At 57.7% G+C, this 43,376-nt stretch carries 30 protein-coding genes and 1 CRISPR repeat array (1 of these 31 only partly in view); of the genes, 17 read left to right on the forward strand and 13 right to left on the reverse strand.

Features of this window, described 5'->3' with window-relative positions:
• Positions 1–860 carry the 5' portion of a tRNA-dihydrouridine synthase gene (locus LIO64_RS10415; protein ID WP_290549380.1) on the reverse strand. Its footprint begins 199 nt before the window's first position, so only the first 860 of its 1,059 coding nucleotides appear in the window; the start codon lies at positions 858–860; the stop codon falls past the left edge of the window.
• A 70-nt stretch (positions 861–930) separates the two neighbouring features.
• Between LIO64_RS10415 and LIO64_RS10420 the strand changes: the two genes are divergently transcribed.
• A complete protein-coding gene (locus LIO64_RS10420) occupies positions 931–2,130 on the forward strand; it encodes a 4-hydroxy-3-methylbut-2-enyl diphosphate reductase (protein WP_290549381.1) in 1,200 nt (399 codons plus the stop codon).
• Positions 2,131–2,282: 152 nt separating this feature from the next.
• Here LIO64_RS10420 and LIO64_RS10425 read toward each other — a convergent pair whose 3' ends face one another.
• Positions 2,283–2,504, reverse strand: coding sequence for a hypothetical protein (locus tag LIO64_RS10425; RefSeq protein WP_290549382.1), 222 nt, complete (start codon positions 2,502–2,504; stop codon positions 2,283–2,285).
• An 80-nt stretch (positions 2,505–2,584) separates the two neighbouring features.
• Positions 2,585–2,848 carry a 30S ribosomal protein S20 gene (gene rpsT / locus LIO64_RS10430; protein ID WP_290549383.1) on the reverse strand — a complete coding sequence of 88 codons (264 nt, stop codon included), beginning with the start codon at positions 2,846–2,848 and terminating at the stop codon, positions 2,585–2,587.
• Positions 2,849–2,993: 145 nt separating this feature from the next.
• Between rpsT and LIO64_RS10435 the strand changes: the two genes are divergently transcribed.
• From LIO64_RS10435 to LIO64_RS10450, 4 genes are all read left to right on the forward strand, one after another.
• Positions 2,994–3,617, forward strand: a complete 624-nt coding sequence (locus LIO64_RS10435; RefSeq protein ID WP_290549384.1) for an HAD family phosphatase — start codon at positions 2,994–2,996, stop codon at positions 3,615–3,617.
• A gap of 192 nt (positions 3,618–3,809) precedes the next feature.
• Positions 3,810–5,618 (forward strand): biosynthetic-type acetolactate synthase large subunit, encoded by a 1,809-nt coding sequence (gene ilvB, locus LIO64_RS10440; protein ID WP_290549385.1) that lies wholly within the window; start codon positions 3,810–3,812, stop codon positions 5,616–5,618.
• A gap of 493 nt (positions 5,619–6,111) precedes the next feature.
• A CRISPR array of direct repeats spans positions 6,112–7,313; the repeat unit is 31 nt; unit sequence GTCGCATCCTCACGGATGCGTGGATTGAAAC.
• Between the two features lie 213 nt (positions 7,314–7,526).
• Positions 7,527–8,189 carry a tetratricopeptide repeat protein gene (locus tag LIO64_RS10445; RefSeq protein ID WP_290549386.1) on the forward strand — a complete coding sequence of 221 codons (663 nt, stop codon included), beginning with the start codon at positions 7,527–7,529 and terminating at the stop codon, positions 8,187–8,189.
• A 61-nt stretch (positions 8,190–8,250) separates the two neighbouring features.
• Positions 8,251–9,144, forward strand: coding sequence for a phosphatidylserine decarboxylase (locus tag LIO64_RS10450; protein ID WP_290549387.1), 894 nt, complete (start codon positions 8,251–8,253; stop codon positions 9,142–9,144).
• Positions 9,145–9,388: 244 nt separating this feature from the next.
• Here LIO64_RS10450 and rpe read toward each other — a convergent pair whose 3' ends face one another.
• Both rpe and leuS read right to left on the reverse strand, forming a co-directional pair.
• The gene (rpe, locus tag LIO64_RS10455; protein ID WP_290549388.1) at positions 9,389–10,042 is read right to left on the reverse strand and encodes a ribulose-phosphate 3-epimerase; all 654 of its coding nucleotides are present in this window, start codon (positions 10,040–10,042) and stop codon (positions 9,389–9,391) included.
• A 25-nt stretch (positions 10,043–10,067) separates the two neighbouring features.
• Complete coding sequence (leuS, locus tag LIO64_RS10460) at positions 10,068–12,641, reverse strand: leucine--tRNA ligase (protein ID WP_290549389.1); 2,574 nt, start codon at positions 12,639–12,641, stop codon at positions 10,068–10,070.
• A 182-nt stretch (positions 12,642–12,823) separates the two neighbouring features.
• Here leuS and LIO64_RS10465 point away from each other — a divergent pair, with 182 nt between their 5' ends.
• On the forward strand, positions 12,824–14,506 hold the full coding sequence (locus LIO64_RS10465; protein WP_290549390.1) for a sulfatase: 1,683 nt from the start codon (positions 12,824–12,826) through the stop codon (positions 14,504–14,506).
• 442 nt (positions 14,507–14,948) lie between these two features.
• On the opposite strand, the gene LIO64_RS10470 is transcribed toward LIO64_RS10465, so the two are convergent.
• The gene (locus LIO64_RS10470; protein WP_290549391.1) at positions 14,949–15,698 is read right to left on the reverse strand and encodes a hypothetical protein; all 750 of its coding nucleotides are present in this window, start codon (positions 15,696–15,698) and stop codon (positions 14,949–14,951) included.
• Between the two features lie 223 nt (positions 15,699–15,921).
• Between LIO64_RS10470 and nspC the strand changes: the two genes are divergently transcribed.
• Both nspC and speA read left to right on the forward strand, forming a co-directional pair.
• Positions 15,922–17,124: a carboxynorspermidine decarboxylase gene (gene nspC / locus LIO64_RS10475; RefSeq protein ID WP_290549392.1), complete on the forward strand. Its 1,203-nt coding sequence runs from the start codon at positions 15,922–15,924 to the stop codon at positions 17,122–17,124.
• Positions 17,125–17,147: 23 nt separating this feature from the next.
• Entirely contained in the window at positions 17,148–19,085 is a 1,938-nt protein-coding gene (gene speA, locus LIO64_RS10480) for a biosynthetic arginine decarboxylase (RefSeq protein WP_290549393.1), read from the forward strand.
• Between the two features lie 69 nt (positions 19,086–19,154).
• Here speA and LIO64_RS10485 read toward each other — a convergent pair whose 3' ends face one another.
• Positions 19,155–20,249, reverse strand: coding sequence for a site-specific integrase (locus tag LIO64_RS10485; RefSeq protein ID WP_290549394.1), 1,095 nt, complete (start codon positions 20,247–20,249; stop codon positions 19,155–19,157).
• A gap of 34 nt (positions 20,250–20,283) precedes the next feature.
• Between LIO64_RS10485 and LIO64_RS10490 the strand changes: the two genes are divergently transcribed.
• The 4 genes from LIO64_RS10490 to LIO64_RS10505 all read left to right on the forward strand — a co-directional run bounded on the left by LIO64_RS10490 (position 20,284) and on the right by LIO64_RS10505 (position 29,496).
• Complete coding sequence (locus LIO64_RS10490; protein WP_290549395.1) at positions 20,284–20,526, forward strand: hypothetical protein; 243 nt, start codon at positions 20,284–20,286, stop codon at positions 20,524–20,526.
• A gap of 48 nt (positions 20,527–20,574) precedes the next feature.
• Positions 20,575–22,713, forward strand: a complete 2,139-nt coding sequence (locus LIO64_RS10495; RefSeq protein ID WP_290549396.1) for a glycoside hydrolase family 2 TIM barrel-domain containing protein — start codon at positions 20,575–20,577, stop codon at positions 22,711–22,713.
• A gap of 23 nt (positions 22,714–22,736) precedes the next feature.
• Positions 22,737–26,606: a glycoside hydrolase family 2 TIM barrel-domain containing protein gene (locus LIO64_RS10500; RefSeq protein WP_290549397.1), complete on the forward strand. Its 3,870-nt coding sequence runs from the start codon at positions 22,737–22,739 to the stop codon at positions 26,604–26,606.
• A 313-nt stretch (positions 26,607–26,919) separates the two neighbouring features.
• On the forward strand, positions 26,920–29,496 hold the full coding sequence (locus LIO64_RS10505) for a glycoside hydrolase family 2 TIM barrel-domain containing protein (RefSeq protein ID WP_290549398.1): 2,577 nt from the start codon (positions 26,920–26,922) through the stop codon (positions 29,494–29,496).
• 36 nt (positions 29,497–29,532) lie between these two features.
• On the opposite strand, the gene LIO64_RS10510 is transcribed toward LIO64_RS10505, so the two are convergent.
• Positions 29,533–30,873, reverse strand: a complete 1,341-nt coding sequence (locus LIO64_RS10510) for a replication-associated recombination protein A (RefSeq protein ID WP_290549399.1) — start codon at positions 30,871–30,873, stop codon at positions 29,533–29,535.
• 177 nt (positions 30,874–31,050) lie between these two features.
• On the opposite strand from LIO64_RS10510, the gene LIO64_RS10515 reads away from it, so the two are divergent.
• From LIO64_RS10515 to LIO64_RS10530, 4 genes are all read left to right on the forward strand, one after another.
• Positions 31,051–32,691: a beta-N-acetylhexosaminidase gene (locus tag LIO64_RS10515; RefSeq protein ID WP_290549400.1), complete on the forward strand. Its 1,641-nt coding sequence runs from the start codon at positions 31,051–31,053 to the stop codon at positions 32,689–32,691.
• Between the two features lie 391 nt (positions 32,692–33,082).
• Complete coding sequence (locus tag LIO64_RS10520; RefSeq protein ID WP_290549401.1) at positions 33,083–33,766, forward strand: hydrolase; 684 nt, start codon at positions 33,083–33,085, stop codon at positions 33,764–33,766.
• Between the two features lie 91 nt (positions 33,767–33,857).
• The gene (locus tag LIO64_RS10525; RefSeq protein WP_290549402.1) at positions 33,858–34,457 is read left to right on the forward strand and encodes an antibiotic biosynthesis monooxygenase; all 600 of its coding nucleotides are present in this window, start codon (positions 33,858–33,860) and stop codon (positions 34,455–34,457) included.
• Positions 34,438–36,342, forward strand: a complete 1,905-nt coding sequence (locus LIO64_RS10530) for an amidohydrolase (protein WP_345779588.1) — start codon at positions 34,438–34,440, stop codon at positions 36,340–36,342. The genes LIO64_RS10525 and LIO64_RS10530 overlap by 20 nt, the downstream gene beginning before the upstream one ends.
• Before the next feature lie 101 nt (positions 36,343–36,443).
• Here LIO64_RS10530 and LIO64_RS10535 read toward each other — a convergent pair whose 3' ends face one another.
• From LIO64_RS10535 to LIO64_RS10555, 5 genes are all read right to left on the reverse strand, one after another.
• Positions 36,444–36,731 carry a putative quinol monooxygenase gene (locus LIO64_RS10535; RefSeq protein WP_290549404.1) on the reverse strand — a complete coding sequence of 96 codons (288 nt, stop codon included), beginning with the start codon at positions 36,729–36,731 and terminating at the stop codon, positions 36,444–36,446.
• A gap of 76 nt (positions 36,732–36,807) precedes the next feature.
• On the reverse strand, positions 36,808–37,746 hold the full coding sequence (locus LIO64_RS10540; protein WP_290549405.1) for a hypothetical protein: 939 nt from the start codon (positions 37,744–37,746) through the stop codon (positions 36,808–36,810).
• 324 nt (positions 37,747–38,070) lie between these two features.
• The gene (locus LIO64_RS10545; protein ID WP_290549406.1) at positions 38,071–39,315 is read right to left on the reverse strand and encodes a 6-phosphofructokinase; all 1,245 of its coding nucleotides are present in this window, start codon (positions 39,313–39,315) and stop codon (positions 38,071–38,073) included.
• 169 nt (positions 39,316–39,484) lie between these two features.
• The gene (locus LIO64_RS10550; RefSeq protein WP_290549407.1) at positions 39,485–40,369 is read right to left on the reverse strand and encodes a sialate O-acetylesterase; all 885 of its coding nucleotides are present in this window, start codon (positions 40,367–40,369) and stop codon (positions 39,485–39,487) included.
• A gap of 153 nt (positions 40,370–40,522) precedes the next feature.
• Entirely contained in the window at positions 40,523–41,629 is a 1,107-nt protein-coding gene (locus tag LIO64_RS10555) for a GntR family transcriptional regulator (RefSeq protein ID WP_290549408.1), read from the reverse strand.
• Between the two features lie 417 nt (positions 41,630–42,046).
• On the opposite strand from LIO64_RS10555, the gene LIO64_RS10560 reads away from it, so the two are divergent.
• Positions 42,047–42,778 carry a hypothetical protein gene (locus LIO64_RS10560; RefSeq protein ID WP_290549409.1) on the forward strand — a complete coding sequence of 244 codons (732 nt, stop codon included), beginning with the start codon at positions 42,047–42,049 and terminating at the stop codon, positions 42,776–42,778.
• Positions 42,779–43,376: the final 598 nt, after the last annotated feature.

A 43,376-nucleotide genomic window follows, 5' to 3' on the forward strand; every position in this document is an offset into this window, starting at 1 on the left:
GCGGTATAAACCAGGTATTTTTTCATGTGGTGGATGTGTTTCTCCTCCTCGTAATGTTCCTGCATTTCCAGCGTGCGTTCATGAAGGCGGCGGATGTAGTGCAGCACGTCCCGGAAGGTGGGCGCAGCAGTAGGGAGGCCCTGGAAACGCGCGTGAAGCTGGGAAAATATCCATGGATTGCGCAGGGCCGCGCGCCCGATCATCAAGCCCGCTGGCCGGGACAGCCGCACCCAGGCGTCCGCCGTGGCCGCATCCACGATATTGCCGTTGGCGACTACGGGGCAGTCCAGGACTTCCGCGGCCCATTTTACCCACTCCGGGTGGACTGGGGATCGGTAGCCTTCCCGGACGGTGCGGGCGTGGATGCACACCCTGTCCGGAGAATGGGCGGCGATCACGGGAAGAATGCGTTCAAACTCATCCGGAATCTCGTACCCCAGGCGGCACTTGACCGTGAAAGCTCCGGCGGGAAGTGCGTCACGGAGCGCCCCCAGGGCTGCGTCCATGGCTTTCAGGGAGCGCAGCATGCCTCCGCCGGCATTCCTCCTGCACACCATGGGGGCGGGACAGCCCATGTTCAGGTTCACCCCTGCGCAGGCGTGCTTCATCAGATTCAGCGCGTCCCTCACCAGGTATTCCGGCTCATGCCCCACCAGCTGGCCGTAAATGGGGCGCTCCGTGGGATTCTCATCAATGGAACGCATGATATGGGGCGACATCTTTTTATGATGGGCCACCGTCCTGAAATACTCCGTGATGAAATAATCCGGCAGGGAATTCAAGTCCTTCAACGTCTTGAGAAAGGCCAGATCCGTCACATCTTTCATGGGGGCCAGCGCCAGCAGCATGGGCCTGTGCATACCGTGAAAAGCCGCGGAAGGCAAGCTGTGATTGTCTTGACGAAAGAAGGAAAGTGTGGAAGCTGGGAGCATGAATCAGGACTCAACCCGCAAAGCCAGAGTGAATGTGAGACGAGCCGAGGTAATGGAGCAGGTGGAAAAGGAAATCCAGCAGCATTACCAGAGTGAATTGATTTCCCATATACGGTCTGCAGGCAATGTGTACAACCTGGGCCATACGGAATTTTTCCTGGCCCGGGAGTTTGGATTCTGCAACGGCGTGCGGCGTGCCATTGACATAGCATATGCAGCCCGCAGGGTATTCCCTGACCGGAGGATTTACCTGATCGGGGACATCATTCACAATCCGGAAGTGAACCGGCAGCTGGAGGAGATGGGCATTCAAAAGCTCCCCTGGAAGCAGCTGGATTCCTCCTATGACCGGATTGCCGCGGACGACGTGGTGATCATCCCCGCCTTTGGCGTTCCCACCCCCTTCATGGATGCGCTGGAAGAAAAGGGGGTGCAAATTGTGGATACTACCTGCGGGGACGTGATGAAGGTCTGGAAAAGGGTGAAAAACTACGCCGCCATGGGGATTACCTCCATCATTCACGGCAAGGCCACCCATGAGGAAACCAGCGCGACGGCTTCCCGGGCCCTGGGGGAACGCGGGAAGGGAAAATACCTGGTGGTTTATGACCTGGAGGATGTCCGCATCCTGTGTGACTATATTCTGGGCTGCGGAGACCGGGAGGCGTTCCTGAAACGGTTTGAAGGCTCCCATTCCCCCGGCTTTGACCCGGACCGGGACCTGGAGGAAGTAGGCATCGCCAACCAGACCACCATGCTGAAGACGGAGACGCAGACGCTCCAGAAAATGGTGAAGGATGCCATTGTCCAGAGGGATGGGGACGATGATAATTTCTATGTATTCGATACCATTTGCGGCGCCACCCAGGACCGTCAGGACGCTCTGTACGAGCTGTTGAAAAACCCCCTGGACGTCATGTTCGTGGTGGGCGGCTACAACAGTTCCAACACCACGCACCTAGTGGACATTGCCAAGGAGCATGTACCCACGTATTTCATTGAATCCGCGGAATGCATCCAATCCATCCAGTATGTGGACGCGTTTGACACGAAGACGCGGGAAGTCCGCCGAATGACCACGGAACCCGTGGTTCAGAATCTGGGCAAATCCCTGAAAGTGGGGATAACAGCGGGTGCTTCATGCCCGGCCAACCTGATTGAGGCGACCATCCTGCGGATTGCGGATCTGCGCAAGTAGCAGTGTGCCTGCTGTCCAGCCAGTGCGGGAAAAGGGGTTGCTCCTTCCAGACCTTCCAGATCGGAAAGCGTCCGCCGCTTTTTGTGGGAACGGAGTGGAGGATAAGACCGTGGAAAGAGGGAGGCAGCGCGGGGCCGCCCGGCCGGGGTTCCCTAACTTTCCAGATCTTCCGGAGTAACGGAACGCTGTTCCCGGGAGGCGAGCAACACGGCTTGTTCCACCACGTACTCCGTATTGGAATCAAAACGGTAGGCGTTGCAGTTGGGGCATACCGCGGTAGTCAGGGATACGATGGAGCCGCAGGCTTCGCAAACCTTGAAGTCGCCGGGGCGGTCAATGATCAGTTTGGCTTTATCCAGGCGGGATTGCTGCATGGGAGGGGGAAAATAAAACAAGCCGCTCAGCAGAACAGAGCGGCTTGCCATAAAGATCGTCAGAAAACCGAAGTTAAAACTTAGGCGATTTTTGCGATGGCCTTGGCGGCCTTGCTCTTGTAGTTGGCAGCGCGGTTGGCGGGAATGGTGCCCACCTTGGCGGCCTTGTCAACGGCGGAGGAGAAAGTGTTGTAGGCAGCGGTAGCGGCTTCCTTGTCAGACGTTTCCACCGCAGTGGCAATCTTCTTGCGGAGGGTTTTCAGCTTGGAGGACACCGCGCGGTTGCGGGCGGTGCGGGTTGCGGTCTGGCGGATGCGCTTGAGTGCGGATTTGGTATTGGCCATGTTCTAAAAAAGGTTCGGTTTCCGTTTCGAGGTGGCAAAAACATTAGAATAACAGGACAAAATGTCAAGCTCTGGATATATTTTTTAAGGCATTCCTCCTAAGTGCGGGCAGACTGCGGGCTTTACCGGAAAAAAGGTTTGTGGCATGAATGCCGCCGTTATGAAGAAACGCGTGGATTTGCCTGAAAAAAAATATGAAGGATATATTTTTGATCTGGACGGGACCCTGGTGGACAGCATGCCTCTCCATTACAGGGCATGGCGGAAAGCCCTGAGCCGCGCAGGCGCTCCGGAATCCGTATTTGGTGAAGAGGAATTCTATTCCTGCGGCGGCAAATCCGCCAACGACGTAGTGCACTTTTTGAACGGCCGCTATGGTCTGGTGATGGATGCTGCGGCGACGGCCGCGGACAAGCGCCGCATTTATCTGGAAATGCTGGAGGAGGAAGGCATGCAGCCCATCCGGGAAGTAGTGGAATTCGTCCATTCCCTGGGAGACGCCCCCAAGGCCATCGCCACGGGAAGCGCTATTCCCGGAGCCTCCCGGACGCTGTCCGCCGCCGGCCTTTCGGACCTTTTTGACGTGATTCTGACGCCGGAAGACGTGGAGCATGGAAAGCCCGCGCCGGACATGTTCCTGAAAGCGGCGGAACTGCTGGGGGCGGCTCCCGGCCGCTGCGTGGTTTTTGAAGATGCTGTGCCCGGCATCAAGGCCGCCGCCGCCGCCGGAATGGACTGCGTGCAGGTCCGCCGGGCGTCTTTGGAATGATTCCCTGCCGGGGTTTTTGCACGGGGCCCGCTTTCCGGGCCTTCCTCCTGCCAGGATACGCCCTGTATTCGATGAAAAGGCTTCACATTGCGCGCGGAATGCGCTAGAACCTTTTCTCCTATTGAACAAATAAAATATTATTTGCACATGAGCACAAACGACAAAACATCATCCGCCCCGACGAAAACCCGCATGACAGGAGCCGAAGTGCTCGTGGAATGCCTCGTGCGTGAAGGTGTAGACGTCGTCTTTGCCTATCCCGGCGGCGCCAGTATGCCGATTCACCAGGCCCTGAGCCATCAGCCCAAAATCCGGACCATCCTGCCCCGCCATGAACAGGGCGGCGCGTTCGGCGCGGAAGGCTACGGCCGTGTCACGGGCAAGGTGGGCGTCTGTATCTCCACTTCCGGCCCCGGCGCCACCAACATGATCACCTCCATTGCGGACGCCTATCTGGACTCCACCCCGCTGGTGGCGATTACGGCGCAGGTCATGCGTTCCCTGATCGGCCGCGGCGCATTCCAGGAAACGGACGTGTTCGGCATGACCGCCCCCATCGTGAAGCACAGCTATCTGGTGACGGAACCGGAAGAACTGCCCCGCATCATCAAGGAAGCCTTTTACATCGCCTCCACCGGCCGTCCCGGTCCGGTGGTGATTGACATGCCCAAGGACGTGCAGGAAGCCGTGTTCACCCCGGACTTCGAGATGGAAATGGATCTCCCCGGCTACAATCCGGTGCTGCCCGTTCCCACGGAAAAGCTGGAAGAACTTATTCCGCTGATTGAAAACGCCAGCCGTCCCGTCATTTACGCAGGTGGCGGCATCATCTCTGCGGAAGCCTCCGCGGACCTGCTGGAATTTGCGGAACGCTCCCAGATTCCCGTGGCGACCACCCTGATGGGCATTGGCGCCATGCCGGAAACCCACCCCCTCTCCCTGCGCTGGCTGGGCATGCACGGAGCCGTGTTTGCCAACAACGCCGTGAATGAGGCTGATCTGGTGATCGCCCTGGGCGCCCGGTTTGACGACCGCGTGACTGGAGCCGTCAACATGTTCTGCCCGGACGCCACCATCGTCCACATTGACATTGACGCCAGTGAAATCAACAAAAATAAAAAGGTGGCGCATCCCATCCGCGCGAACGTGAAAGACGCTCTGAAGGTTCTTAACGCCGCCCTGGCCGCGAAAGGCTGGGACCGCAAATCCTCCGGCTTCACCCGCACTCCGGAATGGTTTGGCGTGATTGAAGGCTGGAAGGCGCAGTATCCCTTCTCCTATGAAGACCGCAAGGGGTACATCTCCCCGCAGGCCGTCATTGAGGAACTCTACCGCCAGACGGCGGACAAGGACCCCATCATTTGCACGGGCGTGGGCCAGCACCAGATGTTCGCCGCCCAATTCTTCAAATTTGACAAGCCCAGGCGTTTGGCTACCTCCGGTGGGCTGGGAACCATGGGCTACGGCCTTCCCGCCGCCATGGGCGTATGCCTGGCCTGTCCGGACAAGCTGGTGGTGAACATTGACGGGGACGGCTCCATGCTCATGAACATTCAGGAGCTGGCTACCATTCACGTGGAGCGCCTGCCCGTCAAATGCATTATTCTGAACAACCAGCACCTGGGCATGGTGGTGCAGTGGGAAGACCTGAAATATGACTCCAACCGGGCCCAGACCTTCCTGGCGGACCCGCACGACCACTATGATCCAACCCATAAGACGGAAGACGTTATTTACCCGAACTACCCGCTCATCTGCGCCGGATTCGGCGTCAAATGTGAGCGTGTGCTCCGCATAGAAGAACTCCCGGAGGCGATCACCCGCATGATTGAATCCCCGGAAGCGTACGTGCTGGACGTGATGGTTCCCCATGACGTGCACGTGCTGCCGATCATTCTGGGCGGCATGAGCTACAAGGACGTGATTCTGGAACGTATTGCCGGGGACGGCTCCGCCAAAAAGGCGTCCGAACTGGGCAAGGAAATCCCGACGGCCCTGTAAGGGAGACAGGATTTCGGTTATTCACCTATTGATTGGAGCCGTCCGTAAGGGCGGCTCCTTTTGCATGGGAGAGGGAGAACGGGCCCGGGACGGTTTGCATCAATAAGGGAATGTCTATCCTCCCGAAAGGGCGTCTTTTCACAGGCCCCGGTTTTACCGGAGTCATATGGGGCGGCATCATTTGGGGAACGGTGAAGATGTTGCTGGACGCAACGGGGAGGAACGGCTAGCATCAATGAATAAGTTGGGTGCAAGCCGGACGGAACACGGGAAAGAGGAGGATGCCCTGGAAAGTTGCTGTGTCTGATGCCGCCTTGCGCCAACCCCAGGCTCACAGGAAATTCCCGGGAGATCGGCGCTTCTTGTAAGCTATTGGGAAACGCATATTGACAAAAAATTACCCATGATTGGGCCTGACAGTATCCGGCTTTTGAAACAGGTTGGCGCAAAACCCTTGTTACACGCTTGATACTCAATCCGTATGCTTCAGGCCGTCGCATCCTCACGGATGCGTGGATTGAAACAATCCTTTTGCCAGGTTTTCCAAGTCAGGATAGAGTCGCATCCTCACGGATGCGTGGATTGAAACGCCTCAATCTTCAGGGTGGCTTTAGGCTTAATTTGTCGCATCCTCACGGATGCGTGGATTGAAACCACAGTCATCAAACGGAAGCGCGTTGGCTGTGAGGTCGCATCCTCACGGATGCGTGGATTGAAACCAGCGCAGGCTCAAGGTAGGTCGTGGCAAATGCTGTCGCATCCTCACGGATGCGTGGATTGAAACCTTAAAGAAAAGGTGGGCGCCCGTGAAGAGATTGGTCGCATCCTCACGGATGCGTGGATTGAAACATCTAAAAAAACAGTTGATGGATGGCTGTCTGCTGTCGCATCCTCACGGATGCGTGGATTGAAACAATCATATCCAGTCCTGCGCGGTTTTCCGGCGCGGTCGCATCCTCACGGATGCGTGGATTGAAACAACGGCCTTTAATACGGCTTGGGAGTGTTTAATTGTCGCATCCTCACGGATGCGTGGATTGAAACGACGATGAAGTTATAGGTGAATTTGTAGTGCGCTGTCGCATCCTCACGGATGCGTGGATTGAAACCGGGAAAACCCGAACGCACTGCCCGGCACCACGGGTCGCATCCTCACGGATGCGTGGATTGAAACGCAAACTGGCTCGTGGAAGTCCCCAGCATGCTCTGTCGCATCCTCACGGATGCGTGGATTGAAACCCATAATCAAAAGCGTGTAATGGTATGGTCAAACCGTCGCATCCTCACGGATGCGTGGATTGAAACAAGGCATCCATCACCAGCACGGCCAGGGCGCTCAGTCGCATCCTCACGGATGCGTGGATTGAAACTGTACCACGACATGCGCGCCTACATGGATGCACAGTCGCATCCTCACGGATGCGTGGATTGAAACAACCTTGATGCCGACCCGGAGCCAGACCCTCAGGTCGCATCCTCACGGATGCGTGGATTGAAACGCTCCAACACAAGATGGACCAATGTATTATTGCAAGTCGCATCCTCACGGATGCGTGGATTGAAACGGCGAAATTGTACTGGGCGCTGTCCACTCCATCCGTCGCATCCTCACGGATGCGTGGATTGAAACCAACGGGGTTGCAACGGGGGTTCCCAGCTCTTGCGTCGCATCCTCACGGATGCGTAGGATGGATGATTCAGTTGTCTTTTCTGGTTTGGGGATGGTGAGGGTTTTTCTGTTGATGAATCATGGTGTTAAATGTTTTTTAAGATGAGAGTTGAGTTGTTTACCGGGTAGTGTAGTCAAGAAAGGGAAGCTGTATACGGATGTTTCCTGTGGCATGGTGCATTTTTCCGTGTTCACAGTTGGTGTTGGAGGAGGTTGAGGTGATCCAATATAAAGATAACATGCACATAGACTGGTTGAATGATTTTTTGGAGTGGGCTCCTATTTTGCTGATGGTGCTGGTGGCGGTTATTTTTCTGGTGGCGTTGAAGTGGAAAAGCGAGAGGTTGAAAAAGTCTCTGGAGAAATGGAAGCGGCGAATAGCCCGGGAGGCGAAAGCCGGCCATCCCGAAGCCCAGTTCCGCCTGGGACGCATTTACCAGGAGGGGAACGACGTGAAGAAGGATCCTGACCGGGCGAAGGAGTGGTTCCATAAGGCACTACCCGGCTTGAAGCAGGAGGCGGAGGAAGGGAGCAGTGTTGCCGCCTTTTATCTGTACCAGTGTTTTCATGAAGGCCTGGGCGTGGAGAGGGAGGACACTCAAGCTCTGCATTGGCTGCAGTGTGCGGCGGAACTGGGCAGTCCTGAGGCCATGTTTGACCTGGCGCTGGAGTACCGGGAGGGAGGACTGGTGGAGAAGAACGGGGATTTGTTCATGCATTGGCTGCGGAAGGCGGCGGAAGAGGATGAAAAGGATGCCCAGTATCTGCTGGCCGCCTCCTATGAACACGGCAACGGAGTTCCCCAGGATGCCAATCTGGCACGGGTATGGTATGACCGTGCAGCGGCAGGAGCACCTCCCTCCGTGGATGATGATGCACGGGGGCGCAGGAAAGGGAGATAGGATAGCAGAGAGCGTCTTTCGGCTGGACAAAATGGGAAGCGGACGACACTCTAGGCGCTTCATGGAGGGTATACGCTATTACAACCGCTACACGGGCAGGGAAGAACGGGAGCAGGTGCTGGGAGAAAAGTACCTGCAATGGATTTACGGCACTTCCACGGGAAGGGCTGCTCTGCATGTCCTGATCAAGCGCGGCGTGTTTTCCTCCCTGCTGGGGTGGCTGAAGAACCGGCCTTCCAGTGCGCGGTCCATTCCCGCCTTTGTGGAAGAGTACGGGATCAATATGGAGGAGTCCCTCAAGGGGATGGGTGAATTCAAGCATTTCAACGATTTTTTCTACCGACGCCTGAAGCCGGGCGCACGCCCCCTCGCCGGAGGGGAGGAAACGGCTGTTTTCCCGGCGGATGCCCGGCACATGGGCTGGGAGCGCGCCGACCGCATCAGCGGCGTTTTTGTGAAAGGGCAGAGCTTTGACCTGCCGACTCTTCTGGGCAGCGTGGAGTTGGCTGAACGGTATGCGGAAGGGGCGGTGGTCTTGTCGCGCCTGTGCCCTACGGATTACCACCGTTTTCATTTTCCCGTTTCCGGTATTCCCGGCAGGTGGAGGAGAATGGGAGGTCCTTTGGCCAGCGTATCCCCTTATTGTTTGAGCAGGACACTTTCATGGCTTTGGACAAACAAGCGGAATCTGACGCTTATCCAGTCGGATTCCTGGGGACAGGTCGCCATGCTGGAGGTGGGCGCCACCGGCGTGGGTTTTATTGAAGAGACGTATGTTCCGGGAGAATTTGCCCCAAGAGGGGCGGAGAAGGGATATTTTGCGTTCGGCGGTTCCACCGTGATGTGCTTCTTTGAACCGGGCAGAATCAAGCTCGCTTCCGATCTGTTGGAAAAAACGGAAGAAGGTATGGAAATGTTTGCCCGTCAGGGAGATATGATGGGTAAAGTTGTTTAGTGCAGATATCCCGGGAGTGTAAATGGCATGGTCGCCAGATTATAAATCCGTTGACAGGTTGATATTCAGCTAGGCAACTGATGGCGTAGATATGGGGGATGTGTATAAAAATGCAGGCTTCACCGCCGCCGCAGAGCCTGAGCACGGTTTGACGAGTGAAAAAATCCGGCACTCCTTCGGGAATGCCGGATTTTTTAATGTTTCGGGATAACTAACCGGGCAGACGTTGGCGCTGCCGGCAAGGTTATTTCATTTCCGCAATGGCGCGGGCCATATCCGGCGCCTTGAAGGTGGAGGAGCCTGCCACCAGCACGTCCGCCCCGGCCAGGGCGCATTGGGCGGCATTGTCCCTGCCTATTCCCCCGTCCATCTGGATCAGGAAAGGGGCCTGGTATTCCGCACGCCATTCCGCCGCTTTTTCTACCTTCTCCAGCACGGAGGGCATGAAAGATTGCCCTCCAAAGCCCGGCACCACGGACATGACCAGCAGCAGATCTATGTTTCTCAGGAAGGGAACGACCGCCTCAAAAGGGGTGGCCGGATTGAGGGCCAGGCCGTTTTTCACCCCGGCTTTCCGGATGCGCCTGAGGGTCTCGGTTATGTAGTAGGGGTCTCCCAGTTCCACATGAAAGCAGATGAGGTCCACTCCGGCTTTTACGAAGCGATCAAAGTAGTGGTCCGGCCGCTCGATCATCAGGTGAGCATCCAGAAAGCGGTCCGGTCCCACCGCTTTTCTGACGGCGGCGCAGATTTCCGGACCAAAGGAGATGTTGTCCACAAAATGGCCGTCCATGATGTCCAGGTGCAGCCAGTCGGCACCGGAGTCAAAAGCGCGGCGCGCTTCCTCCCCAATGCGGGTGAAATCTGCTGCCAGCAGGGACGGGGCAATCATGGTCATGGGCTTGTGTTCCTTTCCGGGGATTTTAGTTGGCGACGATGTTGACCAGGCGGCCGGGCACGACGATGACCTTCCGCACGGTAACGCCGTCCAGGAAGACTTTCACCTTTGCAGAGGCCAGGGCCAGTTTTTCCAGTTCTTCACGGGAGATGTCCTTGGGCACTTCCAGTTTGTCCCTCAGTTTGCCGTTTACCTGGATGACGATGGGAACCGTGTTTTCCACCAGCAGGGCTTCATCACAGACAGGCCAGTTTTTCTGGCAGAGCTGCGTTTCCGCCAGGGAGGGGAAGCGTTCCTGCAGGCGGCTGTGGATTTCTTCCGTGATGTGCGGGGCAAAGGGATTCAACAGCGTCAGGAAGGTGTCGTAATCCTGCACGTCCACTACGTCTGCAGAGGTCATGGCGTTGGTGCATTCCATCATTTTGGCGATGGCGGTATTGAAGGACATGTCGTTGATGTCGTCCGTCACCTTCCTGATGGTCTTGTGCAGTTCCTTGCGCACGGGCAGCACGACGGCTTCCGGTACGTCCGCCGCAAGCTTGGGATTGATTTCCCATTCGCCTTCCTGGTTTTCCCGGAAGGCCACGCGCCAGACGCGGGCCAGGAAGCGGGAGATGCCTTCCACCCCCTTGGTGGCCCAGGGTTTTACGTCCTTGAGGGGGCCCATGAACATTTCATACATGCGCAGGGCGTCCGCGCCGTATTCGCGGACGATGTCGTCCGGGTTGACGACGTTGCCGCGGGATTTGGACATTTTCTGCCCGTCTTCTCCCAGGATCAGCCCTTGGTTGATGAGCTTCTGGAACGGCTCGTTCGTGGTGAGGAGGCCCAGGTCAAAGAGGACCTTGTGCCAGAAACGGGCATAAAGCAGGTGGAGCACAGCGTGTTCCGTGCCGCCCACGTATAGGTCCACGCCGCCGGGGTTGCCGGTGGAGCCCATCCAGTATTGTTCCGCGTCACGGCTGACGAAGCGCTGGGTGTTTTTCGGGTCCAGGTAGCGCAGGTAGTACCAGCAGGAGCCGGCCCACTGGGGCATTGTGTTCGTTTCACGGTGGGCCGTGGGCGTATAGGCAATCCATTCCGTGGCCTTGACCAGTGGGCCGCGGGGGTCCCCGGTGGGGGCAAAGTCGTCCAGGTCCGGCTGGAGCAGGGGGAGTTCTTCTTCCGGCAGGGCGCGGTGGCGGCCGTCTTCCCAGACGATGGGGAAGGGTTCCCCCCAGTAACGCTGGCGGGAGAAGAGCCAGTCGCGCAGCTTGTAGTTGACCTTGCGGCGGCCTTTGCCGTTTTCTTCCAGCCAGAGGATCATTTTTTCCTTGGCTTCCGGGGTAGGCAGGCCGGTCAGGAAGCCGGAGTTCACGCTGGTTCCCTCATAGCCGCAGAATCCGCGCCAGTCCATGTCTTCACTGGGAGGCTGAACCACCTGCAGGACAGGGAGTTTAAAGACCTGGGCAAAGGCGAAGTCGCGTTCGTCGTGGGCAGGAACGGCCATGATGGCTCCGGTTCCGTAGCCCATCAGCACGTAATCTGCAATCCAGACGGGTACCTGTTCTCCGTTGACGGGATTGACGGCATGGGCGCCGGTGAAAACGCCCGTTTTTTCCTTGGACAGGTCCGTGCGTTCCAGGTCGCTCTTGGTGGCGCACTGGCTGCGGTATTGTTCCACGGCTTCCTTCTGTTCCGGCGTGGTGATGGAGTCCACCAGCGGGTGTTCCGGGGAGAGAACCATGTACGTGGCTCCAAAGAGGGTGTCCGGGCGCGTGGTGTAAACGGTGATGGTTTCACCGCCCAGGGTGAAGTCCACCTCGGCCCCTTCCGATTTGCCTATCCAGTTGCGTTGAAGCAGCTTGATGGATTCCGGCCAGTCCAGGGGCTCCAGTTCGTCAATCAGGCGTTCCGCGTAATCCGTGATGCGCAGCATCCACTGGCGCAGGGGGCGGCGTTCCACATGGTGCCCCTTGGATTTCCATTCCTCCACTTCCTCATTGGCAAGCACGGTGCCCAGGTCCGGGGACCAGTTGACGGCCGCCTCCGCCACGTAGGCCAGGCGGCGCTGGTCGATTTCCTCCCGGCTCATTCCCTGGGCTTCCAGTTCGGAGACGGGGCGCGCCTTTTTCAGTTCCTTGTTATAATAGGAGTTGTAAAGCCGCAGAAAGATCCATTGAGTCCAGCGCACGTATTCGTGGTCCGTCGTGGCGATTTCACGGTCCCAGTCATAGGAAAAGCCCAGCATCTTGAGCTGGCGGCGGAAGTTGTCAATGTTCCTGAACGTGGTCACGGACGGATGCTGCCCGGTCTTAATGGCGTATTGCTCCGCCGGGAGGCCGAAGGAGTCCCAGCCCATGGGGTGAAGCACGTTGAAGCCGTTCATACGCTTGAAACGCGCTACGATGTCCGTGGCGGTGTACCCTTCCGGATGGCCCACGTGCAGCCCTGCGCCGCTGGGGTAGGGGAACATGTCCAGCACATAGTACTTGGGTTTGGACGCGTCAAAGCCCTCATCCCCGGGGTTGTTTACTTTAAAGGTCTTCCTTTCGTCCCAGATCTGCTGCCACTTGGGTTCAAAAACGTCAAAGGGATATGGTTTCTTGCGCTCGGACATGATGGGGAGGAATGTATACTCCACCCGCAGGCCAATCAAGCCTAAACCCGGCGGCGGACAGGTGCTTTCAGCGCTTCCCGGGGCAGGAAGTCATTTTATGGAAAAAAGGGGAAAGACCAGAGATTGTCTGGGCGTATTTTTAGGTTGAAAGGATTTTACTGACCATATAAATAATGATGACCATGAAGTTCACTGCCTGCCTTTTGGCCGCCGCGTGCGGCTTCCTCTCCCTGCCGGGCGTTTCTCATGCCCGGCCTGACGCCCAGCCCTCTTCCGGCGCAAAACCCAATATCATTGTGTTCCTGGTGGATGACATGGGCTGGCAGGATACGTCCCTGCCGTTCTGGACGGATGAACAGGGCAAGCCCATAAAGACTTTCCTGAACAAGCGTTACCGTACGCCGAACATGGAGAAGCTGGCCTCCCAGGGCATGATGTTTACGGATGCCTATGCACACCCCCTCTGCACGCCGTCGCGCGTGAGCCTGATGTCCGGCATGAATCCGGCACGGCATCGCGTGACCAACTGGGTCAGGCTGCAAAACCAGACGACAGACCAGAATAACAAGAATCTCCAGCCGCCTGACTGGGCCCTCAACGGCCTTCAACCGCTCGGAACGCCCGCCAAGGGAGTGACGAAGCGCCCCATTTCCGGGGAGGACATGCACTACAACATGACCCGTCCCTTTGCCACGGCGGCCACGCTGCCCCAGCTGCTGAAAAAGTGCGGCTACGTGACGGTTCACTGCGGAAAGGCCCATTTCGGCACGCAGGGAACGCCGGGCTCCAACCCGCTGAACATGGGGTTTGACTACAATATTGCCGGTACGGAAATCGGGCATCCGGCGGATTACCGCGGAGCCAAGCATTATGGAACCGGATTCAACCATGTGCGCGGACTGGATGAAAACAACTATTACCAGGATGATGTGTTCCTGACGGAAGCACTGACCCAGGAGGCCATCAAGAGGCTGGACGCCATCAGAAACAATCCCAAGGAAGCGGGCAAGCCCTTCTACCTCTACCTGGCCCAGTATGCCCTTCATTCCCCGCTGGATGAACGTGCCTATGACAAGAGGTTTGCGGATGCCTACAAGGACCCGCAGGACGGCCACCCGTGGTCCCAGAAGGAAAAACATTACTCCGGTCTGATCGAAGGAATGGACAAGAGTCTGGGAGACGTTCTGAAGTACCTGAAGGACAACAATCTGGATAAAAATACGGTGTTGGTGTTCATGTCTGACAACGGGGGACTGGCCCTCTCCGGAAGGCTTGGCAACGTGGATTCCAATTACCCGCTTGCCTTTGGCAAGGGAGGCTGCATGGAGGGCGGCATCCGCGAGCCGATGATCGTTTCCTGGCCGGGCGTCACCAAGGGAGGTTCCCGGTGCTCCGTGCCGGTCATCATTGATGATTTTCTGCCCACGCTGCTGGATATGGCGGGATGCAGGAATTTGAAAACGCCGCAGAAGCTGGACGGCCTCAGCCTGGTACCCCTGCTGAAAGGGGCGCACTTCCCCGCCGACCGCCCTCTTCTGTTCCACCAGCCCAACAACTGGGGGGAAGGCAGTCGTGAGGCGCGGCAGTACGGCTCTTCCACCGCACTGCGCCGGGGAGACTGGAAGTTGATTTACCGCCACGGGGACCAGAGTTTTGAATTGTACAATCTGCGGAAGGATATCAGCGAAAAGAAGAATCTGGCTTCCGCGGAACCGAAGAAAGTGAAGGAAATGGCTTCCATGATGGGCAAGCTGCTCCGGGAGAGGAAGGCCCTGATGCCTACTTATAAGAAGGATAATGAGCTGGGCGCCCCTGCGGGCAGTATGGTCCCCTGGCCTGATGAGGTAAAAGGCGCCAAAAAGTAATTTCCCTCAGCGGCGTTTTTTCATTTGGCTGTGGGCATGCCTCCCGGTTCCCGGATATGGGGAGGGAGGCATGCCTTTTTCCTGCAGGCGCGGCGTGTATTTTAGCCCGTGTTCCGGAAGTTCCGTTTCTGCCGGGAAGGGAAGCGTGCCCGGCTGGATGGGGCCGCTGTCGTTTGTTTGAAGAGAGAGGTGTGACGAGGGGGTATTCCCGCCTGTCCGGGGCATGAGGACGTTTTTTCAAGGGAAGCCGTTTTCCTACCCCCCTCCTCCGTGAAAGGAACGCGGGGTAAATGACTTTTCCCCTCCCTCCTTTGAGGTCCGGGGTATTCCCTGAAACGGGGCGCCCGGGAAGCATGAAAAAAACCGTCCCGCAGGATTTTTCCTGCGGGACGGTCCTGGTTTGACGTGTTGTCAGATCCTATCCCCGGAAGGGGAGGGTATTTTAAAAGTCGTCGGAAGCGGCGCTGTCCGTTGCCGTGGCGTCTTCCCCGCCTTCCGTGGTGGTGTCCGCGGCGGGCGTTTCATCCGTACCGGTGGCGTCTGCGTCGTCAGCAGGCGTTTCATCGGTAGCCTCAGGTTTCGGTGAAGGAGCGGCTGCGGGCTTGGCGGCGCCGGCTGCCGGGGCGGCTTCCTTGGGAGGAACGACCACCTTCACCGCCGGAGGTACCGGAACGGGCGTGCTCAGGCCGTCAGCCTTGCGGGTGCTGACGCGGAGGCCGTCCGCATAAGCCAGATTTTTCAGGATGGCATAGCCCAGGGCGGGAGCCCGGTCCGTCGTGTTGACCAGCATCTTGAAGTGGTTGTTGACGGACATCTTGCGTGCGTCTCTGCCGTTGCGGAAGGGAATAATGCCCACCAGGTTGCCGTCATTGTCAATGCAGAGCGCCCAGAAGGAGCGGTCCACCTGGATGAAGTATTGCGGACGGATGTAGTCCATGGTTTTCCATTCTGCCCCCTTGATGTATTCCTCCATGGCGCGGCGCGCATTGGCCGGCATGACGCCCCAGTCGGCGTAAACCCTGCTGGTCAGCGTTTCACGGCCGTTGTACCCGTGTACGGAAACGTTCTGGGCGGTAGCGAATTGACGGGCGTAGCTCTCGGGAGAGGTAGGTTGGCAAGAGCTGGTGAAGAGCGCTGCCCCGGCGGTCAGGATGCAGGCTGCTGTGGTTGTGAAGGGATGAATGTTAGTCATGGCAATCGCAATGGTTATGTTATAAAAGAGGAAAACACATCCCATTTCAAGGAAAAGAATGCAGGAAGTGTCGATTTGTGGCGTTTTTTGACGTTTCCGTTTCATCAGGCAACCGTGCGCCCGTGGCGGAATCCTTTTGTGTGTCTTGCCTTGAGGGTATGATGGGGAATTACTGAAATTTGTCTCGCAAATCGTTCTGAATCGCTTAGGTTGTGGTTGCTTCATGTCCGCCTTCGTCATCAGCCAGTCTGCCTTGGAACGCAACGCCCTTATCCTGAGGGACGTGGCGGATGCCGCCGGGTGCCGTGTGGTACTGGCCCTGAAAGGTTTTTCCTGCTGGCCCTGTTTTGACGTTCTGCGTCCCTGGCTGGACGGCTGCTGTGCGTCCGGCCTGTGGGAGGCACGGCTGGCCCGGCGCAGGTTTGGAAAGCACGTGCTGACGTATTCTCCGGCGTACGCTCCGGAGGAAGTGGCGGAGCTGGCGGAGATTTCCGACCACCTTGATTTTAACAGCCTGACACAGTGGGACCGCTTCCGCGGGGAGGTGATGCGGCATCCCCGCTTTCTTTCCGGAGAATTGAAGTGCGGCCTGCGCGTCAATCCCCGGCTTTCCACCGGCCATACGCCCCTGTATGACCCCTGTGCTCCCGGCTCCCGGCTGGGCGTTACGCCGGACATGATGCAGGGTGCGGATTTGTCCGGTATTTCCGGCCTTCATTTCCATACCCTGTGCGAGCAGGGCGCGGAGGACCTGGCGGCTACGCTTGGGGCGGTGGAACGGCTCTTCGGCCATATCCTATCCCGTCCGGAGATTACGTGGCTGAACATGGGGGGGGGCCACTGGATTACCCAGCCAGGCTATGACAGGAATCTGCTGGTGGAGCTCGTCCGCGCCATTCGTGAACGCTACGGCGTGGACGTATGGCTGGAACCGGGGGAAGCGGCCGCCATTCATACGGGGGTGCTCCGGTGCAGGGTGCTGGACATTTTTTCTTCGGAAGGGGTGGAGCATGCCATTCTGGATGTTTCCGCTTCCGCCCACATGCCGGATACGCTGGAAATGCCCTACCGCCCGGACGTGTTCCAGATCGTCAGGGACGCCTCCCTCCGTTCCGGGCAGCAGCCCGCCGTCCGGATGGAGGGGGAAAGCTATGCTCTGGCGGGGAATGCCGGGGAAAACGCCCATACGTACCGCCTGGGCGCGCCCACCTGCCTGGCGGGAGACCGGCTGGGGGATTATTCCTTCCCGGAACCCCTTGCCGCGGGCGACGAACTTGTTTTTGACGACATGGCGCATTATACCATGGTAAAGACTACATTTTTCAACGGCGTGCGCCATCCGGACATCGCCGTTCAGAAGAAGGACGGCTCCGTGGAGACGGTGCGCCGTTTTTCCTATGAAGATTTTGAAGCCCGCCTGGGCTAGAACATTTGACCAGACAGATTGACATGGCAGCAGCTAAAGAAGGCATCAAGCAGAAAGTCCGCGGGTGGAGTCATCATGATTCCGCTGATTTATACGGTATTGACGACTGGGGCAACGGTTACTTCCGGATCAACAAGAAAGGGGAGGTTACCGTGCGCCTGAACGACGAGGACGGCGGCAAGAAAGACATCAGCCTGTGCGACCTGCTGGAAGGATTGAAGGAGCGGGGCACCACCGTTCCCGTTTTGTTCCGGTTCCGCGACCTGCTGCGCAGCCGCATTGCGGAGCTGAACGAGAGCTTCCGCAAGGCGATCAAGGAGGCGGATTACCAGGGCAAGTACCAGGGCGTGTATCCCATCAAGGTGAACCAGCAGCGCCAGGTGGTGGAAGAGATTGCGGAGTTCGGCACCAAGTACGACTACGGCCTGGAAGCCGGTTCCAAGCCGGAGCTGATTGCGGCCATGGCGCACATGCACAACCCGAACGCGTACCTGATCTGCAACGGATACAAGGATGACGAGTTTATTGACCTGGCGCTGACGGCCCAGAAGATGGGGCTGAATATTTTCATTGTCCTGGAAATGCCGTCAGAACTGGACGCCATCCTGGACCGCGCCAGGAAGATGGACATCCGCCCCAACCTGGGCGTGCGCATCAAGCTGGCGGCCAAGGGGTCCGGCCTGTGGCAGGAATCCGCTGGGGACAAGTCCGTCTTTGGCCTGAACGCCGCCCAGGTGGTGGAGGTGGTGGACAAGCTCAAGCAGGTGGAAGCCCTGGACTGCCTGAAACTGCTTCATTACCATCAGGGTTCCCAGATTCCTAACATTTCCGTGGTGCGTGAAGGGCTGACGGAAGCCGCTCGCATTTATGTGGACCTGGTGAAGGAAGGCGCGCCGCTGGGCACGCTGGACATGGGCGGGGGGCTGGCCGTGGATTATGACGGCTCCAAGACGAATTTCCATTCTTCCTGCAATTATTCCATTGCGGAGTTCGCCCGTGACGTGGTGGAAGTGGTGGGGGACATGTGCACCAAGTATGAAGTACCGCATCCCACGCTGGTGACGGAATCCGGCCGGGCCGTGGTGGCCTATTATTCCGTGCTGGTATTCAACGTGCTGGATGTGACCAGCGCTCCGGGGGAGGAACCTCCGCCCGAATTGCCGGAGGATGCCCCGGAGCTGCTGAAGGCCTTTGCGGATACGGACCGGACCTTGGCCAGGAAGAATATGCAGGAGTGCTACAATGACGCCTGCTATTACCGGGACCAGCTGCGCGCCCAGTTCTTTTACGGGAACGCTACCCTGCGGCAGCGCGGGCTGGGAGAGGCCTATTACTGGCACATCCTCAGCCGCATTTCCCGCATGCTGGCGGAGATGGAAACCATTCCGGAAGACCTTCGGGAGCTTTCCTGCTCCATGGTGGACTTCTATTACGGCAATTTTTCCCTGTTCCAGTCCCTGCCGGATTCCTGGGCGATCCGCCAGCTTTTCCCCGTGATGCCTCTGCACCGCCTGAATGAACGGCCCACGAACAAGGCCGTGCTGGCGGACATCACCTGCGACTGTGACGGAAAGATAGACCATTTCATTGACCGTGAGGATGTGGCTACCGCCCTCCCCCTGCATGCCATCAAGCCCGGTGAGGAAGATTATTACATCGGCGTGTTTCTGGTAGGGGCCTATCAGGAAACCCTGGGGGACCTGCACAACCTGCTGGGGGATACGAACGTGGTGGGCGTGCACCTGGAAGGCGGCCGCCCCGTATATACGCATGAAGTGGAAGGAGATACGGTGGCAGACGTCCTTTCCTACGTGGAATATGATCCCAAGGAGCTGATCAACAAGTTCCGCACGTTTGCGGAACAGGCGGTGGCCAATGGGAAAATATCTCCGTCCCAGCGCCGGAGGGCCCTGGAAGTATTCCGTTCCGGCTTGAATGGATACACTTACTACGAGTTGTAAAAACTGCCCTTTTTCTGCGCCCGGGAATGGAAGACGCCTCCGGTTTTCCGGATGTTTCTTTCTTGCGGATTACGGCATCGGCGGTTCTTCCGGCGGGGTCGTTTCCGCAATGACCTTGGCCGGCGTCAGGTTCCAGAAGCGGTTGGCCGTCTGCGGGGAGATTCCCTTCATGTTCAGGTAGCGCGTGCGGAGCAGGGAAGAGGAGCGGTGCCCCATTTCCATTTGCAGCAGGTTGTAATCCTTGAAATGCTTGGCGTGATAGCTGGCGTAGGTATGCCGCAGGCAGTCCGGAACCCATGATTTTTTTCTGCCGCCCCAGCCTGCTTTTTTGCGGATTTTGCGCCATTTGATCGTCCAGCCCTTGGGGCATATGGGCGTGGTGGGGGTAGGCTTGGTCTTGTCCCGGCAGAATTTGAGCCATTTGGCAAGCACGGGCAGGATGGTGACGTGCCTGGCTCCTCCGGTCTTGGTGTGCTTGGAGTTCAGGATGACGCAGCCGTCCCGGATGGCGATGTTCTCCCAGAGCAGGCGTTCCACTTCCTGCGGGCGGATGCCCGCAAAAATCATCAGGGCCGCTCCCGCTACGCAGCCTCCGTCGAACTCATCCATGCATGTTTTGAGCAGCAGCGTTATCTCCTTCAGCGCGAGCGCTGGAATTTCCTGTTCTTTCAGGAAGGGGGTGTCTACGCGGAGGATGGGGTTTTCATCGCACCAGCCGCGCTTGACGGAGAAGGAGAAGATGCCGCTCAGGATCAGCCGCGCCTTGTGCCGCTGCCGGGACGTGGTGAAGGTAGTCATCAGGATGTTCTGGCACTCCTCCACGCTGAGGTTTCTGAGGGATGTCTTCTCCAGTTCCGGGTTGCTCTTCTTGAGCTTGTGGATGATGCTCCTGATGTCCGTCAGCGTTCGGGGACGGCGGTGGCTCTTGGAACGCAGGCATTCCACGGCCGCCGTGCCGAAGCTGACGGTATGGTGTTTGTTTTTGATGGCGTTCAGTCCCAGGGAAACGACTTCTCTGCACCGGGTAATGGTGCAGATTTCATCTCCCAGGGCTTCCTTGATTTCCAGTACCAGCCTTGCAGCCTGGATCAGGGTTACTGATTCCCCTTCCAGGAGTGCGGCTCCTACGTATTTCAACTTATTTGTGTTCGGTGCTTTTCTCATACTCATTCATCGTGTTTGTCTAAACACGGTTTTAATGAAAAAGGCCATCCTTATAGTAAAGAAAACTTATGCTTTCCATCGGAAAACGCGTAACCGTCAAGGATATGTTGTTACTTACGTTTTCTTTGATCCGATCGGAAATTTAAAGTTTCTGGTGGTTCATGAACCGAAAATGTTAGAAAGAAGGTTTATAATCTTTGAATATCAATGTGAAGAATATCCTGTTTTTAGCAATAAATATGAAATCGGGCGAGGAAAAAAAGATTCCGCAGGATGAAAGTAATTTACATGCCTGAACGTATGAGATAGACTGTACTGCTATACCGTGAACATCAGAATCCACTCATTCAATGTATCGTGCATCGGCTTGTGCTGTGCGCTGGGTTCCATCCTGGCGGCTGATGCCCGTGAGGTCTATCCCCTGACCGGCTCCTGGAATTACAGCTTTAATGGGAGTCCCGCCGAGAAAGTGACGGTCCCCCACACCTGGAACGCGTCTGATGCCGCTGACGGTGTGAACGGGAAGAAGGGGGATGCCAAATCCGTCAACAGCGATGTTTACCAACGTGGTCCCGCCGTTTATTCCCGCACTCTTCCGGTGACTCCAAAACCGGGCAAGAGGTATTTCATCCGCGGGGAGGGAGCCAGCATCGTTTCCGAGGTTTCCGTGAACGGAAAGCCTGCGGGCAAACATGAAGGGGCGTTCACGGCATTCTGTTATGAAATCACTCCTCTCCTGAACAATGGAGCCAATACGGTCTCCATTCTGGTGGATAATACGCAACGGGAGCATATCGCTCCCCAGCGCGGAGATTTTTCCATGTTCGGCGGCCTGTACCGGCCCATAGAGCTGATTGAGACGGACGGCGTCTGCATTGATCCCCTCTTTTACGCTTCCCCCGGCGTCTTCATCACCACGAAGTCCCTGGACAAGTCCCGCGCGGAAGTGGAGGTAAAGACCCTTCTGAATTCGGCCGGGAAGGCGGGAGAGGTGAGCGTGGCCGTGGAAATTCTGGACATGAAGGGCAGGAAGGTGGCCGGAAAGACGGTCAAGGCTTCTCCCGGAGAAAAGAAAAACATGGAAGTTCCCGTGACGCTGGCGATCGCCAATCCCGTGCTTTGGAATGCCACCAGGAATCCCTACCTCTACCAGGTGAAGACTTCCATCAGAACGGCGGACGGCCAGACGGATGAAATGGTGCAGCCTCTGGGGCTCAGGACCGTTTCCATCAATCCCAAGGAGGGCTTTGTCCTGAATGGCAGGACCATGCAGGTCAAGGGTGTCAGCCGCCACCAGGACGTGAAGGGCAAGGGCTGGGCGCTTTCCCCGGAAGATGAAATGCGGGATATCAAGATGATTGCGGACATGGGGGCGGATGGGCTGAGAACGGCCCACTATCCCGCCTCTGCCAACATTTACGACCTGTGCGACAGGGCGGGGCTGATCGTCTGGTCAGAAGTGCCCAACGTCAACCTGGTGAGGAACACCCCCGAATTCCGCGAAAACAACCGTCTCCAGGCCAGGGAAATGATTTACCAGCACTGGAATCATCCCTCCATCTGCATGTGGGGCATTTTCAATGAAATCGGCCATCAGGCGGAGGCTTCCACCAAGGGGGTGGACATGGAGGCGGAGCTGGTGGAATTGAACAAGTTTGTGAAGGAGACGGATCCCACCCGCATGACGGTGGGGGCCAGCAACCAGCCCGGCCGCAGGAAGCTGAACAATATTCCCGACCACATCGCGTTCAACAGTTATCCCGGCTGGTACGGCGGCGGCCCTGAAACGATGAAGGGCAACCTGAACGGTTTCATCAGGGATTACGGCGGCAAAATGGGCATCGCCATCAGCGAATACGGCCATGGCGCCAGCGTGGGCATGCATGAAAATCCGGCCGGACGTCCGTCGCCCACCGGGTTCTGGCATCCGGAGGAATGGCAGTCTCATGCCCATGAAATCAATTACAGGTGCATCAAGGAGCGCCCTGAAGTATGGGGTTCCTTCGTCTGGAACATGTTTGACTTCGGTTCCGCAGGCCGTTTTGAAGGGGAAAACCCCGGCATCAATGACAAGGGGCTGGTGACCTATGACCGCAAGACGCCCAAGGACGCCTATTTCTTCTACAAGGCCAACTGGAGCCCCCAGCCGACCGTTTACATCACGTCCCGCAGGTTTGCGGAACGCACGGAAAAGACGGTGCCCGTGAAGGTATACAGCAACGCTCCTTCCGTGAAGCTGACTGTCAACGGAAAGGCCGTGGGCAGCGTCAAGCCGGATGAATTCAAGCGCGCGGTCTGGCCCGAAGTGACCCTCAAGCCCGGCGTCAATACCATTATGGCCACGGCTGCGATGGGCGGAAAGACGTATTCGGACTCCTGCAGATGGACCTTGAAACCTTCCGGCGACGACGGGAAGAAGGGAGCTGAACGCTATCAGGACCCGGCCATCAAAAAATATAAATAACCATCTTCAACACCCTTGCCCAGATGAAAGCGGTACGAGCGTTTGTATGTTCCATGATGTGCCTGGTTACGGCCCTTCCCCTGCTGGGGGAGGCTCCGGACTGGGAAAATGAAGAAGTAACGGGGATCAACAAGGAAGCTCCCCGCGCCTCCATCCTTCCGGCTGCGGACAAGACGCTCAGCCTGAACGGTGACTGGAAATTCAAATTTTCCATGAAGCCGGGCGAGCGTCCCGTTGATTTCTTCAAGCCTTCCTATTCCGTGTCCGGATGGGATACGATCAAGGTGCCCTCCAACTGGCAGCTTTACGGCTACGGGACGGCCATTTACACGAACGTTCCGTATCCTTTCAAGCCGAATCCTCCCAAGGTGACGGAGGAGCCGCCCAAGAACTGGCCGGCGTACAAGGAGCGCAATTCCGTGGGTTCCTACCGCCGGGATTTCAACCTCCCCTCCTCCTGGAAGGGGGAACAGGTGATGATCCGGTTTGACGGGGTGGAATCCGCCTTCTACGTCTGGGTGAATGGCCGGAAGGTGGGTTATTCCCAGGATTCCTACACGGGCGGCGAATTTGACCTTACCCCTTATGTGAAGCCGGGCAGGAACACGATTGCCGTGGAAGTGTACCGCTGGAGCGACGGCTCCTATCTGGAAGACCAGGACTTCCTGCGCCTTTCCGGCATTTTCCGTGACGTGACCCTCTTCGCCCAGCCCCAGGTGCATGTGCGGGACTTGTTCCTGAAAGCGGGACTGGACGGGAAAAATTACACAACCGGAACTTTGAACGGAACCTTTACCATCCGCAATTCCGGTAAAAAAGACATTCCCGCCGGGATGAAGCTGGAATATTCCGTGGAAGGAATTTCCACCAACCTGAATTGGGAGGGCAAGAGCGGTTCCGGCCGTGTGCAGACAGACAACAAAGGCAAACTGGATTCCGGCACGCTGACGGTGCCGGCCATTCCCGCCGGAGGGGAAGTGCAGGTTTCCCTGAAAAAGGAATATCCCGGCGTGAAGCCGTGGACGGCGGAAACGCCCAACCTGTACAAGGTGACCTATTCCCTGAACGGGAAGGATCCCCGTTCCGTCAACATCGGGTTCCGTTCCGTGGAAATTGCTGAAAACGGTGCTGTGCTGGTGAACGGGAAAGCCGTCAAATTCAAGGGCGTCAACCGCCATGAAACGCATCCGGATTACGGGCGCGCCATTCCCCGGGAGGTGATAGAAAAGGACGTGCAGATCATCAAGGCGCACAACATCAACACCATCCGCTGTTCCCACTATCCCAACCACCCTTATTTCTACGACCTGTGCGACCGCTACGGCCTGTACGTGATGGATGAAGCCAACTGCGAAGCCCACGGCATCCGCAACAGCGGCATGGACGTCTCCAGAAAACCTTCCTGGAAGAAGGCGCATGTGGAGCGCAGCATGAACATGGTGCACCGTTCCAAGAACCATCCCTCCATCGTCTTCTGGTCCCTGGGCAATGAATCCGGCAACGGTCCCAACTTTGTGGCGGCCTCGGAAGCCATCAGGGCTTATGACGACACGCGTCCCCTCCATTACTGCGAATTCCCGCACGGGCACAAGGCCGTGGACATGGATTCCGCCATGTACCCGCCCGTGGACCGGGTGGAAAACTGGGGGAAGCAGAAAACTTCCCGTCCCTTCTTCGTCTGCGAATACGCCCATTCCATGGGGAATGCCCTGGGCAATTTCAAGGAGTACATGGAAGCCTTTGAATCCTCCCCGCGCATGGTGGGGGGGGCCATCTGGGACTTTGTGGACCAGTCCCTCCGCGCCAACCCGGCCGGCAACGGCATTTACAAGCCCGCACCCTTCAAGGGCGTGACGCAGGCGTACGGCGGCATGTTCGGGGACAGGCCCAACCAGGGCAACTTCTGCGACAACGGCATTATTCTGGGCAACCGGAACACCACGGCCAAAACGAAGGAAGTGAAGAAGGTGTACCAGTACATGGCCTTTGACCGCAAGGACGGCTCTCTGACCGTGCGCAACAAGTACTTCCACAAGCCTCTGAAGGGGTATACGCTTTACCTCGTCTCCCTCAAGCCGGGAAGCGGCCATGCCGTGGAGCGCATGGCGCTTCCGGAAGTGGCTCCCGGCAAGTCTGCGACGGTCAGGCTGCCTTCCGCCGCCATGCAGTCCGGCTCCCTGATGGTTCTGGCGGATGCCCGGTTCAAATTGCCGGAAGATGTGAAGGAGCTTTCAGCCAGGCAGCTGGAACATGTGGTGGATGAATGCGAGGCTTATGAGTGGTTCCCGGCATCCGTGGAGAAGAAAGCCTCCGTGAAAGCTCCGGCGGCGCTGCCCGCCGTCTCCGTGCGCCAGGGGAACCCCGTGGTGGTGCAGGGCAAGGGCTTTTCCGCCTCCTTTAAGGACGGGATGCTTTCCGCCCTCCGGTACGGCAGCCAGGACCTGATTCTGCCGGACTATCCGGTAGCGCTCCAGGCGTACCGTTCCCCCGTGGACAATGACTCCTGGATCAGGAGCAAGGTGGAAGGGAAGATGAAGATGCAGAATATGAAGGCGGAATATTCCAACGTGAAGGCCGCCGTCATTTCCCCCGGCGTGGCCCGCATTACGGCGGAATTCCGGACGAAGGGCTCCGATCCTTCCTTCTCCGGGGAGGTTGCCTGGACGGTTTTCGGCAACGGCATCATCAATGCCTCCGTCAGGATGTATCCCTCCGCGAAGGGAGAGGAACTTCTCCGGCTGGGCGTCACCTTTGGAATGCCAGCCGCTTATGACCAGGTGGAATACCTGGGACTGGGACCCTGGGACAACTACCGGGACCGCCGCACCTCCTGTTGGAAGGATGTGTTCCAGACCTCCGTGGATGACATGTTCTTTGCCTATTCCCGTCCGCAGGACATGGGCAACCGCATGGAGACGGACTGGGTGGCCCTGTCCAGGCCCAAATCCGCTCCGGCGTTGTGGGTGGGGTCCGCTTCCTCCAAAGCTCCGCTGGAAGTCTCCATCCTGCGCTATACTCCAAAAGAACTTAACAATGCCAAAAGCCTGGACCGTTTGCCGGAAAAGAACAAGGTGATCGTGAATCTGGACGCCTTCCAGATGGGGCTGGGCGGGGCTTCCTGCGGCCCCCGCCCCCTGGCCAGGTACCAGACGCTGAGCGAGGCTACCTCCCTGGGCTTTGTGTTGGCCCCCACGTCCGCCCTGCTGAACCTGGCGCGTACGGGATTGGGCGTGCCCCATTCCCCCGTGATCGAACGCGACGCGGACGGCATGGTCAGCCTGGTTTCTTCCACGCCCGGAGTGGAGATGAAGTACTCCGTCAACAAGGGACCGGAAAAAACGTACAGCCAACCCTTCAAGCTGCCTGAAGGGGTAGTCAGGGCGTGGGCTTCTGCCGGAAAATCCGGCAAAACGGCCCCCACCTCTCCGGGAGAGCGGGAGTTTTCCCTCATCAAGGGGCAGCGTGATTGGAAGATTCTCAGCGTTTCCTCGGAAGAACCGGATACCGGGTTCGCCCACTTCGCCATTGACGGAAATCCGGATACCTACTGGCATACTTCCTACACCAACGGCCTGCCGGGTTTCCCCCATTCCATTGCCGTGGACATGGGCGCCAAAATGAAGTTCACCGGATTTATCTATACGCCCAGAATGGACAAGGACAAGGGCCTCATCTCCCAGTATTCCTTCTCCATCTCCGACGACGGGAAAAACTGGAAAGAAGTCAAGAAGGGGCAGTTCACCTACCATTACATCCGGAAGGACCCGGCCGTGCAGCGCATCGACTTCGGTTCTCCCGTGGAAGCCCGCTATTTCAAGCTGGACGCCCGGTCTCCGGTGAAGGGCGGCGAGCAGAGCGCCACCGTTGCTGAACTGAATATTATCACGCAGTGAGGATAGGGGGAAAATAACCGCAGCCTGTTTCATGGACTGCCTTCTTTCCGAAGGATCTAGCTTCCAGCTGGATCCTTCGGCCTGTGCAGAAGAAGAAGCTACTGAGTGAAGGGGCATTGTTCCTCTTTCCAATTTAGTCCGGGGGTTACAAGGGCCGGGAGGCCCTTGTTCCCAGCCGGCGGTTTTTAGATGGTCCGGAGTATGGGCGGCGGCAGGACGCGTAAGGTAATTTCTCTTTTATCGTCATCACAGAAAAACGACAGGTAAAAATTTCTTGATGAAAGAAACTCCGGCGCCGCATGGTAGGATGGACATGTCTGCAAGAGCCGCATTTTTTTCAAGAATGGCCGTCCTGTTCCTGGGCGTGGCCGGAACACAGGTTTTTTCCGCCGGAACGGAGGAACGACCTGCTTGCAGCAGGATGGTCTGGAACCGCGGCTGGGAGTTCCGGCTGGAGGACGAGCCCGGAAAGGGGGACTGGCGGACGGCCCATCTTCCCCATACGTTCAGCCTCCCCTATTTCATGTCCGAGTCCTTTTACACGGGACGCGGCTCCTACCGAAAGAAGCTCGTGGTGCCGGAGGAATGGAAGGGTCTCAAGGTTTTTCTGGATTGCGGAGCCGCATTCCAGGTTGCAGAGGTGAGGGTGAACGGAAAGCCGGCAGGGAGCCATGAAGGGGGCTATACGGCGTTCCGGACGGACCTGACGCCGTTTCTGAATCCGGGGGAGAATTGGGTGGAGGTGCGCGTGGACAACCGATGGAACCCCCGCATTGCCCCGCGGGCCGGGGAGCATGTCTTTTCCGGCGGCTTGTACCGGAACGTGCATCTGCACGTGTGCTCCCCCGTGCATATTCCCGCACACGGCGTCTGGGTGCAGACGCCGGAAGTGACGCCTGCCTGCGGGAAGGTCCGCATTCTCACGGAGATAAGGAATGATTCCCGGCAAATGAGAAAATTGGTGGTGCGCCACACCGTTCGCGAGGACAAGGGCGGCCGCGTGGTGTTGCGCGGGGAAACGCCCGTAGAGCTGGGCGCGGGAAATACGGACCGGATCCGGACGGACCTGCCCCCGCTGGCCTCTCCCAACTTGTGGAGCCCGTCCGCTCCCGGCCTGTACCGCGTGCAGACGGAACTGGTGGATGCGGAGGGCGTGGTGCTGGACCGGGCCGAGAATCCGCTGGGCTTCCGTTCGCTGGAGCTTACGGCGGACCGGGGAATGCTGATTAACGGAACCCCCGTTTATCTTCAGGGGGCCAATGTGCACCAGGACCATGCGGGGTGGGGGGACGCCGTGACGGACGCCGGGGCCCGCCGGGACGTGCTCCTGATGAAGGATGCCGGCTTCAATTTCATCCGGGGGTCCCATTATCCCCATTCCCGGGCTTTTCTGGACGCCTGCGACCGGATAGGCATGTGCATGCTGAATGAAGGTATTTTCTGGGGCATGGGCGGCTTCAAGGAACATGACAGGTACTGGAATTGCGACGCCTACCCCTCCGACGGGAAGGACCGCGCCGCATTTGAGGAAAGCTGCATGCGCCAGGTGAGGGAAATGGTGCTGCAATTCCGGAACCATCCTTCCATCGTGATCTGGAGCATCAGCAACGAACCGTTTTTCACCAGGCACACGCCGGAGGCCAGGGCCCTGTGCAGGAAGCTTATTGCCCTGGTGAAGGAACTGGACCCGTCCCGCCCCGTATGCGCAGGGGGCGGCCAGCGCGGAGATTTTGACAAGCTGGGGGATATGGCCGCCTTCAACGGGGACGGTTCCCACGTAAAAACGCCCGGAAGGCCCAGCATGGTGACGGAGTATGGTTCCGTAAGCTGCAAGAGGCCGGGAGCGTACGCGCCGGGCTGGGGGGACATGGCCGGGGACAAAAAGGCGGGGGTGCTCCATCCCTGGCGCGTCGGGGAGGCGGTGTGGTGCGGGTTTGACCACGGCAGCATCTGGCCCTCCGGCGGCCGCATGGGCATTGTGGATTATTTCCGCATTCCCAAGCGTGCCTGGTACTGGTACAGGAATGAGCTCCGGAACGTTCCCCCGCCGGAATGGCCGGTGGAAGGAACGCCGGCCCAGGTGAAACTATCTGCGGACAAGAAGGTTATCAGCCCGGCGGATGGTACGGACGACGTGCATGTGACCGTCAGGGTGGCGGACGCTTCCGGCAGGCCGCTTGCCAATTCCGTTCCCGTGACGCTTTCCGTGGAGTCCGGCCCCGGGGAATTCCCCACCGGCAAGAGCATTACCTTCACGCCCGGAACGGATATCGACCTCATAGAAGGGTGCGCGGCTATTGAGTTCAGGGCCTATTATGCGGGAGAAACCGTCATCATGGCGTCTTCCCCCGGATTGAAGGGAGACCGCATCCGGATCGTTTCCCGGAATGCCCCGGCATATGTGGCGGGAAGGAGTGCGGAAACGAAGGAAAGGCCCTACAAGCGTTTCTCCGCGCAGGAAAGGGATGCCCAGCTGGCGCGGCATGGACAGTCCGGAACGGGAGAACGGGCGAACCTGGCTGCATTGAGGCCTTGTTCCGCTTCTTCCGGCATTCAGGATGCCATGAAGGCGTCAGACGGCGACGGCACTTCCTCCTGGTTGCCGGCGGCGGAAGACCAGGCGCCATGGTGGCAGCTGGACATGGAGTTTGAATTCCGCCTGGACCGGGTGGAGGTGAAAGCCGCCGGAACCTGGAAAGGGAAGGCCCCCGTGGTGCAGATCAGCAGGGACGGCAAAACGTGGAAGGAGGTCAAAGCCGTTCTTCTCAGGGACGGAGAGGGGCTGGATGCTACGTGTCCGGAGGATTCCGTTGCCAGGTACGTCCGCATCCGGCTGGCTCCGGGCCAGGGGATTGCGGAAGTGGCCGTATGGCCGGCTGCCTCGGCATGAAAGATGCCTCTTCTACGGAGAGGGCGGGTTTTCTTCTCACCCCCTCCGCGTGCCGGAGGTTCCGGAATCCTCTTCCGCCCGCTGGCGGCGCAGTTTGTCCCAGTAGGCCAGGCGCTTGTTGATTTCCCGCTCAAAGCCGCGTTCCGGCGGTTTATAGAACTGGCGGCGGGGCATCTTGTCCGGAAAGTAGTTCTGCCCGGAGAAGGCCTCCGGCGCATCGTGGTCGTAGGCGTAATCCTTCCCGTAGCCCAGTTCCTTCATCAATTTGGTGGGTGCGTTCAGGATGTGCGCCGGCGGCATCAGGGAGCCGTGTTCCCTGGCCGCCTTCCGGGCCGCGCTCCATGCGGTATAGGCGCTGTTGGATTTGGGGGCGCAGCCCAGGTAAATGACCAGTTCCGCAATCGCCAGCTCCCCTTCCGGAGAGCCGAGGCGTTCATACGCGTCCCATGCGGCGATGGCCATGGGCAGCGCGGCGGGGTCTGCCAGGCTGATGTCCTCCATGGCGAAGCGGGTCAGGCGGCGCAACAGGTACAGGGGATCTTCTCCGCCCTGGAGCATGCGTGCTGCCCAGTACAGGGCCGCGTCCGTATCGGAGCCGCGCAGGGATTTGTGCAGGGCGCTGATCAGGTTGTAATGGCCCTCCCGGTCCTTGTCGTAAACCGGGGCGCGCTGCTGGACGATTTTCAGCAGGGCGGCCGTGTCCAGCGTCTCTTCAGGCTTGCAGAGGTCAAAAACGCTTTCCATCAGATTGATCAGGTAGCGGCCGTCGCCGTCCGCCAGTTCAATCAGGGTGGAGCGCGCCTCCGGTGCAAGCGGCAGCTTGCGCTGAAGGAGGGATTCCGCCCGCTGAATGATGTTTTCCAGGGCAGGAGCGTCCAGGGAATGCATGACGAAGACCTTGCAGCGCGACAGAAGGGCGCTGTTCAGTTCAAAGGAGGGGTTTTCCGTGGTGGCTCCCACCAGCGTGACTGTTCCGTTTTCCACATACGGCAGAAAGCCGTCCTGCTGGGCGCGGTTGAACCGGTGGATTTCATCCACAAACAGGAGGGTGCCTTCCCCGTATTCCCTCCGTTTGGAGGCTTCGTCAAAGGCTTTCCTCAGATCAGCCATGCCGGAGAAGACGGCGGAGAGCGCTACGAAGTACATGGACGTGCGCGTGGCCAGGATGCGTGCCAGCGTGGTTTTTCCGCATCCGGGCGGTCCCCACAGGACAAAGCTGGTCAGCTTGCCGGAATCCGCCATGAGACGGATGGGACCTCCCTCTCCCAGCAGGTGGTCCTGGCCCACGATTTCCTCCAGGGAGGACGGTCGCAGGCGGTCTGCCAGGGGACGGTCCGCAAAGGCGGCAAACAGGCCCGGCGCATCGTCTTTTTTCATGCTGTTCATCATACGCCGCGGGGGAAAGGAAGACAAGGGGCGGATTATGGCATTCCGTGCGGCCGCCGCAGGCTGGCGCGTCATGGAGGGGAAGTTCTCCGCGCCGTTTTTGCGGGGATGGAGAAAAGGCGGAAAGAAAAGAAAGACTTCCGGAAAAAGCGGTGTATGATAAGCGTCATGTTGCATGCTGTTTCCCATGTATTCCTTATCCTTCTTTCCGGCGTTTGCTGCATGCCCGTGCATGCGCAGGACCAGATCATTCCCCGGCCCGTGTCCGTCAAGATCGGGGATGGGAATGAGGCAACCCCCGTGAAACTGGATTCCGGCACGCGCATCGCCTGCCGGGAGAAGGATGCCGGGTTCCAGCGGCAAACCCGCCTGTTGCAGCAGTTTTTGTCAGACGGAACAGGGCTGCCCCTGAAAGGGGAGGGGGGAACGGGAATCATCCGCATTGAGAAGGATGACTCCCTGAAGCAATACGGACCGGAGGCGTACCGTCTGGAAGCGGCGCCCGGGCGCATCGTCGTCAAGGCGGCCACGCCCAAGGGGGTCTATTATGCCGGGCAGAGCCTGGCGCAGATGCTGCCTGCCGCTTTTTTTGACCCTGGCGCAGACAAGGGGGCCGTAAGCTGGAAGGTGGCGGAGAAGCCTTTTTCCATGCTGGATTATCCGCGGTTTGCATGGCGCGCCTTCATGCTGGATGAAGCGAGGCATTTTTTTGGAGAAGAGGAGGTAAAGAGGCTGATTGACCAGATGGGGCTTTTGAAAATGAACATCCTGCACTGGCATTTGTCCGACGATGGCGGATGGCGCATCCAGATTAAAAAATACCCCAAGCTGACGACCGTGGGCAGCAGGCGCAGGGACACGGAGATAGAAACATGGGGGAGCGGAAAGTACGAAGGCAAGCCCCATGAAGGCTTTTACACGCAGGAGCAGATCAGGCGCATCGTCCGTTATGCGGCTGACCGGAACGTGACGATTGTTCCGGAAATAGATGTTCCGGGGCATTCCGCCGCCGCCATCGTCTCCTATCCGGAACTGAAATTGTCCGCCAAGCCTCTGGCGGAGGTTCCCGTCAGCTTCAATGACGGAGCCGCGTTTGATCCCACCAGCGAGCGCACCTACCAGTTCCTGGGGGATGTCATGACGGAGCTGGTTTCCCTGTTTCCCGGCGGCATCATCCACATTGGCGGTGACGAGGTGCGGTACAAGAAGTACTGGGAAGGCGTTCCCCATATTGAGGCATTCATGAAGAAGAAGGGCATCAAGACCTATCCGGACCTTCAAATCATGTTTACGAACCGGATTTCCGCCATGCTGGCGAAAAAAGGGTGCCGCGTGATCGGGTGGAATGAAATCCTGGGCTCCGACGTGCATCATGACGGCGGCCAGGGGGCGGCGCTGGGCAAGCTGGACGGGAAGGCCATTATCCATTTCTGGTACGGGTCTGAAAAGATTGCCGCCAGGGCCATCAAGGACGGCCACCAGGTGGTCAATTCCACGGCCGCCATGACGTATATAAACAAGGACTATCAGAAAATCCCCTTGTCCAAATCCTATTCCTTTGAACCTGTTTTTGCAGGGCTGAAGCCTGAACACCAGCGCAACGTCATCGGCCTGGGCTGCCAGGTATGGACGGAATGGATTCCGGATGTGGAAAAACTGCACCGTCATGTTTTCCCCCGTATCGCCGCTTATGCGGAAACGGGCTGGACCCGGAAGGAAGACAAGGATTTTCAGGATTTCCAAAGGCGTTTGCCGGGTTATGAGAAGATTCTGGATGCCTTGAATATCAAGCATGGAGAAGAGAAGTAAGTGACTGCTCCGCCATGGCCATGTTTCCATGGACGGGCGCTGTTTTTCAGGGAAGTCCATTGGGATTTTCTGCTCCGGATGGTCCGTGCGATCTGTATGGACGGGGTTCTCCGTGGATGAAAATGAAGGAGGGGATGTCCGGAAACGCGCACGTTTTACGGAAGATGATGACTGTCTTTTCCTGAAAAGCTGATCCGGCTTTCATCCCAGGTCCGGCGGGGCTTGCACGTTGTTTGCCGGGCCTGCCGCTTTTAAACGGTTTGTCACATTCTGGCATTCTGTCAACAGAAACATGGGAACTGTTCTCCAACCAACCATGGACCCAGCGGTTTAAGGACCGGCGGATCCCTGATTTAAATAATTAAACATAGATTATAAGGAGAATAAGACCATGTCTCTGATAACCTCACACTATCATCAACTTTATACGCCGGAAGACACCGCCGTAGTTTTTATTGACCACCAGCCGCAGATGACCTTTGGCGTAACCAGCATCAACCGTGCCGATCTGATCAATAATGTCACTCTGCTGGCGAAAGCCGCCAAATTGTTCCAGGTTCCCACCGTGATTACGGCCGTGGAAACGGAATCCTTCTCCGGCTACGTCTGGCCCCAGCTTCTGGACGTTTTTCCGGGCGAACACGTCATTGAACGCAGCTCCATGAATTCGTGGGATTCCGACGAGTTCCGGAAGGCCATCAAGGCGACGGGCCGCAAGAATATTCTCCTTACCGGACTTTGGACGGAAGTGTGCGTTGCGTGGCCGGCCATTGAAATGATCGGTGACGGCTATAACATTTACGTGGTGGAGGATTGCTGCGGCGCCACCTCCAGGGACGCCCAGAAGGCGGCTCTTTCCCGAATCGTCCAGGCGGGGGGGACGCGGCTGACGACCATCGGGGCCCTCCTTGAATTCCAGCGCGACTGGAAGAACAAGGAACATTACGACGCCCTGATGAACCTGCTCAAACAGCAGGGCGGCGCTTACGGCGTGGGCGTGGAATATGCCTACACGATGGTTCATCATGCCCCCCAGTCCTCCCTGTCTCCGCAGGTGGTGAAGCATGATGCCTGATTTCCCCTAGGGTTTCTTCCGGTGCGCCGTCCGCTGCTGCGGAGTCTGCGCCGGAAGAAACGCCTTGAACCATTCACCAGGCATGAACGCCATGAATCCTGCAGATGAAGTGACGGTTGTGGTGCGGCGGCATATTCTGCCGGGGCATGAAGGGCAGTTTGAGCACGCCATGAGGGATTTCGTCAGCTTTGTGCTGAGCTGTCCCGGGCATGTTGGAATCAGCGTCTTAAGGCCTTCCGACGGAAACGGGGAGTATGTGGTGGTGGACCGTTTTGCCAGCGCCGCCGCCAGAAAGACCCTGGTTGCCTCCCCGGAGTATGAACGCTGGATGAAACTGCTGGGAGCCCATACGGAAGGGGAGGCCCACATCCAGGAGATGAACGGCCTGGACGCCTGGCTGAACGAGCCGGGCACCCCGATGAGGACGCCGCCGCGCTACAAGACGGCGGCGGCCACCTACCTGGGCGTGTGCCTCGTCATCTTTCTTCTGAATATCACGGTGGGAGGCCCCATCCGCAGCCTGCTGCCCGCGTGGCTTTCCTTTTTCCTGTTCAATGCCTGTGTGGTGGCCCTGCTGACCTGGGTGTTCATGCCGCTGATCAGTAGCGCGCTGTCTTCATGGCTTTTCACCCCTCAGGCTGGAACAGCTCCGGCAACAACCCCGAACCATGATGAAAATAATGAAAAATAATGATACGGTTTACGCCGATTTGATGATTTCCAACGGCAACATTGCTACGTTGGACGAGCGCGGTACGACGGCCCAGGCCGTCGCCGTCAAGGATGGAAAAATACTGGCCGTGGGGGCTGACGAGGATCTTGCCAAATACCAGGGCCCGGATACGCAGGTGATTGACGCCGGGAAAAGAACCGTTATTCCCGGCTTGAATGATTCCCACCTGCACGTTATTCGCGGCGGCTTGAATTACAATATGGAACTGCGCTGGGACGGCGTGCCCTCCCTGGCGGATGCCCTGCGCATGCTCCGGGAACAGGCCCGCAGAACGCCGCCGGGCCAGTGGGTGCGCGTGGTAGGGGGATGGAGCGAGTTCCAGTTTGCGGAACGCCGGATGCCCACGCTGGAGGAAATCAATGAAGCCGCGCCGGATACGCCCGTTTTTGTGCTTCACCTGTATTGCCGCGCCATGCTCAACAAGGCGGCCCTGCGCGCCTGCGGGTACACGAAGGATACGCCCAACCCTCCCGGCGGGGAAATCCAGCACGACAGCGAAGGCAACCCCACGGGGCTGCTGATTGCACGGCCGAACGCCACCATTCTTTACGCCACGCTGGCCAAAGGGCCCAAGCTGCCCGTGGAGCACCAGATCAATTCCACCCGGCATTTCATGAGGGAACTCAACCGCCTGGGCCTGACCAGCATCATTGACGCAGGCGGCGGCTATCAGAATTACCCGGAGGACTACCAGGTGATTGAAGAATTGCACAAGCGCGGGGAAATGACCGTGCGCATTGCCTACAACCTTTTTACGCAGAGGCCGAAGGAAGAGAAGGAGGATTTTGCCAGATGGATCAGGATGACGAAGCCGGGAGAGGGGGACGATTATTACCGCTGTAACGGGGCGGGTGAAATGCTCGTCTTTTCCGCCGCGGACTTTGAGGACTTTCTGGAACCGCGCCCCGATCTTCCCGGAGATATGGAATCCGAACTCAAGGGCGTGGTCAGCCTGCTGGCTGCCAACAAATGGCCCTTCCGCCTGCACGCTACGTATAATGAAAGCATTTCCCGCTTTCTGGACGTGTATGAAGAAGTGAACCGGGACATTCCCTTTAACGGCCTGCACTGGTTCTTCGACCACTGTGAAACCATTGACGAGAAAAACCTGGAACGCGTCAAGGCGCTGGGAGGCGGCATTGCCGTGCAGTGCCGCATGGCGTACCAGGGGGAATATTTCATAGACCGTTACGGCAGGGAGGCGGCGGAGCATACGCCGCCCGTACGCAAAATGCTGGAAATGGGCATTCCCGTGGGAGCTGGGACGGACGCTACGCGCGTGGCAAGCTATAATCCATGGGTTTCCCTGTACTGGCTGTCCACGGGGAAGACCGTGGGCGGTGAGCCGATGTACCGTGAAGAAGACTGCCTTTCCCGTGAAGAAGCCCTCCGGCTTTATACGCAGGGGAGCACCTGGTTTTCTTCTGAAACGGGCAGGAAGGGGGCGATTGTCCCCGGACAGCTGGCGGACATGGCCGTGCTGAGCGACGACTATTTCACCGTTCCTGAAGAGGAGATCAAGGGGATTGAATCCGTGCTGACCATCATGGACGGCAGGATTGTTTATGCCGCGGGACCGTTCAAGGATCTGGACCCGGAGCCCATTCCCGTACTGCCGGAGTGGTCCCCCATTGCCGTGTTCGGCGGCTACGGAGCGCCCCTGGACCCGAAAAAGGCGGCCAGGGCGGGCGTGCCCTTCCAGCCGGAACACCGGCATTCCTCCCATTGCCATGAGCATGGCTGCATGCATTCCGCCTTCATGCTGATGGAGGGCGCGGCGAATGCGTCGCGGCCCAGATATTCCGATTTCTGGGGCTCCGGGTGTGGATGCTTCGCGTTTTGACGGTAAATGATGCGAAGCTTCCTGCGCTCCGTCTCCATGGTGGGACGGGGCGCTTTTATTTTCCCGGCAAGGGAAGAAGGCCGTGGTTTTTCCTGCGGCGGTTAAAGCACTTCCCGGTACAGGGAAATCTCAATGGCTTCCTCCGTCATGTCGCTCAGGAGGGGAATGATGCGCTGGAAGTGTTCGGAATCGGCATGAACGTCCACAGCCGCCTGGTCCTTCCATTCTTCAATGAACGTCAGGATGTTGGGATCATCCATGTCTTCATACAGGTGGTAGGAAATGTTGCCTGCTTCCGCACGGCTCTTTTCCACAAGTTCCCGGGCGGCGGCGATGAATTCTTCCCTGGCGCCGGATTTGACGATGCTTTTGGCGGTAATTTTGATCATGGCTGTGGCTGATTGGCTGGTTCCAGAGTAAAGGCGCAGGAGAGCCTGTGTCAACGCTGCTTTTGGGGCATTGCGGTCATGGCTGGACGTCCTTCAGGATTTTCAGCACGTGGGCGCGCGTCGTTTCCGCATGTTCCGCACCGCTGGTGCAGGAAAGCCCCTGGTAAAGTCCCACCACTTCCAGGCGCAGGTCCATGTCCGGGCCATGCAGGTCATCCCGGGAGGGAAGGGGATAATTGGAGGCGGGGCCGCTCATGGATTTCATTTGCATGGTATCCATGTTGAACAGGCAGCTTTCCACCTCATTGGTAAACACCAGGCTGCCCTTGCGATGGCTGCACTCCGGCCTCAGCCTGTAAATGGTAATGGAGCTCCCGCCGCCGGGGTTGATCAGGATGGCGGGGAAGATGTGTTTGCGCCCCGTCTGGTCATGGACGGTCAGGTCAAAGTCGCATTCTCCAAAAAACCTGTTGGTGACGCGTGAGGAAATGCGGACGTCCAACGGGACTTCCGGAGGGAGGGGAACGCGGATAGAGGCGGAGAGTGCGGAGCCCGGCGGAAGTTCCGGCACCGGAAAGGGAACCGTGACGATGTCAATGGCGCAGCTGATGGCTCCGATCAGCACGAACAGAAGGATGCCCTTGTTACGGAGCTGGACGGACAGCAGTTTCCGGGATTTCCCCGGGTAAAGCTTGCTGGCCGATTTATCCTCCCGCAGGTAGTAGTCCGTCAAACGTGAAATGACGGCCAGGGCCGCGGCGATGGCTGCCAGCCATGCAAGGACGAAGGCCACGTTTTCCACGGTGGAACCCAGGGTGAAGAAGCCGAATGACCAGGTAATCAATGCCGCCAGCAGAAGGAAGATGACCAGAAAGGTCATGCAGCCGAACGGGGCCGTGGAGGCGGCAATCCAGCTTCTGCCGCGTTTGCCGCAGGCGCGCAGAATCAGGATGGCCAGGAAAAAGGCGAGGATTGCCAGCGTAGAGTAAAAATGTTGAAACAGGTAATCGAGCATGGCATGCAGGGATTAATTGGCCGGGGACCGGTTCCATGCCAGTTTCCGGAAAAGATCACGGAATAAGCCGTTCATGCGTGGCATAACGACTGCAGCCGATTTTGGACCTCATTAATGTTTTAGCCTTTTTCCCTCCTTGTTTGCAAGATTTTTCATTTCCTTGTTCTCTTCCCTCCGATTTTACTGTGTTCTGAAAATATTGATCCATAACCACATACGCAGGAAAAGAAAATAAAATGCTATCCCGGAGAATAGTCCGGCTTTCTTTTCCTCGGAAATTCCTTGTTTTCCGGTGTTAGGGAGCAGAGGGAGCCAGGGAAAAAGCTAGGCCTGCACCGGTTCCGCCAGCACTTTTCTGAGCTTCGCAAAGCGGGGCAGGGAGCATTCCTTCTGCATGGCTGTCTCGCCCTGGATCAGGGGCAGCACGTAGTCGATGAACGGCTGTTCCACGCCATTGCCGCGGGCATTGATCCATTCACGGGGCACGAGCTTTTCCACATTGGCGACTTCCGTCAGACTGATCAATTTGGCCTTGCAGGAATAGATGCCGTTTTCCGTACTCCGCTCAAAGGCTACCATCTTGTCCGTTTCTCCGGAAATGGCGGCTTCCACGGCGGCTTTTCCCGCCATGTACGCTTCGTCAATATCCGTCCGGGAGGCGACATGGGAGGCGCAACGCTGGAGCAGGGAAAGTTCAATGCTTCTTACCTTGGCTCCGGTCTGGCGCTTGACGGATTCCGCCAGCATGGCCCCCAGGCCGCCCAGCTGCGTATGGCCGAAGACGTCCCTGTCTCCGGATTCCGCGACGAAGCGGCCGTCTGCATATTGCACCCCTTCGGAAACGGCTACCATGCAGCTCCCGTTCCGCTTGTAGATCCGGTCCACGTCCTGCCAGAATTCCTCCATGCGGAAGGGCACTTCCGGCAGGTAAACCAGGTCCGGCCCGGCACCTGCGTAAGTGGCGAGTGCGGCGGACCCGGCCAGCCAGCCGGCATGGCGGCCCATGATTTCCACGATGGTGACGCGCCCCTTGTCGTACACGCGCAGATCCTGGTGCACCTCCATGCAGGAGGTGGCGATGAATTTGGCGGCGGAGCCGAAGCCGGGGCAGTGGTCCGTGCCGTAAAGATCGTTGTCAATGGTCTTGGGGATTCCAATCACGCGGCATTCATAGCCGGACTGCTGCATGAATTTGGATATCTTGTTGCAGGTGTCCATGGAATCATTGCCGCCGTTGTAGAAAAAGTAACGCACCCCGTATTTCCGGAACACCTCCAGCAGACGGCGGTAATCCGTATCATCCACGGCCGGATCAGCCATCCTGTAACGGCACGAACCCAGGGCGGAGGCCGGGGTGTATTTCAGCAGTTCCAGTTCCTCCGGGTCTTCCCGGGCCATGTCGAACAGACGTTCCTTCAGCACTCCTTCAATCCCGTTGGCGGCCCCCAGAACGCGGGTGACTGGTTCGCATTGCAGGGCAGTCCGGATAGCTCCCAGCGCGCTTGCGTTGATGACGGCGGTGGGGCCGCCGGACTGGCCGATGATGCATGCTCCTTTCAATGGGTTCATGGGGGAATGATGGATGAGAGAGAGTTCTGTGGGCCCCCGTTTTTCAGCCTTGGCGGCCCGGGGATGAAATCAGAATCAACCCTATCCGCAGCCCGGAAGGATGTCAAACATTATTGGTTGGCCGGAGGGCGGCCGTGCTTCTGGCAGCCAGGGGAGGAAAAGACGGGCCTCAGCGGTTTTGCTTCCATGCCTTTTCCAGGGCGGCGGCAAAGCGTTCTCCCAGGGTCAGGATGCCGTGTGTTCCCAGGTGGATCTGATCCGTCGGAAAAGGCGTGCGGAAATCCATGCTGCGCAGCTGGAGATCGTCTGCCGGAACGTAGATAGCGTTTTTTACGGACAGGGCGGTACGGGCATTCTCCGCCACTTCCCTTTGCCCCCGGCGAACCTCGTCCCTGCCGGGAAAACGGGAAGGAAGGGCGACGGGAAGAATGCTGCCATAAATGAACAGGAGGTCCGGAGCCTTCAGGTCGGCCCTGATGCGGTTAATCAGGTTATTCAGGTTTTCGCCATACGCACGGGAGTTGTCTTCTCCGGCAATGTCCCTGGCGTCTCCTTCTCCCTGCTGCCATGCCATGGCCTTCAGGACAGGGATATGGCCCTGTTTTTTCAGGGCTTCCAGGCCGTGGTGGACGGTCTGGATGAATTGGACGTATTCTTCCCCCGGCTTGTCCTGCGGAGTTTTCCCGGGATTCCATTGCCGGAAAAGGTTGCTGCCGCTGAGGGCATGCTTGATGATGGCCCATTTTTCCCGTGGGAATTTTTTCTGCAAGGCCGTTCCCAGGCTCAGCTCCACGCCGAAGCGGTCGGGGGATTCGGATGCCGGGCTTAAAGGAATGAGTTGTTCCGCAGGTTCCGTTCCTTTCAGGGAGCCGGAATAATACAGGAGGACCCGTTCATCCGTTTTAAAGCAGTCCGGAATGTTTCTGACGTACCCCTGGCCTGTCGCGTTTGATTGGCCGCCAATGAGAATGACGTTGACTTCCTCCGCATGCAGGGGCTGCGCCGGGAATGCATGGAGGGAACAGAACAGCAGGAGGAGGGTGAAGAAACGCATGGGAAGAAGGGGGAGACAGGTGAATCAAGTATTCAGGATACGTTTCCGGGAAAAAGATGTTATCTTTTTTCTGCCGGAATGCCTCCATGTCTCCCGTTTTACCTTTTCCGGCGCTTTCCTGCTCCCGGAATTCCTCCCTTTTGGAAAAGCGTTTTACGCGGATGGGGAAGTATGGTGCAGGGAGACGGACTGCCCGGGATAAATTTCCGGAATGACGGAAATGCTCTTGATGCTTTTGCCGGAAGTCAGGGCGCGGAGCATCCGGATGAGCTTGTGAACCGTTTTTGTCTGGTTCTCCTCATAATAGGTGATGGTTGGCAGCAGGCGCTCCATAAAGGGCTCATACGTCAGGCTTATCAGGCTGAGCTGGTTCGGGATGCTCAGGGAGCGGGCTTCAACCCAGGAGAGGATGGGAACGATCTGGTTGCCCCGCGTGGCGACCAGGGCGGACATGTCCGGATGTTCCTTGAACGCTTTGGCGAGGTATTCAAAGAAAAGAGGCGTTTGAAACGGGGTGGGAATCAGCACGGGATTCCAGCCCTCTCCCGCAAAACTGAAAAATCCCTTCTGCATTAACTGGTGGCCTTTCAGGGGATCCGGAGGCAGGCACAGGCCGACGGTCCGGTGGCCCTTGTTCCACAGATGCTGCGCCGCATGGTGCGTGGTGGCCGCCCAGTGGCGGTCCAGATAGGGAAGGTTGCTGCTTTGGTAGGAAGTGCCGCGCACGATGCAGGGGATGGCGTGCGTCTTGAACCAGAGCTGGGTCTGTTCCGAGGACCGGTGGAGTATCCAGCAGATGCATTCGGATTTGGTCACCAGTTTGGAAAGCCGTTTATCCGGATTATTGCCTAAAATCCAGGGCGCTTCAAAAATGCGTACGCTGATGCCGTCTTCCTCCAGAATCTTGGAGATGGTGTACACCTCCGCCAGGACGCTTTGCGCCAGCCTCTTGAGGGGCTGGGGCGTCAGAAATCCGATGATGCCTCTTTTTTCCTGGACGGAAGGGCAAGGGATATTTCTATCCGCTTCTTTTTCCATGGTTTTCAGGATGCGCCGGGGAACCTTGATGCGCGCAGGCGCAATCCATGCCTCCTTTTCCAGAAGGGCCAGCGCCTTTCTGACAGTCTCTCTTCCTACAGACAATCTGTGTCCAAGCTCCCGTTCACCGGGCAGAATGTTGACCAGGCTGCCACTGAGGATCATCTGTTTGATTTTATTGGCTACGGATTCAACCAATGAAGAAGTCGGCAACGAAGTCATACTCTTGTATATACGTATTATCCTGGACGAATTCGAGGCAATTGTAGGGATTACTGTTGCCGCTCCTTTCAAGGTGAATGGATGGATTATTTTAAATTGTTGATATTCTGTGATATAGGATTAATTCTGAGACCCTGGTCTTTTTCAATGCCCGAGAATGAGTGGATGATGTATCAGTGACCTATGATTATCAAGGGACTGTGTGTTGATGATGTACGTTGAAAGGTGGTTTGTACTTGTTTTATAAAATATTTAATATAAAAATATTTGGCCATATTTTCTATTCAGTGGCGTCATTCTTTGAAGCTGCTTGCCTACGGAAAACGGGATCATGCCGCCTGCCGCTTTCCGGGACCGCAGGCATGCACGTATCAGCATGGATGATTTTCATTCTTCTCCCGGTACTAAATCTGCGCGATGAAAGTGAATACCACACCGGGCGCAACCTACGCGCTGACATGTACGGCAGCATGCTCTGTCCGGGCGCTTCTTAATGACGCCTCTTCCCTGACTATTCTGGAAACGGAAAATCCCGGACAGTATATCTTTGTGGCTCCCACAGATACCGTGGAAGTCTCCGATGAACATGCACTGGTGACGCAGACTTTTAAAACTGCCGCCATGGGATCGTCTGCCCAGGGCGGCGGCATTAAAAACGGGCAGGACGCCACCCTGAACAAGCTGAAGGCAGCGGCAATAGATTGTGAGGGGCCAGTGACGTTTTCCGAGGGAATCACGATGGATGGAAATATCAAATCAACCGGAAACGGCTATTTCAAAGGTCTTGCATTAAATGATGGAACCTTCTCTTTCGTAAACCTTAGTGGAGAGAGCATGATGGTCTCCAATCAGGGAAAGATAGTAATAACCCATAATATGGGCAGGAGATGTATTTTTCTTGAGTGTCGCACTGTCGGCATGCAGGCCTATGCCTCCATGACAAAATTGAATGCAGGTGTTATTGGGCTGACCGGTAATTCGTTGCTGAATAGGACGGAAGGAGATGCCCGCTGGCTCAAGGTGAGGACAGACCTGTCCGATGCCGAATACGCCGCACTGGAGGAAAAAGACGCCACTACCCTCTACATCACCACCGATGGGGGGAAAATCTACGTCGGAACTCACGTGATTAACCAGTCCGGCCAATGATGATCCATCATGTTCATGCACATTACTGATGACGTACCAGCGGAAGAGGGGGGGACAGGATGTTCATACAATCAATCCGGACAAATCTTCCGGAAGGCCTCCACTCCTGTGGTTAGCCGTTTATATGGATTTCCATACACTATCCCCGACGCGGTGCAGCCTGTCAGAAAACAGGCTGGATTGCCGCGGCCGGAAAAGTCCGCCCTGTGAGGGTCTGCATGAAGGATGGACTGTTCAGGCAAGCCTGAACACTGGAAGAAACGACTCCGCTGAAGCCGGAGCATTATTCTTGCAGGCGTTATTTCCGGACTTCTCAGTTCTTTGATGATTCGGAATCTCCCCGGCATATGGAAACCTGCCGCAGGTGCAAGCGCCTTATCAGCGTTGTCGGAAGCGGTTCCTGTCTGGAACAGGTTGCCTTTCGCCCTCTTCTGTTCATGCGGAAGAGGGCTTTTTTACGCCTTAATGCATGGCGAACCTGCAAGGTAAGGCTTTTAAAAGCCGTTTCCGCGTCCTGCCACAGATGCTGCATCTTCAAGAAAAAAAGGCTCTTCATCAAAATCGGTGGATGAGCCGTCAACAGAGCCGCAAGCCAAAG

This window comes from Akkermansia sp., from assembly GCF_020860705.1.
Classification (GTDB): Bacteria; Verrucomicrobiota; Verrucomicrobiia; order Verrucomicrobiales; family Akkermansiaceae; genus Akkermansia.

Bases quoted from the DNA above. Each gene is read 5' to 3' on its own strand.
- LIO64_RS10420 (WP_290549381.1), top strand. From the start codon at position 931: ATGAATCAGGACTCAACCCGCAAAGCCAGAGTGAATGTGAGACGAGCC.
- LIO64_RS10425 (WP_290549382.1), bottom strand. From the start codon at position 2,504: ATGCAGCAATCCCGCCTGGATAAAGCCAAACTGATCATTGACCGCCCC.
- rpsT (WP_290549383.1), bottom strand. From the start codon at position 2,848: ATGGCCAATACCAAATCCGCACTCAAGCGCATCCGCCAGACCGCAACC.
- LIO64_RS10435 (WP_290549384.1), top strand. From the start codon at position 2,994: ATGAATGCCGCCGTTATGAAGAAACGCGTGGATTTGCCTGAAAAAAAA.
- ilvB (WP_290549385.1), top strand. From the start codon at position 3,810: ATGACAGGAGCCGAAGTGCTCGTGGAATGCCTCGTGCGTGAAGGTGTA.
- LIO64_RS10445 (WP_290549386.1), top strand. From the start codon at position 7,527: ATGCACATAGACTGGTTGAATGATTTTTTGGAGTGGGCTCCTATTTTG.
- LIO64_RS10450 (WP_290549387.1), top strand. From the start codon at position 8,251: ATGGAGGGTATACGCTATTACAACCGCTACACGGGCAGGGAAGAACGG.
- rpe (WP_290549388.1), bottom strand. From the start codon at position 10,042: ATGACCATGATTGCCCCGTCCCTGCTGGCAGCAGATTTCACCCGCATT.
- leuS (WP_290549389.1), bottom strand. From the start codon at position 12,641: ATGTCCGAGCGCAAGAAACCATATCCCTTTGACGTTTTTGAACCCAAG.
- LIO64_RS10465 (WP_290549390.1), top strand. From the start codon at position 12,824: ATGAAGTTCACTGCCTGCCTTTTGGCCGCCGCGTGCGGCTTCCTCTCC.
- LIO64_RS10470 (WP_290549391.1), bottom strand. From the start codon at position 15,698: ATGACTAACATTCATCCCTTCACAACCACAGCAGCCTGCATCCTGACC.
- nspC (WP_290549392.1), top strand. From the start codon at position 15,922: ATGTCCGCCTTCGTCATCAGCCAGTCTGCCTTGGAACGCAACGCCCTT.
- speA (WP_290549393.1), top strand. From the start codon at position 17,148: ATGGCAGCAGCTAAAGAAGGCATCAAGCAGAAAGTCCGCGGGTGGAGT.
- LIO64_RS10485 (WP_290549394.1), bottom strand. From the start codon at position 20,249: ATGAGAAAAGCACCGAACACAAATAAGTTGAAATACGTAGGAGCCGCA.
- LIO64_RS10490 (WP_290549395.1), top strand. From the start codon at position 20,284: ATGAAAAAGGCCATCCTTATAGTAAAGAAAACTTATGCTTTCCATCGG.
- LIO64_RS10500 (WP_290549397.1), top strand. From the start codon at position 22,737: ATGAAAGCGGTACGAGCGTTTGTATGTTCCATGATGTGCCTGGTTACG.
- LIO64_RS10505 (WP_290549398.1), top strand. From the start codon at position 26,920: ATGTCTGCAAGAGCCGCATTTTTTTCAAGAATGGCCGTCCTGTTCCTG.
- LIO64_RS10510 (WP_290549399.1), bottom strand. From the start codon at position 30,873: ATGAAAAAAGACGATGCGCCGGGCCTGTTTGCCGCCTTTGCGGACCGT.
- LIO64_RS10515 (WP_290549400.1), top strand. From the start codon at position 31,051: ATGTTGCATGCTGTTTCCCATGTATTCCTTATCCTTCTTTCCGGCGTT.
- LIO64_RS10520 (WP_290549401.1), top strand. From the start codon at position 33,083: ATGTCTCTGATAACCTCACACTATCATCAACTTTATACGCCGGAAGAC.
- LIO64_RS10525 (WP_290549402.1), top strand. From the start codon at position 33,858: ATGAATCCTGCAGATGAAGTGACGGTTGTGGTGCGGCGGCATATTCTG.
- LIO64_RS10530 (WP_345779588.1), top strand. From the start codon at position 34,438: ATGAAAATAATGAAAAATAATGATACGGTTTACGCCGATTTGATGATT.
- LIO64_RS10535 (WP_290549404.1), bottom strand. From the start codon at position 36,731: ATGATCAAAATTACCGCCAAAAGCATCGTCAAATCCGGCGCCAGGGAA.
- LIO64_RS10540 (WP_290549405.1), bottom strand. From the start codon at position 37,746: ATGCTCGATTACCTGTTTCAACATTTTTACTCTACGCTGGCAATCCTC.
- LIO64_RS10545 (WP_290549406.1), bottom strand. From the start codon at position 39,315: ATGAACCCATTGAAAGGAGCATGCATCATCGGCCAGTCCGGCGGCCCC.
- LIO64_RS10550 (WP_290549407.1), bottom strand. From the start codon at position 40,369: ATGCGTTTCTTCACCCTCCTCCTGCTGTTCTGTTCCCTCCATGCATTC.
- LIO64_RS10555 (WP_290549408.1), bottom strand. From the start codon at position 41,629: ATGACTTCGTTGCCGACTTCTTCATTGGTTGAATCCGTAGCCAATAAA.
- LIO64_RS10560 (WP_290549409.1), top strand. From the start codon at position 42,047: ATGAAAGTGAATACCACACCGGGCGCAACCTACGCGCTGACATGTACG.